Here is a 57,263-nt window from a genome sequence, read left to right as displayed (position 1 = left end):
ATCGAAGACCATGCCCTCTCACGCGGAGTCAAATTTTACCTCCCCGTCGATTGTGTGGTGGCCGCCAGCCGGGACGTAGGCGCGGAAACAAAGATTGTTCCCGTCCAAGAGATTCCCAAAGGGTGGTATGCGTTGGATATTGGCCCAGCCTCGGTCAAGCTATTCAATGAAGCGGTCCAAAACGCCAAAACCATCCTGTGGAACGGGCCGATGGGCGTGTTTGAAATCGACGCCTATGCCAGAGGCACCTTTGCCATGGCCCATGCGATCGCCGACGCTTATGCCCTCACGATCGTCGGTGGCGGCGAGACCGCGCTGGCTGTTCATCGGGCCGGCGTATCCGAAAGCATGTCGTTCATTTCGACCGGGGGTGGTGCCGCGCTGGAACTACTCGAAGGGAAAACACTTCCTGGCCTCGCAGCGCTGCCGGACCGATCAAATTGATCCATACCTCCTCATTGAACCCAACATCACGAGGATAAGTTTGCGCAGAGTTCTCATCGTCGGTAATTGGAAAATGAACAAGACCGCGTCCGAAGCGGCCACGTTCGTCCGTGCCCTGAGTGAACGCCTTCATGGTCTCTCCTCACCCATTGAGCTTGTCGTGGCTCCTCCATTCACCGCCCTGCAAACGGTCCGCACGGCACTTGAGTCGTCCTTTCCTCTACAGCTTGGAGCGCAAGATATGTTTTGGGAGGATCAGGGTGCCTACACGGGAGAGATTTCGGCCCCAATGCTTGTGGACCTTGGCTGTCGCTATGTCATTCTTGGTCACTCAGAACGGCGAACCCTCTTCGGCGAACAAAGCCACAGCCTCCAGAAGAAGATCCGAGCCGCGCTCAAGCACGGCCTCCGCCCGATCCTCTGCGTCGGCGAATCGCTCACGCAGCGTGAAAATGGAATGACTGACGACGTACTCACCCAACAGTTGAATGAAAGTCTGTCCGGCTTCACCGCCGACGCCTTGAGTGGAATAACCGTCGCCTATGAACCCATCTGGGCGATCGGGACCGGGAAGTCCGCAACGGCTGAGCAAGCCGTAGCCGCCCACAAAACGATTCGGCGAGTCCTGGCTACCACAATTTCTCCCGCGAATGCTGACTCAACTCGGATTCTCTATGGCGGGAGCGTCACACCTCAGAACATTGAATCCCTTCTCGCTTCCAACCAGGTGGACGGCGCACTGATCGGAGGTGCTTGTCTCCAGGTCGAGTCCTTTGCTACAATCGCCCGCGTTGCATCAACCGCTCGCTCAATCGGAGTCTAAGATTTCATGCTCTACACCGCAATCGTCGTCATTCATGTCTTCGTCTGTTTTCTGATGATCGGAGCGATTCTTCTCCAATCCGGGAAAGGAGCGGAGATCGGCGCCGCTTTTGGCGGATCGAGTCAAACGGTGTTCGGCAGCCGTGGCCCTGCCAACTTCTTGAGCAAGCTGACGGTGGTCGTGGCGGCGATATTCATGGTCACCTCGTTCAGCCTAGCGATCTTGGCGAAGCAACAAAACTTCTCCTCCACCGTCATCGATATGGAGCCAAAGAACGAATCAAAGAGCGAATCTGTACCTCCAGCAGCTGACCCTGCTGCCAAGCCATCAGAGGAGGTACACCCTGCTGTAGGAGAGACTTCCGAGGAGAGTCACTAAATCAGGGTAGGCCAAACTCTTGACGGTTCGTGAGCCAAGCAAACCAACCACCCACCCACCTTCGAACCCATGCGTTCGGGTGCCGCTAGAATGTGTCTGAGAGCGTGTCAGACTCGAGTCAGCCAAGACTCGTGCGCAGCATCTTCTCCACGCACGATTGAAAAGAAGGCATCTTGAAGAGTTCGTGTAATCGGCCCTGGAGTGCCGTTTCCGATTCGGCGACGATCGATCTCTCTGACCGGCGTCAGCTCCGCGGCCGTTCCGGTCACGAAAACCTCATCTGCAATGTACAGCTCGTCACGCGTGAATCGTTCTTCGACGACAGTAATGTTTCGCTCTCGCGCCAGTTGCATGACGGAGTCTCTGGTAATTCCCTCAAGCACCGAAGTCAATGGTGTGGTTTTAAGGATACCCCGACGAATCATAAACACGTTTTCGCCCGTTCCCTCGGCGACATATCCCTCCGGATCGAGAAGAATAGCTTCGTCATATCCATCGGCCTTCGCCTGTTGCTTCGCCATAATGGAGTTCACATAGTATCCGGATATTTTCCCTCTGGTCATGGACACATTCACATGATGTCGCGTGAATGAGGAGATACAGGCGCGCATCCCATTCGCCAACGCCTCGTCTCCCAGGTACGCCCCCCATTTCCACGCTGCGATGGCCACCCGAATGGGATTGTCTCCCGGATGCACCCCCATCGTTCCATACCCAATGTAGACCAGTGGACGAATATAACAGGCATCGAGACGATTGATGCGAACCGTTTCTAGAATAGCATCGGTGATCTGTTTTTGGTCATAGGGCATGCCCATCATGCCGATGTGCGCGGAGTTGAACAGTCGATCGACGTGCTCCTGAAGTCGAAAGATGGCGGATCCTGATTTTCCTTTGTAACACCGGAGACCCTCAAACGCTGCCAGGCCATAGTGGAGCGAATGCGTGAGAATATGGACATTTGCCTCGCCCCACGCCACAAATTTTCCGTCCATCCAAATTTTTTCGACCGGCTCCAGCATTGAGAGCAATCTCCGCGGTTAAGGAAACCTGTTGTCAGGCCGTGTGCCGAGTGAAATATAGCGTGAGGCTACTTGAGGGTCAAGCAAAGGGACCGGCACTGGAACTAAGAAGACGCACAATACGCGCGCAAGCGAGCACTGAGAAACGTTCCGATTCGATCTTCACCATCCGGACTCATCGTCACGACTTTGGCACCAAACAGCAGCCCGCGCACCCAGCGAACGGTTACCCGCTGGATTTCCACCGGCTCATCCTTATCTAGGAGCGTAATTCGAACCGCCAATTCCATACCTGGTACGACCTGGTGGTCGCCCAACACCCGGAACCCGTTCCGGCAAAGATTGATCACCATTCCCTTTCCAAGAAAATCGTCACCCAAGTAATATAGGGCACAACGAACGGGAATCCGGTGGTAGGTACGAATCACAAACTTATTGGCGTGCGGCATTGTTCTGCGTGCGCTCCCAGTCCAAAAGAGGACCGTCTGCTGTTCACTCCCCTACCTCGATGGAGCAGACCATACGCGTTGACGCAGGCTCCAGCCTAGCCCTCCAAGAGAGGGGGCCTGCTCGCATCTGGGATCTCAGACACCCCTGCTTCCGCTTGACAGTCTCAGTCACCACATGTTAAATGAAGCGTTCTTTAATTTCGGAGAAGAGACATGTACGCAATTATTGAAACGGGCGGTAAGCAATATCGAGTTGAAGCAGGAGCGACGATTCAGGTTGCGAGCCTACCCGGAGATGTCGGATCCCAAATCGAGCTGAACCAAGTCCGTCTCGTGCATGGTGAGGGCGGGCTCCTGGTTGGACAACCACTTATCAGTGGCGCGACGGTAACGGCCCAAATTGTGCGTCACGGACGAACTCGTTCAATTACTGTGTTCAAGAAGAAACGCCGCAAGAATTACCGCCGTACCCGCGGACACCGGCAAGGTTTCACGAAGCTGCTTATTACCAATATTGCGTCAGCGTAACGGACTCAAGAGGACTTACCATGGCAACAAACAAGGGTGGCGGATCATCGCGTAACGGTCGTGACAGCAATCCACAGTATCTAGGCGTGAAAGCCTACGGTGGTCAGACGGTCACGGCTGGTAGTATCATTGTCCGTCAGCGCGGCACTAAATTCTTTCCTGGATTCAATGTGGACCTCGGAAGGGATCATACGCTATTTGCAAAAATGAGCGGCGTGGTCAAGTTCGAAGGTGGGCGAGGCAAACGGAAAGTCAGCGTGTATCCCAGCCCAGCCAAGTCCTGATTCTCCTCCCCTATCTCCTCTGCGCCGACCTGAGACAGGAGGAATTCTCACCGCCTGTTCGGTTCAGATTCGGGTATACATTCTCATCCTCATCACTGAGCCATTCGCAATATGATGTCACCATATGTTTGTTGATGAAGCTCATATCACGGTCCGAGCCGGACGAGGAGGCAACGGCATCTGCAGTTTCCGGAGAGAGATGTTTGTGCCTCGCGGGGGCCCGGACGGCGGGGATGGTGGCCATGGTGGCGATATCCTCCTGACCGCGTCTCATCGACTCACGACACTACTCGACCTCCGCTACCAAAACCACTACGAGGCCCAGGACGGGCGAGCCGGAGGGGGCTCCAATTGTACAGGCCGTTCCGGAGAGGACCTGACCATTCTCGTTCCCGTCGGCACTATCGTATATGATGACGAGACCAGAGAGGTGCTCGCTGATTTTATCGGAGATGGTCAAACGGCTGTCATCGCGAAAGGAGGCCGAGGAGGAAAAGGAAACAGCAATTTTGCCACCTCGGTTAATCGAGTACCCACGAAGTGTACTCCCGGAACCCCAGGCGAAGAACGTGCCTTACGGCTCGAACTCAAATTGCTTGCGGACGTCGGACTTGTCGGATTTCCGAACGCCGGCAAGTCAACACTCATTGCTGCGATTTCCGCTGCACGTCCGAAGATTGCCGAGTATCCCTTCACCACCCTGATTCCCAATCTAGGCGTTGTTCGCTGGGGATCCCACCGAAGCTTTGTCGTGGCCGATATCCCAGGCTTGATCGAAGGAGCCCACGAAGGGAAGGGCCTCGGTGTTCAGTTCCTGCGCCACATTCAACGCACCGCGTTTTTACTGCACTTGATCGATGTGTCGGAGTGGGCGACGGAGGATCCTATTACCGGTTTTGAGACGCTGCAACGTGAACTGGGAGCCTACGACTCAACGCTTCCCCATCGCCCATTCGCCGTCGTGGCAACCAAGATCGACGTGATCGGTGCCGGTGAACGGTTGGCCGAGCTGCAGACCTATTGCCGAGGAAAAAGCTATCCATGCCTGGCCATCTCGGCTGCCACGAACGAAGGCCTAAGCGATCTGATCACCTATGTCGGAAAGCAAGTCGATCTGTTGCGAAAGGCGCCATGCGAGACGAGCTCTTAGTCGAGGCCAAACGGATCGTCATCAAAATCGGCAGTAGCTTGCTTGCATCACGTGCAGAGGGACTCCGGCCTGAACAGATTGAGCGATTAGCGGATGAGATCGCGACGCTCCGCACGCAGGGACGGGAGATCCTCATCGTCTCATCCGGCGCCATTGTGTCCGGTATCCATAAATTACGCCTGAAAGACTATCCCAAGAACCTTCCGGTCAAGCAGGCAGCCGCCGCCGTCGGACAAAGTCGACTGATATGGGCCTATGAAAAGGCCTTCGAGCGTCTCGCGATTCAAGTGGCACAAATTCTGCTGACGCACCACGACCTCGCTGATCGCCGTCGCTTTCTCAATGCTCGCCATACTTTATCGGCACTGATCGGGTTCGGCATCATCCCGATCATCAACGAAAACGACACGGTTGCCGTGGACGAAATTCGGGTCGGTGATAACGACAGCCTCGCCAGCGAGGTGGCTCACCTATCCGATGCAGATTTGCTGGTGATTCTTTCGGATGTCGATGGATTATACACGGAAGACCCTCGCAAGAATCCCGCTGCCGAGTTGATTCCACTCGTTCCTGACATTACTCCCGACATTGAACAATTGGCGGGAGTTTCCAGCACCTTTGAAGGCACTGGGGGGATGGCCACGAAGCTGCGGGCGGCGAAGAAAGTCGCAGAGTATGGAATTTCCACGTTGATTATCAACGGCGAACGGGCCGGACTCCTGCCCGCGGTCTTAGCTGGACAATCAGGAGGAAGCCTCTTTCTCGCCAAAGAACGCCGCTTGAACAGCCGCAAGCATTGGATCGCCTTCACGCTGCGCGCTCGCGGCCAACTACATCTCGATCAGGGAGCGGTAGCGGCCCTGAGCGCGCGTGGTAAGAGTCTCCTCGCATCAGGCATCCTTCAGGTGACCGGCGTATTTGAAGCCGGCGATCCAGTCAGTTGCCTCACGCCGGACGGGAAGGAATTCGCCAAAGGCCTGGTCAACTTTTCTTCCGACTTCGTGCACCAAATGAAGGGTCTCAAGACCACAGTGATTCAATCGCAGTTTGGTCCTCAGGAGTATGAGGAAGTCATCCATCGAGACAATCTCGTCATTCTGTAGTGTCTTGGGCGGCGAGTTCTGAGTTATGATTCATCTGACAGCCCAATACACCACAACCGTCGAACAGGCCACCCGCCCGAAACGCCTCGGCTTATTCGGCGGGAGTTTTAACCCCATCCACAACGGCCATCTGGCCATTGCACGTGACGTGTGTGCACGCATGAACCTTGCGAGCATCCTCTTTATCCCGACCGGCGATCCGCCTCACAAGCACAACCGTTCCCTGGCTCCCGCCTTAGTGCGGCTTGAAATGGTCCGTCTTGCGATTGCCGACACCTCGGAGTTCGACGTGTCGGCAATCGAAATCGATCGCACAGGCAAATCGTATTCCATCGACACCATCCGCGAAATACGAGGGCAATACGGTCAATCTTGGGAGATCTTTTTTATCATTGGCCTTGATGCATTCCTGGATTTCCCGACATGGAGAAATCCTGATGCAATCTTGAAAATCTGCCATGTCGTGGTGGTACCTCGTCCAGGACAGGCGTTCAGAGCCCTTGCCAAGCTGTCAGTATGCCCAAACCTCGATCCAGAATCTCTTGCCCAGCTTGATACCGGGGCCATTGAAAAACTCGAAATCGCCGTCCCTGCCGCGCTAGGCATCACCTGCTTGTCCATTTCACCCTGCCCGATCTCGGCATCAGAAATCAGACAGAGAGTTCGTAACGGACTCCCCCTGGCAAATATGTTGCCGCTCTCGGTAGAATCTTATATACTTCAGCATAGCCTTTATCAGGAGGACAGCTATCGTACGCACATCTAAGGCCACCGCCCTCGCCGCAGCCAGGGCGATGCTCGATAAAAAGGCCTTGGATGTACAAGTCCTCCACGTTGCCCCGCTTACGTCGATCGCTGATTACTTGGTTATTGGGTCGGCAGAATCCGACAGACAGACCCGCGCCGTTGCCGACTCCATTGTCGACGAACTCTCTCGTGTAGGTCAACGACCACTGAGCGTCGAAGGAACCTCCTCCGGCCAATGGGTCCTGATCGACTTTGGCGATGTCGTTGCCCACGTCATGAGACAAGATTCTCGTGCGCACTATGCGCTTGAGCGTCTGTGGAGCGACGCGCAACGAGTTCCTGTTCCTGACGAATCGTCGGCCGTCATCACCCCACCCAAACGACGCCTCGTCCGGAAAGCGAACCCGCAAAAGACGGTGTAGGCTATGTTCAAACTCCTGATCAGCATTTTCCTCATCAGCGCGGGGCTGTTCATCTACAGTTACTTCCGTGAACTCAACCCAGGGTTTGTCGTCATTCATACAAGCCCAGGCACCGAGTTTGAACTGAGCCCGGTGACCCTTATGCTGATTTCCATGGCATTCGGAGCCGTCCTCGCCACCTTCGCCGTCGGCCTCCAACAGACCGCGCACCTCATCCTGAACTGGCGGAGCAGCCGTCTGGTTCGTCGAAAAGAGAAGGTCGACTCGCTGCATCGAGACGGAACTCATGCGTTCATGTCGAAGCGGACCTCGGAGGCGATCACCTTATTTGAAAAGGCGCTCGCCATCGATCCGAATCGCGTCGATTCACTCCTCTGGTTGGGAAACGTCTATCGCTCCGAGCACAATTTCCCCGAGGCTGTTCGACTCCATCAACACGCACACCGGGTAGAAGATCGAAACATCGAGGTCTTACTGGAACTTGCCAAGGATTTGGAAGAAGCCAAACGATACGAAGAAGCCCTCCAGACGCTTCAGAAGATTCTCAAGATCGAGCCGGATAACTTGACGGCATTGATCCGTAGACGCGATCTCAATATCAGGATGGAGCGCTGGGGCGAGGCGCTTGAGATTCAGCATCGCTTGGTCAAAGCCAATCTTCCCGCCACCGACAAGCAGCCGGAAGCGGCGCGGTTGGTTGGATGCATGTATGAAGTGGGACGGCAACTACTCGAACGTGGACACCCCGATAAAGCTCGTCGGTACTTCAGAGGCGCCATCAAAAAGGACCGTAGTTTTCTTCCTGCCTACATCGGGTTGGGTGAAATTCTGCTCCATGAAGGGAAAACCAAAGACGCCGTCGAAATCTTGAAAAAAGTCTACTCCCGAACGCGAAGTGTCATCATTCTGCACCGACTGGAAGAGCTGTTTTTGGATCAAGGCGAACCGAGCGAAATCATCCGCGTCTATCAGGACGCCTTGCAACAGAGTCCACAGGATCCCGTCCTGCAATTCTATCTCGGCAAGCTCTATTACCGCCTGGAAATGGTGGATGAAGCCTTCGACCTGCTTTCGACGATTGAGGGCCCGCAAGATCACCTGTTGGATTACCACAAGATCATGGCCAACCTCTATTTGCGCAAGCAACATTTCGAAGACGCCATTGTGGCCTTGAAAAAGGCGCTGAGTTTCAAAAAACGGGTCGTGGTTCCCTATATCTGCACCCAATGTCAACAGGAAGCCGTCGAATGGACGGGCCGATGCCGCCGTTGCGCCAAGTGGAATACACTCACCGCCCTCCCCTGGCTTGAGGCGACCCGGGTCGAAGCACCTCCGGAAGGCGAACCCTCGTCCGTTCCATCCGTCCCCTATGGGGGCATTGCTTCTCCGTTTGAAACCGTGTAGGTTTTCGGCCAATATCCGCTGACGAGTGGACTTAGCGAGTGTGTGGGCATCCCCTCTCGATTCAATGGATCAGAACACCAGCGGATCATCTGGAACATCGCAACTATTTTCGAGGACTTCATGAGCCACATGCCGTTAGCAGACAAAGCGCTGAACGACGAACCTCTTACCAGGGCAGAATGCCGATCTGTCTTGGAGACACCGAATGATGATCTCCTCGCGTTGTTACACGCAGCCTTTCAAGTCCGATCCAAATACTTCGGTCGTACGGTCCGTCTGCAGATGCTCCAAAACGCAAAAAGCGGGGCCTGCCAAGAAGACTGCCACTACTGTTCGCAGTCGTCGATTTCAACGGCACCGATCGAACGATACAACCTCCTCCCACAGAAGCAGATGATCGAGGGCGCCCGGCAAGCTGCTGCCTCCAAAGCTCAGCGCTATTGCATCGTCATCAGCGGGCGCAGCCCCTTGGATCGGGAAATCGATGAAATCGCTGGTGCTGTACGATCCATCAAACAGGACGTGCCGATTCAAATCTGCTGTTCCCTCGGCCTGATGAGCGAATCCCAAGCCAAGCGGCTCAAAGCCGCCGGTGTCGACCGTGTGAATCACAATTTGAACACCAGCGAAGCCTTTCATGCCTCTATCTGCACGACCCATACGTTTCAAGACCGGCTGGCGACAATCAAGAACGCGCGTGCGGCAGGGCTAGAAATTTGCTCCGGGGGCATCGTTGGCATGGGTGAGTCAGACGAAGACCTGATCGAGCTGGCCACGGCCTTGCAAGACATCAAACCGGACTCCATCCCCTTGAACATGCTCACCCCAGTCTCCGGCACCCCATTGGGACAGGCCGACAACCTCACGCCTCAGCGCTGTCTCAAAGTGCTCTGCCTCTTCCGATTCCTTCATCCTCGGACAGAAATTCGAATTGCGGGTGGCCGAGAGCATAATCTGCGCAGCCTCCAGCCCCTGGCGCTGTATCCGGCAGACTCCGTCTTCGTGAATGGCTACCTGACGACCCCAGGCGCACCGGCCCCCGAAGTCTGGGGCATGATCGAGGACCTCGGCTTTACCATCGAAGTGGATTATCAGCAGCCTGTCGCTGGCTGATTGTGAAAGTGGGCGACCGACCAGCTCGACACCCTCGTTGCATCATATTGCCGGGCCCAACGGCTCGGGGAAGACTACGTTCGCGAAAGAATTCCTACTTCGCGAGGAGGGCGTCATCCATTTCGTAAATGCCGACCTCATTGCCAGTGGGCTTTCGCCTCTCCGGCCAGAACTGGCCGCGCGGCAAGCCGGTCGTCTTGTCCTCCAGGAACTCACTCGTTTGGCCGGCGCGCGGAAGAGTTTTGCATTTGAAAGCACATTGAGCGGAAAAACCTACCTTCATCTGTTGCAGAGCTGGAAGGCAACAGGGTATACGATCAGAATTGTTTTTCTTTCACTGTCATCATCCAAACTTGCGCTACAACGCGTCGCTACCAGGGTTGAGCAAGGTGGACATAATGTCCCACGTAGCGATGTGATACGACGTTTCCATCGAAGCTGGAGGAATTTTTGTACGCTCTATCGACCACTGGCAGATACCTGGTCGGTCTACGAGAATTCTGGCGACGCTCCTCGCCTACTTGAGGAAGGCCCATGAGGAAAGCACCACGCAAAAAATGGACGAAAGCCTTTTCGGAAGCTGTCGGCCGCGCACTTCGCCGAGCGGCGAAAGCGGCTCGGAAAACCGCCAAGATGTATGGGACGCCGATCTACGTGTGGGAAAACGGCAAGGTGGTGGCAAAGAAACCCTAAGCCTTCCAACTACACTCATCAGGTGTTGATCGCCTTGCCCGAGAACCTACAAGTCAATATGCATGCCAGACTTGCTCTTGACACAAATTACCGTAAACGACCGACCAGTTCGACGCCCTTGTTTGATTGTTACTGCTGGAGAGGTTAAAGAACAGCACTCCTATCTTGCACGGCTCCCCAAGAAGGTGACGACGTGGCCTCGTAAGGCAGCCACGAAGCGTCGAAAGTTGAGGTCTTCAGCCGGCTGTGTGATTTTTGTCTTCGGTGAGTTCGTGGCCATCATGAAACAGGCTGAGGTGTAGAGCCGCTCCAGCACCAAGCGGCGACAAAGTAACTCGTAGCGCTTGCTGTAGGAGACTCCCTTGTATTGTCGGAGGGCTGTTGTATTCTTGGAATGTGCTTCTCCACGGAATTCAGGGTCTACCTGGAAGTATGGTTCCTTGTTGGCAACAGAAATTTTGACATTGTCACGATCTTCAAAGAGGAACAGATAGCCGAGGAATGGAGGAGGCGCTTGACCAAAGCGGCCTTCCCGGAAAGCTGTCCAAATATCTTTGGCACTGCCTACTGCTCCTTCCGAACGATTGTTCACATTGTTGCCGATCGATTTACCGGCTTGAGACTTAAACTCCATCGCCAAGACCAATGCACCGTTGGAGACGACGATGAGATCCCACTTTTTTGTGGCCCTGAAATACCCTGGTAGCTCAAGCGCGGTCCTTGTGCGGATATCGACCTTTTCCAATCCGGCTTCGCATAAGATGTCAGAAACCAAGACCTCCAGGGCACCCATCTGAGTGCCTCCTGTGACCTCACCTCTGGTTCCGGCATCAATTTTGCCTGACTTAACCTGCTTCTCTTTATTTTTCCTGCGGGCATCCCAGTAGCTCTGGACGGCGGCTTGCAATCTCTTGTCAATGTTCAAGCGCGGCCTCCAACGTACGAGCATTAATTCCATAAAGATCCAATGCTGCTTGGCTTGCACGAGCCCTATCACGAAGGCGGAAGGCGTCTCTCAATTCATGTGACTGTAGTTTGGACAGGGACCTTGGCGCAGGGACTCGAATGCGGCGTAGGTATTGCGCTTGGAAGCGTAAGTAGCCCCCTCGCATGCGGACTCCATAGGATTCGACAAAAAACTGTCCCACCTTCGATAGCAGGATGCCACCAAGTATTTCCAGGTCCCATTCATCCGACTGAATGAAATACAGATTGTGGTGAGGATATGTTTCACCCCGATCTAAGACCGGCTCGAGGATGTTCTTAATATCTGGAATATACAGTTTATGTGTATAGATAAGCGTGTGGTTGACGCGGTCAATCGTTTTGTACCAGTTGTCAACACTTCTCTCCGCCGTGTGACGTCTCTTCAGGGCGACCGCATGCTGCTCGTAATAGGCTTGCAACTTCGGATACGCCCTCAGATTGACCAGCCCATCTTCATTCCATGGATTTACCAGATAGTGCCCGGACGATATCACTGTTCCGCCCGTCAGGTCCTTTGCTAGCGCAAGTTTTAAGAGGCGGGACGGCTCCACCAGCTCTGCATCTGTCGTAATGTAAACACGATCGTTTCCAGTGGCCACGCCGATTCCCACTTTGGCATTCATTTCGAGAAGAGGAAACTGATCTTCCAGTCGTCGGAGGAGTGCCAGCTGTTCTGGCGAATGGCAGGGCCAGGGGTCTGATCCTTTGAACCATGCGTCTACGACGGCTCGATGGATGCCGTGGGGAGGATGGCTTGACTGGTTGTCTGGAGCGTTGTGGCCAATCGTCCTGGCTGAACGTGTTCGGCATCCTGATCGGCACTTGCCACAATAGTTGACCGTTGTGTTGTGTATCGGATCACCGTGATTGCAGGATAGGCATCTACGTCATCATCGAACGCATTGGCATGGTGCATGCTCAGGAGTATTTCAACGCTGTACGCCGAACTTATAAGTTGGCGTAGTTCGGCTCCATATTGGTTACGCATCCATCGATCAGCGCAGATAAAGGCGCATACCCCGCCCGTTTTCAATTCCCGAAGTGCGGCTTCAAAGAATGCCACATAAAGGTCTGCTCGCCCGCGCATCGTGGGATACGCACTTCGGTAGACGGAGGCGGTCTCTTCTGGAATATCCTCAAGACGTACGTACGGAGGATTGCCAATAATGAAATCGGCTTGTCTCGTCTCGACATCCAAAAGGTAATCCCCGTTTACTACCCACGCGTCGGCCAGTCTCTTCGCCAGGGGGCTCTTCGCCCCATGATCCTTGAGGAGTTCTTGGATGACAGCACGCGCACGAGCCGCACTCTTCTCATCCAGCTCATATGCGAGTAGGGAGTTTTGGCACTCCGATAACGATCGACCGAGTTTCTGACACGATTTCACTAGGCGCTCAATCATGGGACCAAGAAACGCGCCATCTCCAGCCGCTGGTTCGATTGCCAGGCTGTCCACCAGATTCTTATCCTGGGTGTAGCCGCTCAAATCGAGTAGTAGTTCAACAACCCATCGTTTTGTGTACACGACGCCTTTCGGCTCAATTGCTGTAATTGGAAGTGGGCGTCGTAGGGGCGCAATCAGTGGAAGCTGTATACCTTGTGTTGAAATTGATGGATTGAACTGGTTATCTGCCACGAGGCCCTCAAGCTTTTTTGCCAAAAACTAGTGGAACAGCCGAATGATAGTAACGTGTCCGTGGGCCCCCTTCAAGATTCAATCGTCAGCATAAGAGCAGGGACAAAAAGCGGGGATATTATACACTTGGCCTCCAACCCGCAGAGTGGGACGATCCCCCCCAACGGATTGACCTTCGTTGACAGGGTTCCCCCGGCGGCAGCCTATTCTTCTTTCTCGTTTCTTCGATAGCACCATACTCACTGTTTCGAAGATCGCCCACAGGACTACCCTGCAACATGAGGATATGGGACTACGATGAGCAAGACATGCTTCATAAGGCCTACTAATGAGCAAATTAGTCTTTGTCGTGGAAGAGGCACGTGAGGGTGAATTTGTCGCAGGTACTACAGATACTCCTCGTTGAGCCCATCACCAGAAGGAATCCTGATCAGGAATTCAGTTGCTGCATCCGTTTGATCGAGCCTTAGAGCACATAGCCTTGGGCCGCCATCCCGGTTACGAGCAACCCCAATGCGGTTTGGAGCCAATGTGAGGTGGGGTGATCCAGTCCGTACATGCCGATGACGCCCCCCCAGGGATATTCTTGTACCCTCTTCGGTAGTCAACAGCAATGTACTTGACTCCTTAAGAACGTGATCGGGTAGTAGGCCGCTCGTTATCCAGCAGGACTGGATAACCTGATGGCACAGGGCTACGATGTGCACGATCATACCTTGTGAGGGGTAGTGATGAATGAACTGATCTTCGTTGTCGAAGAAGCCCCCGAGGGCGGCTTTATTGCGCACGCACCCGGTCAATCAATCTTTACTGAATCCGATACCCTCGCTGAGCTACCCGAAAAGGTCAGAGACGCAGTCCGCTGTCACTTTGAGGAAAGGATGAGCCCAAAGGTTATTCGCCTTCACCATGTCCGCGAAGAAGTCATCGCGGTATGAGGCTTCCCCGCGATCTGTCGGGAAACGACCTCGCCCAAGCACTTCGCCAACTCAGGTATTCCATCACTCGCCAGACCGGTAGCCATCTCCGCCTCACCACGGAACAATCCCACAACATTCACCGCTCCGTATCGGGACGCTTTCGGCGATTCTTGTTGATGTGGCAACTCATTTTGAAATCAGTCACGATCAGCTCCTTACTCAGCTCTTTAGGTCAGGGAAGTAGCAGGGCGATGACTACCCACGTGATTGCACAGATCCAAGGGGCTTCTCCCAAGGTCTGGCTGAACGAGTCATCAGGGTCGGTGCGGTTCAACGATCCGAAACCTGACTTCGTCCACATATGAATAGGCGGAGGTTTGTTCCCCAGCGAAGAGGCCACAACGGTAATACCCTGGTGTCCAACCGGATTTTTGAGAGGTGAGGAGAAAATAGCCTGAGCGATCACTCAAAGTGGTCATGACTCGATCTTGAACGGTTGTCTGTGGGTCTTCGGTCATCTCGCGCGTTTCCGGCGAACAGCGCGCGGCGAGCGGAACAGCCTCGAATGAATCAGACACAAGTCTGAACACCAGATAGATTTCTGATTGCGTGATCGGAAACGTATCTCCCGGATTCACCGGCATGAACTCGTGAGCCCCGGTGGGAAAGTCATCACGCACCACTTTGCCTGCTGGAATTACATAGCGAAACCAGCTAAAGTCTGCATCGCGACCAGCGATCGCAACTCCGGTCTCCAGTGCCCCCTGCGGCTTCATCTTTTCGAGCACCTTCGCATAGAAGGCCTCTTCCGACACAGGGGAACCACGCGCTTTCAATTCCTTCTCTCTTTTCGCCTCTTCTTCTTTCAGTTTCACCAGTTCAGGAACATGAGGCGTTACCTTGTCGAGCCACCGGGCAATTTTGTCCTTTGCCAACACACGGGTCCCCGCCGGAAACGCAATTCCCCTGTTGGCTTCTTCAAATTCGACGGCCGCGTCATACAAAATCTGAAAATGCATGAAGGCTTCTTCCCACCGCTCCAGCTCGACATAGCACTGCCCCATCCGATAGAGCGTATCTGCGTAGTCGTCCTCTTTCGGATTGAGATTCGACATGTTCCCAAATACATCGACCGCCTCTTCACACCGATCCAATTGCATCAAGGTCAGTCCCAACTGATAGGTCGCAACAGGATCACTGGGATTGAGATCCAACAACTTGCGGTATACCGGTTCGACTTGGTTGTAGCGCCCGGCCTCGAACAACTTCCACGCATCAGACCGAAGCGAGGCCCATTCCTTCAGCTGATCTGCCGTGGCATCAGGCGTGAGCACCCGTTTGAAGCGTCTCCCCCGGTCCATCGATTCATAGAGTTGGGCGAGTTGGTTCTTGGCTGGAAGTTCTAGCGGGGAACCCGGTGTCACATGCTGTAATACATACTGTAAATCCGCATCCGCGCCGACATAATCCAATACGTCAAACCTGGCGCGAGCGAGGGCCAACCGCCACCCCAACAAATCCGGCATCAGTTCAACGGCCCGCTTGTAGGATTCCAGTGATTCCTCCAATCGATCCATCTTCCGCAGTTCAAGTGCCAATCGCCAGTGGATGAGTGGATTCGTGGCCTCAATTCGTGCGATGCGTTGCAACTCAGCAATGGCTTCCTGCATTCTCCCCCAACGTACCAGCAGGCCCCACTTCGCCCAGTGGACATCGACCGCCATGGGTTCGGCCGCAAGAGCCCGATCATAGGCCTGAACCGCCTCGTTGGGGTCTCGAACCGTGGACAGAATATCTCCGCGCAATTTGTGCAACGCAGATGCATCGGGATAATCCTGAATACCTTGCTCGAGCAGCTCGAGCCCAGCGGTCACTGCCCCATTATCCCAGGCAACCCTGACCTCTTCAGTAAGGCGTTCCACCGATAGCTCGGGCCTTTCTTCGGCCTCGACACCGATGGTCAAAGCCACCATGAGCAATGCGAGGGATACCACTACAACGCCGTGACGGGATCGCGGTTGACCGACAGAGTCTTGCCTTTCAAATGATGCCATCATGTGTCACTTTTGATTCAAGGTTCCAGATCTCACTATACCAAGAACCGGGGCAACGTATCAGGCCGAGCGTCAGCGATATCGCTAGGGACGAAGCGTCTTTGTGGTTTCATGTCCCCCCTTGACCACCCATCGGAATCTGCTACCTTGACATCACACGATTCCTCGAACGAGCATGCCGGCAAAGGTGAAACATGATTCTTGTCACCGGTGGTGCTGGATATATCGGTTCCCATACCTGCGTCGAGTTACTCCAGGCGGGATACGACATTACCGTGTTCGACAATTTCTGCAACAGCCATCCAGAGTCGCTTGAGCGAGTGCAACGGATCACCGGAAAGCAACTCCGTTTGATCCAAGGCGACATCCGTGACCAGGCCACGCTGGTGACGGCGCTACGAGAAAGCCGCGCACAGGCAGTCATCCATTTTGCCGGACTCAAGGCAGTTGGTGAATCGGTTCAGCAGCCGCTGTCCTACTACGACAACAATGTGGTCGGCTCGTTACGGTTGTTAGAGGCTATGGACATCTGCGGAATCAAGACACTGGTCTTCAGCTCCTCCGCGACGGTATATGGCAATCCTCAACGGCTACCGCTAACGGAAGATCATCCATTGTCGGCTACCAATCCCTACGGGCAAACCAAGCTCACAGTGGAGCACATACTGCGTGATCTGCAGGGCAGCGACGCCGCATGGCACATTGGGATTCTCCGCTATTTCAATCCGGTCGGTGCACACAAAAGCGGGCTGATCGGCGAAGATCCTCAGGGCACACCGAACAACTTGATGCCCTTCGTCGCGCAGGTGGCGGTTGGCCTTCGTCCGCATCTGAACATTTTCGGCGATGATTACCCCACCTCCGACGGGACCGGGGTGCGCGATTACATTCACGTCATGGACTTGGCCATCGGACACCTCAAGGCATTGGAAGCGCTCGGACAATGGACATACCCAGGGGAATGCCTGACCGTCAATCTGGGGACCGGGACCGGCTACAGCGTGCTAGAAATTGTGCAGGCCTTCGAGCAGAGCAGCGGCAAGAAAGTGGTGTACAAGGTTGCGCCTCGCAGACCCGGCGATATTGCAACCTGCTACGCCGATCCCGGCAAAGCCACTACCCTACTCGGATGGCGGGCTGAGCGTACTCTCGCCGACATGTGCGCCGACGCCTGGCGTTGGCAAAGCCTCAATCCGCAAGGGTACAAGCCTCATCATTCATAGAGCCACGTTGTACTGTCCATCGTGCCGTGCGCTACTCCCGTGATACACTACCTCCCTGGATGTTCGACGTCATTCTCTATCAACCGGAGATTCCTCCCAACACCGGCAATATCATCCGTCTCTGCGCCAACACCGGCGTGAGGCTACACCTCGTCAAGCCGTTAGGATTCTCGCTGGATGACAAACAACTGCTGCGCGCGGGGCTGGACTACCACGAGTTTGCCACGCTTGCCGTCTACGAGAATTGGACTGAGTGTGCGAACCACCTCAAGGCTCACCGCCTTTTCGCCGTCTCGACTCGCAACACGCAGCGCTATGATCACGTCGCCTATATGGAAGGTGACGCGTTTCTATTCGGTCCTGAAACACGTGGCCTCCCGGCCGCACTGCTTGAATCGTTTTCGGTGGAACGGCGCATCCGTGTGCCGATGGTCCCTGAGAGCCGAAGCCTCAACCTTTCAAATGCCGTTGCGGTGGTCGTATACGAGGCGTGGCGGCAAGTTGGATTTAAGAACGGACTCTAACGACTGTTCATCATGCGACAGGCTTCTTGATGGCATCGGCATTTTCCCACGCGTTCGTGGCCCTGGCATTGGGAAAGGCCTCCCTCCATCCGATCATGACCTGGCAGGTCTTGTGTCTTGGCATGGCCTGCTCGATTGTCCCGGATCTCGACGTCATTGGCTTGTCCTTTGGTATTCGTTACGGCGATCTCTGGGGTCACCGCGGCATGACCCATTCACTTTTCTTCGCCGGCCTCCTGAGTGCCGTGCTTGTAATGCTGTGGCACCGGCAACACTCGACTTCGGCGAAGGCCAGACTCTTTGTCTATTTCTTCCTCTGCACCGCTTCCCATGGCGTGCTGGACGCGATGACCGACGGAGGCTTAGGCGTGGCATTTTTCTCACCGTTCGATACCACCAGATATTTCTTTGCCGTTCGGCCGGTGGCCGTGTCTCCGATCGGACTCGGTGCGTTTTTCACCTCCGATGCGTTCCGGGTGCTTGCCAGTGAGATCATATGGATCTGGCTCCCAACCAGTGGAGCATGGGTTCTAATCCACTCGCTGCAGCGTATTCGGTCACAGTCACCAATCGAACCTCGCTCTTAACGCCGCCTCCCTCCTCTATACAGCTATACCGCAATACCAGGCTCTGGACTTGACGTCACACTAGAGCGTGTCAGGCCTGAACAATACTCAAACCTACGCCACAATCCTGATTCCAGCATGTCCGTAATACTTGACATATGTCCTATATTATTGCTACTAGGATTCATGAAGTCTTCGGCACAAGCTGATAGGCCTACTACTCAGGTTTTGAATCGCCTCAAGGCCGTGCGTACAGAACGAGCCCTTTCTCAGGGGGAACTCGCCAATCGAGCAGGCATCACCCGACAGGCTGTCTCGTCCATCGAATCCAATCTCTACTTACCGGCGACCACCGTTGCCCTTCAGTTGGCCTCTGTCTTGGCTTGTCGCGTGGAGGATCTGTTCAGCCTTACCCCCGCAGAAGAATTCATGGAAGGCACGTTCATCGCCCATCTCCCTCCTTATGGAACGGTACACCCCCGTTCAGCCCGCGTGAAAGTCTCAACCGTCGGGACACACACCTTTGTGCGGCCCCTGAGCGAACTGGGCGACCAACTCTCCTTCGCAGTTCAGGCCGACGGGTTCTTGACTGAACCAGACGACACCTTGTCTGGTACCACTGTCCGTGTGACGCTTTCCCGTGACCGTGAGGCGATCCGTCAGGAAATTTCCGTGGCTGGGTGCGATCCAGCCATTTTTCTGCTTGGTGAACACCTGCGACGACAGAAGGAACAGACCTCTGTGGTGGGTTGGACCATGGGAAGCATGGCTGCGCTCCGAGCCTTGCAGCGTGGTGAAGTACACGTGGCCGGCATGCATCTGTTCGATCAGGGGAGCGGGGAATCCAACATGCCGTTCCTGAGGCGAACCTTGAAGGGCTCCGGTCATGAAGTGGTGACCTTCGCAAGCTGGGAAGAAGGACTCCTCGTTCGTCCTGGCAATCCGTTATCGATTCGCACCGCCGCCGATCTGGCTCAACCCGCCGTGAGACTGGTCAATCGTGAAGAGGGGTCTGGAGCGCGTCTTCTCTTGGATCAACGACTCCGAACTTCCGGTATCAGACCCAAGCAGATCCGGGGGTACGACCTCCGTGCCTCGACACATTTCGAAGTCGCGAGGACGATTGTAACGGGCCAGGCGGACGTTGGAATCGGAATCCGGTCTGCGGCGCAACTCTTCGCCCTCGACTTCATTCCATTGCAAACGGCCCGGTACGATCTGGTCGTCCCCAAAACCTATCTGAAGTCCCACCCCACCCTGACACACCTGTTTGAAACGCTTGTCAGCCGTCGGTTTCGAAGCGAGGTCGACGCATTAGGCGGGTACGACACCAGCGAAACCGGAAAGGTCCATCCGCTCCACGCAGATTGAAATGGGATATTCAAGAGTCATGTTGCCATGTCATGAACCAAACCGAAGCAAAGAAAACATGTGGAGTCATTGCTGCCGCTATCAGTCTGATTGTGGTCGGCCTCCTCGGCGGCGTGGCTCTGGCCGAGGACCCATCTCAATGGCCCCCGGGACCTATGACCAGACTGACTTCCTACCCGCTCGAGCTGGCCTCCGGCATCACGCAGCAGGCGGATGCTCAGACAGGGAGGAACTGGATTGAACCGGCTGATGCCGTGCTCATCCAACAGCGTGAGCTTGCCTGGAGCAGATACCTGCGAAGCGCCGCGCATCTACCAGACTGGCTCGACCTCGGTCTCGAACATCGGACTCGGTTCGAATCCTATGATCACCCGTGGCGAGCGAGTCAGCAGAATGGAAACGGAAGCCCGGATACGCAGGTGGCGCTTCGCTCACGAGTTCGCTTTGGATTGGGAGGGAACGGTCCCGTACGGTTCCTCTTTGAGGGCCAAGACTCACGAGCCTATTGGGACGGAGCTCCCGGTGATTTTCGGGATACCACGACAATCAACGAGTTCGACATCCTACAGCTTCTTGGATCGTTGACGATGAACGACGTCTTGGGAACAGGGTTACGTACCGATGTTCATGTCGGGCGTATGACGCTGGACTTCGGCCGACGCCGGTTGATCGCACGCAACGATTTTCGGAACACCACCAACGCATTTGATGGGGTCCATTGGCAGATCAATCAAGGCCGGATCTGGCGCTTCAGAGCGTTCATCGTGGAACCGGTCATCCGAGACGATGTCCGGCTTGATGAACAGAACAGCCAATCGCTCTTTTGGGGAACCTCTGTGGAAAGCCGCCATCTCCCATGGTTTCAAGTGGACGCCTACTATCTCGGTTTGAACGATAGGCGGGTAACCCATGTGGAAAACCATCGTACGTATTCTACGTTTGGAGGTCGCCTGTACAAAGATCCGAAACCGGGAGAGCCAGATTACGACGTGGAGAGTGCCTGGCAGATCGGAACACGGGGGCTGACTCATCACGTTGCTCATTTTCAACATGTCGATCTTGGATATACCTTCACCCTCCCTTGGACACCGAGACTGGTCTTTCACTTTGACTACGTGAGCGGAGATCACAAGCCGGACGACAGCCAGGATCAAGGATTCGATACGTTGTTCGGCGCCCGACGGTTTGAATACGGGCCGACCGGGATCTTCCTTCCATTTTTTAGGACTAACCTCATTTCGCCTGGTTGGCGACTCATCGTGAACCCAACACGAAACTGGACACTGCAAGTGAAACATCGTGTCTGGCACCTCGCCCAGAACAAGGATGTCTTCGGAAGTTCCGGATTGCGGGATAGCACAGGAACATCAGGTGGTTCTCTCGGACATGATGTGGAGCTTCGTGCCCAGCATGCCGTCACCGCCAACCTGGACTTCGATGTCGGGTATGTGCACTGGTTCAAAGGCTCGCATTTCGACAGCCCCGCGATTCTGGCTCAATTACCGTCCAGCGGAAATAAGGATAGCGATTACGTCTATGTCCAAATGCGCATCCGAATCTAGGAGTTTGTCATGAAACGGCTCGTGCTCTTCTTCTGTCTCGCCGTGACGCTGAACCTGAACATGGCACGTGCCGAAGAGATCACGATTGCCGCCGCATCTGATTTACACTTCGCGTTCAATGAGCTGATTCCAGAATTCGAGCAGGCCACCGCTACACAGGTGAAACTCTCCCTGGGATCATCTGGAAACTTTTTTGCGCAGATTCAACACGGCGCCCCGTTCGACCTCTATTTTTCCGCCGATATCAGCTACCCGCGAACATTGGAAGCAGCCGGCCTCACCGTTCCAGGCTCGCTCTCTCGCTATGCCGTCGGACGAATCGTACTGTGGTCCAGCCATGACTCCCCGCTCAACGTAACGGAAGGGCTCAAGACGCTTCGCCATCCCTCCGTCAGGACAATCGCCATCGCAAACCCTAAACATGCGCCATACGGTCGCGCGGCAGTCGCCGCGATGAAATATTTCAACACCTACGACGAAGCCAAAAACCGGTTGGTCCTGGGAGAAAATGTCTCTCAGGCCGCGCAGTTCGTCGAATCCGGTGCCGCTGATCTCGGCATCATCGCGCTCTCGTTAGCACGTGCGCCTGCCCTCAAGGACAAAGGGACGTATTGGGAGATCCCCGCTGAAGCCCATCCGCCGCTCGAACAAGGAGCCGTGATCCTCAGGTCATCGCCCCATCAAGAACATGCGAAGCGGTTCCTCGCATTCATGCAGAGTCCGCAAGGGCAAGCCATTATGACGCGGTATGGGTTTGTTGTTCCGGAGTCTCGATGAATTGGACGGCCATTTGGGTGACCTGTAAGCTGGCAAGCCTGACATCGATCGCCTTACTGCTCATTGGCCTGCCCATTGCCTATTGGCTGGCTTATTCGAAGTGGCGTTGGAAGTTTGTGGTCGAATCGATCGTGGCCTTGCCGCTCGTACTGCCGCCCACGGTCTTGGGGTTCTATCTCTTGGTTGCGATCGGACCGCAGAGTCCGATCGGACAACTCTATACCAACCTCACCGGCTCTACATTGCCGTTCAGTTTTCAAGGACTGCTCATAGCCTCCATTCTTTATAGCCTGCCCTTTGCAGTTCAACCCTTTGCGACGGCCTTCGAACAGGTCGATCAGAAACTCATCGAGGCCTCCTGGACGCTGGGATTGTCCAAGCTACACACCTTCTTCAAACTCATCCTCCCGCTCTCGACAGCCGGACTCATTACCGGCGTCGTGCTGAGCTTCGCACATACTCTCGGAGAGTTCGGTGTCGTCTTGATGGTGGGAGGCAACATCGAAGGCGTCACCCGAACCGTGTCGATCGAGATCTACGATAACGTGCAGGCGCTCGACTATGCCGGTGCCGCGACAACCTCCGCATTCCTCCTCGTCGTGTCCTACGCCGTGCTCTTATTGGTCTATGCCGTCAATCGGCGGGTCTGGTCGGTATGGCCGCAGAAATAACCTTACAGTTCAAGAAAACTTTTCTCGGTCGAGCCTCCATGACGGCTCACTTCAGATGTCCGCTCGACCCGCCTTCCGTCACGATTCTGTTCGGTCCATCCGGCTCTGGGAAATCGACCATCCTCCGTTGTTTGGCTGGTCTTGAGCAACCCGAAGAAGGAACCATGTCCTTCGGCGACGAGAGGTGGTTCGATGCCAGCGCTCACCTGACGGTCCCACCACAAGCTCGCCGGCTCGGCTATATGGCACAGGACTATGCCCTGTTTCCACACCACAGCGTAGAAGGGAACATCGCCTATGGCCTGACCGGCTTGTCGTCGCAGGAGAAGAAACTTCGGGTAGACGAAGTCTTGCGTCTGTTGCACATTGAATCCATAGCCCAACAGAAACCCACCCAGCTCTCGGGCGGACAACAGCAGCGGGTCGCCCTGGCCCGTGCGATCGCTAGACGACCTCGCCTGTTGCTGCTCGACGAACCATTGTCGGCACTCGATGCGCCGACGAGGGCTCAGCTGTGCAAAGACTTGCGTCGGCTCCTCACACAGTTGGCCATCCCCTCAATCGTGGTGACGCATGACTGGACCGAAGCGCTTACCCTGGGTGATCAGATGGCGGTGATCGTCGACGGACGTCTCGTGCAGACCGGCACACCGCAAGATGTCTTTAGTCGGCCCACCAATGCCGACGTCGCACGAGTCGTCGGGATCGAAACCGTGGTGACAGGGACCATCACAGAGATGCACAACGAACTGGCGACGGTGCAAGTCGGTATCGTGGCGTTAACCGCGATCGCGTCACCAAGTCTCGAGTCCGACGTGTTCGTCTGTCTACGAGCCGAAGACGTCACACTCGAACTGGGCGGTGCTGCGGAAACAAGTGCCAGAAATCATCTGAAGGGGACCGTACAAACCATCACATCACGAGGCGCCCTCGTCCACGTGACGCTCGACTGCGGATTTCCTCTCACCGCGCTTATTACACAGTCGGCGTTACGAGACATGAACCTGGTCGCCGGCAGCGATGTACGGGCTGCCTTCAAAGCCGGTGCTGTGCACCTCATTCCACGGACCTAACTCCATTCCCCATCCCTGCACTGGCTTGATGACGAGTGTGCTCTCCCCAGTTTCTGGGGATAAGACTGTGCACAATCACTCATCCCGCGCCGCAATCAGTGACGCACGGTGAATCGAGAGCTTGTTGCCTAGTTTGTAGTCATTGCGTCTGATCGAACGTCCGCCGCTATATCTTGCGTCCCATATATTCATCAATGTTTCCGATATGTTGAACTGTTTCAACGAAGAGCCATATCGGTTCTCACAACCATATTGACCGATCACCTTATCTGTGTTACCAATGGATACATTATGAAACCACAAGACCTCAAACGCTCTCGAGAAGCATTAGGCCTCACCCAGCAGCAGCTCGCCGAAGCCTTGCACACCACCCGAGTATCCGTGGCGCGTTACGAAACCGGCATGCGGAAGATTCCCGGCGTCGTATCGGTTGTGCTCGATCAATTACGACAACAATCGATGATTCCTATGGCTGGTCTCGTGGCAGCCGGCTTCCCCATCGACCCGGTGCCGCAATCCGAACTTGTGGATGTCCCGCCGAGTATGTTGCGTGGGGGAGACACCTTTGCCCTCACGGTCAAGGGAGAATCCATGAAAGACGAAGGAATCTTGCCAGGCGATCTCGTGGTGGTGCGCAAACAGGAGACGGCCAAGAACGGGCAGACCGTCGTCGCGTTAGTCAATCGTGAAGCTACGATTAAGCGATATTTTAAGAAGGGGACGCATATCGAACTGCAGCCTGCCAACGAGGCGATGCAGCCGATTATCGTCCACCCGTCGGACGAGTTTCATATCGAGGGACTCGTCATTGGCGTCATTCGACATTGCGCTGTCTAAGCTCTCGAAAGGAGGAAGACATGACCGCACCTGAACAACCGGTCGTCACGAACGAGCGACTGATGGATTTGGAAAGAACCGTGGCATCGCTGGACAACCGCCTGCGGACGATTCAGTGGGGACTACACCGAACTCATGGCGAGTCATTGAGAACGCGTTTGTGGAGCTTCATGCGACCCAATCCAAACACCGCATTTATGTCAGCCGTCTGCAATCAACGGGTACGCTCCAATACCAAGCGAGTGACTCATGAGAGTTCAAGAACATAAGCCATGCTCGGTCACCACCGGCCCCTGTTCCGATTGTGGAATAGTCGTCGAACAGCGGATGGAATCAATCGATGGATTGACCCATTCCACAGTCCATCTCTGTCCCGCCTGTTGGCAGGCCTCTCGGCAGCGGCAAGTCTTCGCCGGAGGATGTTGTGGGTAGCTGGACTATGGTGAGCTGAGAAGCGGGAACGACGACGGACTGGAGCGCCGACTAGCCAGTGACTAGACGCCGCGGGGGGGGGGGGGGGGGGCCGGGGGGGGGGGGCCCCGGGGCCGCGGGGGGGGGCGGGCGCGGGGCGGGGGGGGCGGCAGGCCCCGTTGCGCGCCCCGGCCGCCGCCCCACTTCGCCCCCCCCCCCCCCCCCCCCCCCCCATCCTCGTGCGCGATGAAGGCACCCCAGTGCCACTCAGCAGGCAGACCGAGGCCCCCAGAACCGGGGCGACGCATCGTGGAGTCGGACTCACCCGCGCGGGCCCGGGGGGGGGGGGTCTCCTCCGGCGGGCCCCCCCCCCCCCCTTTCCCCGGGCCCCGGCCCGGGGGGGGGGCGGGGGGCGGGGGTTTGCCGGCGGCGGCTTGGACGGGGTCCGGCGGCGCGCGACGGCGCCCGCCCGCCCCGGCCCCCAAAGCGCCCGCCCCGCCCGCTGGCCGACCGCGGAGCCCAACGGCGGGCGCGCGCGGGCCCACCCCCCCGGCCCCCCCGGGAAAAAAACCCGGGAAAACCCCACCAAAGCCCCCCCCCCCCCCCCCCCCCCCCCCCCCCCCCCCCCCCCCCCGAAACACGGAACCCCCCCCCCCGCCGCCCCCCCCCCACGGGGCGCCCCCCCCCACCCCCCCAGACCCCAAGGGAAAAAAAAGGGGAAGGGGGCCCTTCTTGAAGGGCCCCCCACACCCCCCCCACCCCCCCCCGAGCCCCCCCCCGGGGACCCTTGCCCCCCGGACCCCGGTTCTGTAGAACTGTAACCCATTGAAATTTGGCCTTGCCCCCGTAGCTCAGTTGGATAGAGCAGCGGTTTCCTAAGCCGTTCAGACATTTCCCCACAAGTCTTGGTCATATCAGCGAAAGATCGCTCTAGTAAAGACGTTTTACTGCTTTACTGCTTCAGTTTGGCTCAGGCCAATTGAGGGGAATTGAGGCCAATTATGCTCTCACGAGAACACGCCGGGAACACGTAGGGTTAGTACTTATAAACGCCACACTCCTTTCTGTCCTACCCTCAGTTCTCGCACCCGCCGTCAACCAATAGGTCCGTCTGTTCACATACAAGTAGTTCAGTCAAGTGAGTGGTCTACCTGAATCAATCTTATCTTGCGCCGCATCGAGCGCGGCAGCTTCCGCTTACTCATGCGTGGAAAAACCACCACTATCGTTTCCCTTGACGCTCTGCGACCGTGTTGGTTCAATCCCAAGGATCTTGTAGTCACACTTCCATGAGCCATCATGTTGCTGAACAGATCTCAATTGAATGGATCGTCCGTTATCTGCTTGGGTGATTCATGCCACTCCAAACTGCAGAATGTTGCCGTCAGTGGGTAAATAAAGCGAAGCTCCGTCCTCTTTCGAAGGCGGAGCTTCTTGAACAACACAATATTTATATTTTGTATAGATAACTCGGCGGGCCATCCATTCAAAATATTTCCACTGCGCTGTTCTGTTGATTATCTTATCCAGGGCTTCGATTAGCGGGTACTGGTATGAGCCCTAAAGCTGAAGTTTCATTGCATTCAGCCACATTGCCGCCGCGACGGAGGCGTTTAGCCATGAAGCAGACACGGCCAAAGACGAAGAACGATACATATATCAGAGTTTAAGAAGGTACCGGACGTAATTTATGTGTACTTCGTAGATTGGCCACTGAGCGAGCACTCGCTCTTCCCCATGCACCTTGGAATCAGTGGTGTACAAAGGCCGACGGATCGACACAACGGTAATCGATCATGTGCATAACAATTGGAACCTTAAACACAGCATATGGCCCACATCGGAAAGAACCGGTGAGCCACGCGTTATCGAGTCCCTCGGTATCTCCGCGCCGGCTGAACTCGACGCCTGTGCGAAGGCACTCCAGAGCGTGTATCAAATGATTATCGAAAAAGAAATATAATGCTAATCCAAATCCTCCTCACAACGAGAATAATGCCCGCGGTCCTGTGTGGGCCTGAAATCTCATTCTCCCATGCAGCCGGACCGGTCGCCATTTGAACCGAAGCGCCAACGAGAGGGCGCTATCCCCTATCGTCGCCAACCCGTAAAGAGTTTCAGGATCCCGCAATAGTAGGCTTGTGAGACCGCTACCCAGCCCCTACACTACGACTCACAAGACTCCTTCACGACCTGAACACAGGGCTTGCAATGAGGCAGTTCGCCCTCCGCCACCATTACCGTTTTCCACTGTTTGGCCCGCTGATGTACGAACATGCCAACCGAGAGGGTTACGGGACCGTGACCGATGTCTCCTCGATTGGATGGCGGGTCTCTGGATCATTACCGTTGGAGCCGGGGGATGTGTGTTCGTTGAAAGTCCGCCTCTCGCCAATGCTCTGGGTCTCTGTCGCCGCTGGGAAAGTCCGATGGGTCCAGGGGGAAGAAGCCGGGATAGAAACCTTGGTGATGAACGAGGAGTCCGAAGCACGGTTAAACGCCTACATCTTCGAGCGGATCAAAACGTTATGAGTGGCAGCCCCCGGCAATCCCCTGTCCTATAGGGATTGTTTACTGTTCTCCACCCTCCTACAATACGCCCTGTATTGCCCCCCCACAGGGTACCCCTATGGCGTTTGACCAACGTCATCACGACCGCGTTCCGATCACCACCCCAGTCAGCTATGAAGTCTTGAATCGTGCAGGCGTTCGCCAAGGCTATGGCACCGTGACCAATCTGTCAGTTCGAGGATGGAAGATTAACGGTAATGTTCCACTCCAAGCAGGCGAAGTCTGTTCAATGGAGGTCAGACTCCCGCCAAAGGAATGGGTCTCGATCTTAGTTGGGGTGGTACGATGGAGCCGAGGGGAGGAAGCCGGAATAGAAACACTGGTGATCAATGATGAGGCTGCGAAGCCATTGCACGAGTACATCCAAGCGCGGGTGAAAGCGTTATGAGTGACAGACCCGACAGACCTAAGCGGCAAGCGATGTCCCTGGAAGAAGCCACCATTTCTAATATGTGGGAGATTGCGGCGCTCGTCGAGGTGCTGGAACGGAAAGGGCTGTGCACGAAGCAGGATCTGCATGACATCATCGCTGAGCTACGCAAGCAGGCCCCCCGAGCGAAGATCCCTGAAACGGTATTCCCGTCCCCATACCTCATGACTCAGACAGAAGAAAAAGTCATAGACGACATATTAGCCGTGTTGAACCAGCACGGGATGGACAGTAAGCAGTCTCTCGACTTACTCGAACAGATCGGGCGGATTATTGAGATGGGGGCACGGATGACCCGGGGGACAACACACTAGGCTCATTGAAGGGAGGGAGGGCAAACCTTCATGACACAATTTGGTGGGCCAAAATTTGTGAAGGAGCGGGAAAAGCAGAAAGTACTCCAGCGCCAAGTCCTGAACCATCTCAAGCGGAATGGCCCCAAAAGCTACGACAACCTGTATATCACCTTTGACCTAGATCGAAAGGCAAACATCGGACCTGCGTTGCAAGAGTTAAAAGAGTTACACCATATTGATATATCCAAAGATCGAACGGTCAGAATTACGGAAGCTGGCTTGCAGGCCATCGACTCCAGTGGGCCGAGTAAACTCATACCGCTGACGGAAACCAAAGGGGGGCAGCATGAAGTTCAAGGAGCAGACCGTTAGAACCTGGGCCGTGACTATAAGTCTGAGCGCATTGCTCTTGGGGGCAGCGCCCCTGTTTACCTTTCCAGTCCCTAGCCCCTCGGTTTATGCAGCCGATCTCCTTGACCTGAATACGGCCAACGCGGATCAACTGAAAAGCCTCCCGTGCATTGGCGAGGCCTATGCCGACAAGATCATCAAAGCCCGCCCCTACACCCGCAAAGATGAGCTCGTTCAGAAGAACGTGATCCCGCAGGCAACCTACGACAAAATTAAAGACCAAGTTATAGCAAAGCAGAAGTAGCCCTTTGGCGATCACCAGAAAAAAGCGTAGGTTGAGTACGTCAATTAGACCGAGTACGCTGTGCCACGTTGATATGACACCTTTTTGGTTCTTTTCAATACTGGTCCTCGTCCTCATTCCCTCTGTCGGCGGGGCTACAAGTTTTTCTGGAGAGGTGGTCAGCGTGGTCGATGGAGACACCTTCGACGTTGAACACGAGCAGGTGATTGAGCGCATTCGCTTACATGGGATCGATGCCCCAGAGAAGGGACAGGAGTTCAGCCGACGGTCCAGGCAGTTTCTCGAAACGCTAACGATGAAACAACGAGTCACTGTCGAAGCCAAAGGCCACGATAAGTATGCACGCACCATCGGCGATGTGTTTTTACCTGATGGCCGAAACATCAGCAATGAACTTGTGACGGCGGGACTGGCTTGGTGGTATTGTCGGTACTCCTCAGATGCAACACTTCAACAGGTGCAAGAGGACGCACGAGCAGCAAAACTCGGCATCTGGAGCGATCCGGCTCCGATACCACCGTGGGTCTATCGAAAGTTTCAACGATTCCAAGTTCCCGACTTGTCGGATCTTGCCTGTCCTCGTCCCACCTCCCATTCCCATGGTGCTCGGTGATCGTACGGCTGGTGTCGTCCTATCTCGCATGAATGTGTTGTGGTCGCTGATCCTGCTCCTCCTCGTCTTGCCATCGATTGGTGAGGCGTCAGACTTCTCAGGCCGAGTCGTCGCCGTCTTGGATGGCGATACCATTGAAGTCCTCCACGCACGAAAGACCGAGCGTGTCCGCCTCGCTGGCATTGACTGCCCAGAGAAGAAGCAGGCGTTCGGCCAACGAGCCAAACAAGCCACCTCAGCCTTAAGCTTTGGGCAACAGGTCACCATCCTCAGTGCGGGCAAGGATCGTTATGGACGCACCATTGGAACGGTGGAGCTCATGGATGGAACGAACCTCAACTATGAGTTAGTTCGTCAGGGCTGGTGCTGGTGGTATTGGAAGTATGCCCCGAATGAAATTCTGCTCGCGGCGTTGAGATCCAAGCTAGAGAGGCCAAGAAAGGCTTATGGGTCGATCCATCGCCTGTGCCGCCGTGGGAGTATCGCAAGCGGGGCAAGGCTATACACTAGCAGCTAAACTTCGGGCGCTGTTCACCCGAGCCGAGCTTACCGACTGGCGCGGCCCAGCATTCCGTACAGGAGTCCGAATATTGAGGCCAAGATTACTAGTTCGATCAGGATAGGCATGATGGCGTCCTTTCTTTGCTTGTCTAACTTTATCCCTTCAAGATGAAGCCGCAATGATCAGATCGTGAAGAGTTCTTCATTAATCGGGTAATCGACCGTATCAAGGGATTCTCTGTTGGCCATGGCGTTCTTGGAGAGCCGGGGGACAGTTCTGAGAATCGCTTACTCACTCGTATGAAACAGGCTGGAAGGTGCGTGCTTCTCTGCCGGTCCTACAAACACTTATTCGAACCGAACGACATATTTCATAATGCTTGAATACCACCCCATCTCTGGCATACTTAAACAGTAATACGCAGTCCAACCACGGGGGACTCACTATTATGGCAAAAACAACTCATCGCGCTCGACCACGTAAACCGTTGATCGATCTTGAACCACCTCCGCGCGAGAAGAAGCTTGGGTCACTGACCTCGCGCGAACAGGACGTTGTGGAATTGATTTGGGCCGGATTCAAGAGTAAAGAAATTGGGCAGCGGCTAAAGATTAGCGCGAAAACCGTCGAAGCCCATCGTGCTAATATGATGAAGAAAATGCGGGTGGCCAATATGGCTGAACTGCTGAGAACTGCTATCCAGGGCGGGATACTCCGAATCCAATAGGAATGCCCCCTATACTTTGAGCATTGCATAGAACCACCGCATGAGCCTACCCCGTCGCAAGACCACTTCTTAAATGCTTGATATCCGTTATCAGAGATAAGCCTCGTCATCACCAAGAAGATCTTCCCTAGGGCGGTAGAGCTGCTCGCACGGAAGTGATCTGCAGCTTGTTTTCCATATGGCTTATTCTGCTTAGTACTCCTTATCATTCTATTTCTTTTATGCTATCTTCTTCCCAGAACTGTACGACCATCTTTTAACCGGGAGGTGGATCTATGGCTCTGGAACGGAATCGGTATGAGTGGCACCTTACGCCAAGGGGGTGGCAACCTGGTGACCCGCCGAATGACCGGATTGAAAGCTGGATGGGTACCCAGTTTTCACCTGACCGGGAGCTTCTGCCAACTTTGGTATGGTCAGTGCTGTGGGAATCTCCACAGCATAGTCAGAGAGAACGCGATGGATTGAGAATGAAGCTCCGTAGACCGGTGCCCGAATTCGATAATCCAAGACAAACAGTCTGGAATTTTCCATATTTCCTTACCAGAAGCACGACTGCTCGAAGATAGTTGCGTTACTCAAACGTGCTTCGCGTATCTAACCAGTGGGTGGCAACCAACCACTAAATCATAACTGCTCCATTGCTTCCTACTCATGCTGGCGAGTATCATCCCCTCCCAACCACGGAAGGGAGGGCACCGATGCAACTCTCTCGTGAGGTTAAGTACTTCTCCGCAGCCTGCAAGAGTATACTCGCCGCAATATCCACGAACCGGCGGCTGACTCATGACGAGGCCACCATAATTGAATATTCCTGCAAACGAGTCCTTGCACAGGTTGCCTCAGTATTGAAACGTGAATGATTTCGATCCGGCTCTGCTTAATTCTCTCCGTATCTCAGACAAAGGAGGGTTTTCGATGCAGCTGGCTGTCCTACTTACTCAGTGACAATAGTCTCCATTCTGCAATTCCTTTATTAGGAAGAGTGGTATGCGAGTTGCTTGGCGAGTCGTGACGAAGCGCACTTGCGCGTCTCAAATGCCCAGATATAATTTCCTGATGCACCATTCAAAATATAATATCTGGCAAGACGAGAACGGGTGGCATGGATCTCTCGAAGGCTACCCTCAACATGAAGCCCACGGAGAATCTTTCCAGGATCTCCAGGTTGCGCTCTGGCGATTACATCAACACCTGACTGGCCGGGAATGTCAACCTACGCGACTTTCTGAAGACACCTCGTCAAGCATAGACGTGCTCCTGGTGCATAGCGAAGACACCCCTCCACCTGCCGCTGTGTTCCGTTCTAAGGGGCGCGTTCAGATTCATAGGAGGGCGCGGGTGGAGATGCTCATGTTAGTGATGATCAATTCGTTGAGTCCGACCTAATGCTCAATGGAGATACCAATGACTACTCGTACTGGTTCCGATCTCTCTGAAGAAGTCTATCGGTACCTCAACGGTTGCGAGCTTCTCTTGACTGCCGCGAGCAAGCCTCGGCCATTTACAGAAGAGGAGTTGTCGATCATCAAGTATTACCAGGCTCAGGTTGGAAAGATTCTTTCTGTGTCGGATGCCAGCAGAAACTGATGCGGGGTACCCTGTGAAGTCTCAAAGAGGCAATGCCTACAGGGATCTCACAGGGTGTTCTCATAGCTGGCTTTGAGTTGTTTTTTTATTTAACAACATGCATTAATTAGCCATATCACCTTACTAACGTTAGCAAGAGCACTCTGTGTTTGGCTGACACTCAGCTTACTGACGTCTGTGAGATTTCTGGCCTATAGCCCTTTAAAATGCAGCGACTTTGCTCGCATGACAATCCTAAGAAGATGATCCCATTTGCTCCCCCGCCGAGTGACTGGGGATATCTTCCGTTCGATCCTAACACATAATATTTATAGTCCCTCCCATCAGGGCTAATTCGTAAGACTCCCGATATTGATGAAGCGAAGGCGTCTTTGATATGCCTTAGACGGATCTCTATATCTATGTCGGGTTTAGCAATCTCAATATGACAACAGTTCGTGAAGTCCGCTTTCATTTACAAAGTAGTTCAAATGGTCCACTTCGGGGTCGCTCATGCAGATCTCCCGTATCGTCTGAAGAGCATACTTCTACAGAACTCTGAATATACGAGGAGTGAGGCGGTCGGAACAGTGATAGTCGAATGATTGAACATGTGACCGAGCCGCTCTCACTGGGTAATAGAAAAAGCCCCGTCAATATGATGCCCCTACTGCTTTGAAGGCTTGTTAGATCCAGAAAGCACAAGGCGCCTTAGACGGCTAATCGGCATAGATGTGTTGTGTCGAGGTGCTGATATTATGGCGATAATATCGTAGTCTCACGATGGATGAACAAGGGCACCAGCATTTATATTTATTTCGTACACGCCTCGTCCTCCTATTACGAAGACACGGTCACGGCGCGACGGCGAAATTTCAAAACCACCGGCCAACCGTGAAAATGCAGGCAGCAGTCCTTGGTTAGGAGAAATAAAGAACGCGGGCAATCGCATGCGCTCAGGGCCCATGATCAACGACATCACGGGATGCACATGTCCCGACCAATAAAATGTGCTGCCGGATCGCGGCTTATTTGGCGGCTGATGCTGGAAAAAAAATTTACCGATGCGAACATGTCTGCGCAGTTTTACGACGCTCCAATCAGCGGGCCACCGCTTGGACAAGCCTTTATCATGATTGCCGAGAATTACATCGACATGACCTGAGTATTCGGTCAGCCAAGCCGCAAACTCTTCAACAATCTTGTTGGTCACTCCTGCCGACGCATGCACAAGATCGCCTAAAAACAATATTCGTTCTACCGACAATCTCTTTATGAGAGTGGACAATACGGCCAGATCTTGTCGAAGGGGAGCAGCGGGAAGCCACAGGCCGTGCTGTTGAAATGTTTCAGCTTTGCCGAAATGGCAATCGGCCACCACGAGCATACGCTGCGAGGGCCAAAACAAACAGCGTTCTGGTAATAGCTCAAATGGTTCATCCCGGACGGCAATCTGCATCTAGCCGAATACCTCACGCTGAAGCCGCGCGATCCGCTTCTCGAACTTTTCTGTGGATAGCCGCGAGCGAATCCGTTCAGCGTACAAAGAAAATGCGAATGGCGTCAGGCGAGTGATGGGCACGTAGAGCAATTCTTGGTTGGCGATTGCCTGCATCACGGAACACAGTCGGTGAAGCTCGAGCTGTTGCTCCCGAACCTCGTCATAGGCTTGCATGAGCAAGGGATGCTGCGGTTCGTACTGCGTGAACACATCGAACAATAGCGAGGAGCTCATGTGCAAATGGCGAGCAGATTTTCTGACAGATGGCGTCCCCTGCTGAATCAAACCGGCGACCCGCGCGATGTCACGGAAGGCCCGCTTTGCAAGCTCGGGATAATTGAGGGAACCCTGAATATCTGCGTCCAAGCTGCGAAGATCCGTCAATGCGTCTCGAATCTCCTCACGACTGCCCAGCGGCTCCGTTGACAACAGCTCGAACCCATGATTTGTGGCTGACACGGCGATCGTGTTGGGTCGCAGCCGCGCCAGCCGATACGCTACTAGATGCCCCAAGCCTTCGTTGACCGACCAACCATCCCATGTGTATACAAACAGATGATGTCCCTCGGCCGTTCGGCACGTTTCGGCAAGCGTCTGCCGCGCGGTGGGAATGCGTGAGCGCGCTGATTGTATCTGGGCAATCGGCAGCCAAGCGGCGATTTCCGGTGAACGAGGCGCCGCTCCTTGAAACGCATAAAGAAGATGCTCCACGTTTTGTCTGAGATAGCGCGAAAGCGGCAAGCTGAGTGGGAAAATCGTTCCCGTCCATACTGTCGCTAGAGCATGGCGATGTGTGGCCGCTTTGACGTAGGCCACCATGTCCCGCATCTGTAGGAACCTCAGGGTGCGGCCGGCGAATTGGATGACCTCGCCTGGGTTCAGTTTCGTGATAAATGCCTCATCAATAGTGCCCAGCCTTTTTCCTCCTCGCAATTGGACAATGACTCCACCGTCAGAAGCAATCGTGCCGATGTTCATCTTGTGCTGACGCGCGAGAATCGGCGACGCAAAATGGTAGCGTCCGCTCTCCACCTCGATTTTGTGGAAATGCGGATACGCAGCAAGTGACCCGCCGGACTGGACAAACTGCAATGCCCAGGAGAATTCGTCGTCTGTGACGGCGCGAAACGAATAAGTCGAACGGACTTGCATCAGCAACTCGGACGCAGTGAATCCTTCGTGAAACGCCGAGTTCAGCAGAAATTGCACTAGCACATCGAGTGGTTTGTGTTTCGGAACCCGCTCTTCCAGCACGCTGTCTTGAATGGCTTCACGTACGGCCGAGGCTTCGAGGATTTCCATCACATTGGTCGGACAAAGCCGCACACGGGTGTCCTCGCCGGGACGATGAAAGGCCCGGCCTGCGCGTTGAATCGCCCTGGCCACCGACTTGGCCGACCCGATTTGGATGACATCTTCAACGGGTGGAAAATCCACGCCGAGATCGAGCGACGAGGTTGACACGACCAGCCGAAGGTTACCGTTCTTGACGTTACCTTCTACGCGTTGTCGTTCCTCTTGATCCAATGAACCATGGTGCAATGCCGTGGTTTGCTTCCACTCTGGCCTCGCCTCTACGATTGCTTGGTACCAGCGCTCCGCGTGTGAGCGTGTATTCGTGAACAATAGTGTGCTTGTGTTCGGATCGATACTTTGAAGCACGTCGGGCAGCAGTCGAAGGCCGGAATAACCGAACCAAGGACAGGCGGTGAGCGACTCCGGAAGAATTGACTGGACCAGGACGCGTCTGGTGACATCGGCGCGGATGACTGCCGCTTCGCCTGACCCCACAGCTACTTGAGCTGCCTCATCGAGATTGGCGATGGTTGCAGACAATGCCCAGGTGCGAGCCCTGGTAGCCACGGACCGAAGCCGAGCCAACGTCAACTCAAGCAGACTGCCGCGTTTTGAGCCTAGCAGCTCATGCCATTCATCCACCACCACGGCGCGCAGGTCTTTCATGCGATCTTGCCATCCCTGATCGGTCAGGAGGATCGCCAGGGATTCCGGTGTAGTCACTAAAATATGCGGCAGCATGACCTTGAGTCGACGACGAGATGACTGCGCGGTATCGCCTGTTCGCTCGGCGATATCGATCGGCCATTGAAGATCAGCCAGCGGCTGTTGAACCGCCCTGACGACATCACGCACGAGTGCCTTCAATGGGCTAATGTACAGAATCCACAATTGGTTGTGGTTGGACGAAGGATGGGCGATCAGGTCGATGAGCGGAGCGCCGAGGGCCGCATAGGTTTTTCCACTGCCGGTTGCAACGGCGATGACTCCAGATCGGCCGGCGAAGTACGCATTCCAAGCTTCGCGTTGGAACGAAAACGGAACCCACCCCTTTTTTTCAAACCAGGCGAGCCATTGCGCCATCGCCTGATCGCTTGAGAGGACAGGCCACACGGCCCGCCGGTGGGCGATGAGCCTCCGTCTGGGGTTCGCTCTTAGCCGATTAAGTCGCCGAATGCCGGCCAACACTTTCGGGGAAGACTTCATGCGGAGTCCGTCTCATCGCCGAGGTGCAATCTCATCTGTTCTCCCTGCAACGAGCGGTTATCAGAGCGGGGCGCTTTGATTGAAGCGTCACTGAGCGCGGACTGCATGCCTACGGACTTGGACAATTGTTCTAAATCCTCGACAGCATTTGCGTCTTGGGCCTGTTTATCTGTGCGCTCCCTCAAGATGCGAGGAAATCGGACGGCGTAACCGGACTTGTGACGCTCGCTGCGGCTGATGCCTTCGAATCCGATCTCGAACACACGCACTGCTTCCACCTTACGAACTGGCCCGAATCGCTCGATGGTGTGCTTCCTGATCCAGCGATCGAGCTCCCGCACTTCCATGTCGGTGAGGCCTGAATACGCCTTTGCGACAGGGACGAGTTCGTCTATGCTCCAGAGTGAGAACGTGTAGTCGGTATAGAGCGACGCTCTTCGTCCCGTTCCGGGCTGCGCCGAAGTCAGTACCGCATCAATGCTCAAGGGATCAATCTTCCATTTAAACCAGACGCCACGCCTACGGCCGGTCTCATACACTGACCGTTTACTTTTGAGGATTAACCCTTCGGCTCCACTGTTTCTCGACTGCTCTCGCAAGCGCGCCGCTTCGTCCCACGATGCAATGGAGAGCAATGGAGAAATACCCAAGTGCGAACCGACGGCGGACCCGAGCAGATTTTCCAAGGCCGTTCTCCGTTCCGCTAGAAGACTTTCCCGCCAGGATTTCCCGTTCCATTGCAACAGGTCATATGCGAGGAAAGCGACAGGGGTAGCCTTTATCGACGCTTCTGTCGGCTTCTTGCGATTGATGCGCCGTTGCAACATATGAAACGACTGTGGACTGCGCCATTCGCCAGCGACAATTTCACCGTCCAAGATCCAATCACCCGGAACCTTGGAAAACTTCTCGACAAGGTCCGGAAACGAACTAGTGATCCGCTCCTCTCCACGTGACCAAATCTCGAGTTGCGTGGCTCGTTTGACCGCCTGACAACGGATACCATCCCATTTCCACTCACATTGCCACTCGTCGACTGATCCTAGTTCCGCCGGATCTCTCTCTAACGGCGCGGCCAAACAAAACGGCACGGGTAACAAGGCGTTGTCAGCGTGGGCGGCTGACTGGTCTTCGTGGAAGGGCTGACCCAGCCGTAGGAAAAACTCGGCGCTGGGATGCCAGTCAGACATCAATCGGGAAGCGACCACCGAGGGTGACAGGGACAGGACCGAAGCCAAGGCTCGATATACCAGTGTCTCCGAAACTCCGACGCGAAGCGAACCAGTCAATAACTTATTGAGGATGAAGATTTCTTTCGGAGAAAGCTCTAGCCACCAATCGACGATGCGACGATGGCGCGAAGTATCGTCCATCGCGGCCAACGGTAAGAGCCGGGTACTCATCCACTCGCCGAGCGACAATGCGCTGAGGGCCTCGGATGATTGTCGCGCGTGTCCGGTTGCGGCGATCATCAGCGCGACCATTTCCGCCGTGTCTCCAACCGCGCCGTAACACTCGGTAACTAACCAATCGGGTAAGCCCAGGAGTTCTTGTGCCCATCGCCTCAACTTTGCTGAACCGACCAGTTGTTTTGGCTTGCGGCCAGAGAGAAAAAAGACTGTCCATGCGCTGGTTTCGGCATCCTGACGAAGAAAAAAATCCGCCATGCTTTCGACCTTCTCATTGGTCGACGTTGTCTGATCGATGCGTTCGAACAGGGCGGCAAAGGCCTGCATCTACTCTTCCCTCTCACCGAATTCCGTCGCCAGTGGCTCCGCGTGAAGCCCTTTCGTCTCCCGCAGGAAGCGGGCGAGAGATTCGCTGCTACCGTGGGTGACCAGTACGCGTGACGCACGAGATTCCTCAACCGTCTTGATCAGCCCCGCCCAATCGGCGTGATCCGACAGCACGAATCCGCGCTGATACCCTCGTTGTCGTCTGGCCCCTCTCACCGCCATCCATCCGGACGCAAAGGCGGTTGAAACGGCCGAAAAACGCTTCATCCATGGGCTGCGATGAGCCGACGGCGGAGCCAAGATCAAGCGTCCAGCAGTGCCTCCTGTGACCTCACCGACCAAACGTGTGGGGATCATCGACACTCCCTGTTCCCGGTATATGTTCGTGAGGGATGCGACCGCACCGTGGAGGAGTACTTCTTCATCCGTCCAACGGCACAGTTCGGCCAAGATTCGCTGTGCCTTGCCGAGCGCGTAACAAAACAAGAGGGCCGTCACCTGCTGCTGTTTGCACCACTGCCACCAATCCACGATCGCCTTTACCGTGACGGAGGAAGAAGTCCAATGATAAATCGGCAATCCGAATGTAGCTTCGGTGATGAGGGTTTGGCATGGAATCGGTTCGAAGGGTCGACACGTAGGATCGGGGTCCCGTTTGTAGTCTCCCGTGACGACCCATACGGTTGAATATTGCTCGATACGAATTTGCGCCGATCCGCGAATGTGGCCGGCAGGATGAAACGAAATCCAGCAATCACCCAATCGCGATTTTTCTTCATAACGCATTGGCTTCACTCGAATATCCGCCCCTAAACGATGCCGTAGGATCGGCACGCAGTCTTCCGCACACCAATATTCGGCACTTCCCAGCCGTGCATGATCTCCGTGGGCATGCGTGATAAGATTCACCGCCGCCTTTCCCCACGCGTCGATATGAAAGCGCTGATTGGGTCCCACTAAACCGCCGGCTTGTAGACGGATAAGATCTGGCAAAGTCTTCCTCTTTGGACATCTATTATTCTAACAGTCGAACGCGTGGAACTAGGCGATGAATTGCCAGCAGGAGGCGGACAGCAGAAATCAACGAAGAGGTGGGATGATCTACTTCAGCAGCTTCACCTTCTGTATCCGGATAACAATTTCATCTTGTGCGAAAGAAGTTTCCAGCTGCTTTTTATATTTCCGCCACCACGACTTATCAAACTTCGCGTCTAGGACCTCGAAAATTACTATCCTATCCTGTTGTGCATCGTCCTGTTTGTCCTTCCATAAACCTTCGGCGGGTGCGTGGGTATATGCCCTGAGACCTCCAAACTCCTTGGTGAGCGTCGTGCGAACGCGAGTGTAATGATCTTTCGGGAACGGTTTATTCATGTTATCCCGAATCGGTAGAAAGACTTGTAGGAGGTGCATGAGGGTTCCTTTCGCGAATGCTATTTTTTTATGCGACCATCTACAGCATAAATCTGAAAGGGAATAACCATTCCTAGGGAGATCCCGTGTTCCGATCATCGGATGACGTAAGTATGAATGGACATCATGAAACACGATACCGGCGGCACCGAATCTGTCTGGACCACATTTATCCCCCAACTTCCCTCACAACTATTGACTCAATCATTGCAAACGGATGTCTGCGTTGTTGGGGCCGGAATGGCTGGCCTCTCCACGGCCTACTCGTTGGCGTGTGCGGGGCAATCGGTGGTGGTCCTTGCTGATGGTCCAATCGGTGGAGGGATGACGGAGCGGACGACGGCCCATCTGTCAAACGTCATTGACAATGGCTATGTCGAAATCGAACGCCTGCATGGCGAGGCGGGCGCTCGTTTGGCCGCCGAGAGCCATACTGCGGCGATCAGTCGCATTGAAACTATTGTGACAACTGAACGGATTGCCTGCGATTTTGAGCGACTTGACGGCTACCTCTTTCAAGCGCCTGATCAATCAGAAGAACAACTGGAACAAGAACAGCTGGCGGCACTTCGTGCAGGTCTTGAAGTCATACGGATTGAGAATAATCCGATGGTCCCCGTTCTGGAACCGGGACCGTGCCTCCGATTTCCACGTCAAGCTCAATTCCACCCCTTGAAATACATGAACGGTTTAGCAGAGGCCATTATTCGACGTGGGGGACAGATCTTTACAGGCTGCCATGTCGAGACCGTCTCAGGCGGGGCACCAGCGCATATTCAAACCCGTTCAGGGCGTGTCATCACGGCGCAATCGGTCGTCGTCGCCACGAACACCCCCATCAACGACATGGTCGTGGTGCATACCAAACAAGCCCCCTATACCTCTTATGTCATCGGAGCGCGGGTGCCAAAGGAAGCCGTTCCTGCTGCGCTATACTGGGATCGGGAAGATCCTTACCACTACGTCAGAATCCAGAAGGAGACGAATGCTAAGAGTCACGATATCCTGATCGTCGGGGGCGAAGATCACAAAACCGGTCAAGCGGACGATGGGGAAGACCGCCACCAGCGATTGGAGCAGTGGGCTCGGAGACGGTTTCCCATGATCACGCAGATTGACTATCGCTGGTCGGGGCAAGTCATGGAGGCGATCGATGGGCTGGGCTTAATCGGGCGAAATCCCAGTGATGAATCCAATGTCTATATCGCCACTGGCGATTCCGGTATGGGTATGACGCATGGCACAATTGCCGCCATGCTCATTACGGATCTCATTCTGGGTCGTGCAAATGCATGGACGACTTTATACGATCCCGCTCGAAAGCCAGTGAAAGCCGCAGGAACCTTTATTCAGGAAAACCTGAATGTGGCCGCGCAATATACCGACTGGGTGTCGCCAGGCGATGTCGATTCTGAAGAGAACATTCCCAAAGGCGCCGGGGCAGTGCTGCGAGAGGGTCTTCAAAAGATTGCGGTCTATCGGGATGAAAGGGGAGGCCTACATCGCTGTTCAGCCGTGTGTCCGCACCTCCAATGCATTGTCGCGTGGGATTCTGTCGAGCATACCTGGAACTGTCCCTGCCATGGATCACGGTTCGATGCGTATGGCAAGGTACTGAATGGGCCGGCAATATCCGATCTTCCTCCTATTGAAACCGAACAACCGGATGAATCCTCCAAGAGTGGTGCGCAGCCACCGTTTCGCTTGCTCTCAGCGAACGATCTCGAGAATTAAAACTTCCACTCTTCATGCATGAGGCGCAATGACGCTTCGAGGGTTTCCAGCATTGATGCCCGCGGCCCGTCTCAGCGAACTTGTCTCCCATGGTGAGTGCTATTCTTTATGAAAGACATCAATTACGGCTAACAGGGGCTTTATCGATTTTCTTATCGCGGCATCTTCTTCATCCGTCAACTCACCCAGCTCGAGAACTTTTCTGCTGAAAACGACAAACTCACGCATGCTCTCGCTGTACTCAGGCATAGCAAACCATGGTTCTGGCATATTTGAATGGCATATTCGCTAAATTAACGGGTGGAGTGACAGCCTGAATGATGGCAAGCGCAATCACTGCCCTTCGTATGGGCTTTGCGACATTCGTCAGAACAGAATTCTTTCTCCGCAGACACTGAACACTTGCACTGGGGGTGAGCACATTTCTTTTCATCCATGATTGCCTCCTATGCTCGTATTACTTTGGCGAGGGACGCTTAAATAGAGAACTGGGTAAATACCTTGAACGGCACTACGAGCGAGGACAACAACGTTTATCTGATATGGAACTCTACATTAGTTTCCATTTTGTGAAGGACTGTGTCACAAATTAAAGGATGTATCTCGAGTTTACCGTTGCCCTCCAGAGCGTAAAAACACTCCTGGACATTATCAAGGCTTCTCAGGATCTGCCCAATCACAATGAAGTTTTGGCAGCAGTTAGCGACGTCGAAATGAAGATAATGTGTGCCAATTCGGCTGCAATAGCGAGCCATGACACACTGGCTCAACAAGTGCGGGAACTTGAAACGCAACTGGGTAATGTTGAGGACTGGAAGACTCAAATGCAAAGCTATGAGCTTGTTGAATTTCCGACTAAAGCTCTCGCGTTCAAATTAAAGGCCGTCACGACGGATGGCGTGCCTATTCACTATCTATGCACCGCCTGCGCGGATAGAAAAAAGATGACGACCTTGCAGCCCCGGAAACGGTTTCTTCATTGTCCTGAGTGCAAATCCTTGATAGCCGTGCAAGACCCGCCTCCCCGTAAGAGTAATCCACGAGCATGGAAGGTGCACTGATCTCTCTCTAGCTCAATGATCCATCTCGCTCGCGCCTTTCTGTCAGCTTCAGGGCCTTTCCGAATACCGGCCCAGGTGAATATTCCATAACGTAAGAGTCCAAATATTTTGAACAGGTGGCGGTAACACTATCAATGACAAAATAGAGAAATTGCGCTGTTCAATTAATCTCTGCCTTTGAAAAATGACGGGGCTTCGGCGAAGTTCTAAATGTTGTAGGGATTTCCTGTCACAGCACCGAAATACGTTCGCGTCCCCCGTTCGGGATGGACGAACGAAGAGTAACAAATATTCCAAATCATCTGATCTATCCAGTTTTCAGTTGGTTACGCCATTTTGATAAGTTCTCGCTATTGTGCCTTGGGTAACATCTCTTCTTCCTCGATGTGATGTTTCACCAGCTCCCCCAGGACATTAAACTTCGCTTGAAACGCCTCATCTGTCGGTATTCGCATTGAACTAGGGTTTAACCGATCATGATTCATCCCAGTATCAGACTGTGATGGAAGTGGTTAGGGTGAGAGAAAGAAGCTGAAACGGTGTATGCAATTATCATCAAATAATGTTTTCAATGGAGGATCTATGAAACTCTTTATCGCATCCACTCTCCTTATTGCAGGATTCGGTCTTGCCGGAAGTATTTGCCTGTCTACCGCAGCGGCAGCGGGTGACGATACAGTATCAACGGAACAGTTGACCCCGAAATTCCCGAAGTCTGATAAATGTTCGACATCGTCGCCCTGTCGTGACGTTGTGGGAGAGATTGTGAAAATTGAAGAAAACTACTGGATTAAAATGCCTAACGGCAATGAAGCGCACATGCGCGTAACTCCAGAAACCAAATTGGAATCCCGTGTCAAAGTGGGCGATGCGATCGCGGCACAGCTGACATCTCGCGGCGACGCGGATGCCATTAAAAAATTGCAGGAAATGCCAAAGGCAGATGAATTGAGTATTCCGAAAAAGACAAAGGAAGTAGAAGCGCCGACTACGTTAAAAGATTTACGCTAACGAGGAAGAGCAAAGTAACACATTGATCATCATGTTGTCCGGGGAAGGCACTTACTTCAATTCGATTATGTTGACGAGTGTCTGTCCCCGGCTCTTCCTTCCCGCTCATCACACTCTTAAGCAGAGCTATTGATGAGGAATCGAGAGCCACTAGGCACACTAATGAATAAGCGAACCAGTGTTGGTGAACTACGGTCAGCTGCCTTCAATCAGAGCAGATCGCAGGCAAGACGAAGGAGTTGTCGCGCATGCTTCCATGCTGAAGTCATCCTAACACCTACCGTCTAGCGAATGATTACGCTCACTTACCAGGATTATTAGACTCGCTTACACCCTTTTGTTTCATGGCTGTACTGAGGTCTCATAGAAACGTTCCTGTGCATGTCTAAACACTGGCTTTTACTAGCAGGGCTAGTGAGATAATCCTCTATGATAGATTGAGTATCGAATATGGAGGAAGCCATGGCGAAAGGATCTGGATTGCGGAAGCGGAATTCTCTAATTCTTTTTCTGCTGGTTTTAGTGACTATGATGACAGCCTCAGTCGAAGCACGCGACAAAACAGCAGTTCTTAAAGCTAGCGAAATAGTTGGAATGAAAGTTGAGGGCATAGATGCCAAGAACTTAGGCACTATTAAGGATCTGGTCCTTGACCCTGTTGGAGGATATATTCAGTATGCTGTACTGGATTTTGGAGGAGTTGTTGGCATCAAGGATAAGTATTTCATCGTTCCTTGGGAAGCGATTACCTTCACTCCCAGTGGCAAAGGGATTGTGCTAGATGTCAGTAAACGAGATCTCAAGAATGCGCCTGGCTTCGACAAAAATCATTGGCCGGATTTTAGCGACCAACGACAACAAATGCTGATTTACGAGTTTTACGAAATTCCAGTTACTCCGCGGGAGAAACTTGAGGGGAAGGAATAGCAGAACTCAAGGTTGGTCTGTCAAGCGACCTCATTCACATTGATCCTTTCGGCGGGGCAGGCGTTAGTCGCATTGTTCATTTCGAAGATCAGTGGACATTAGCCACGATGTTTTGGTAGAGCTTAGCGAGCTCTTTCCCCTGCTTCACCGCCTTCGCCATGGTATCAGCTTCCACTCTGACGACCTCGGCGCAAATAAGTCCGTTTATAATCTGGCATACTGCATGAGGCATTTTTTTGAAACTTCAGCCTTCCTCGACATCCAAGGAGGGATCGTTTGCACGCCGTTCAACAACCCGATGGTTATCGCTGAACGTTGACTGTGTCCAGATAGATTTTCATGATCATCCCTAATCCTTTGCCTCGGGCTAGGCCAGAGTGGGTTTAGAAAAAGAAGCGAATCGACATGGGCGAAGTGTAGAGCCATAGGATCAAGCACTGCGATTATGGCTATAAGTGTCTTTCAATCCTTTGGAAGGCACTTGAATGGGCGCACCAGAAAAAAACTTCAGACGGCGAAGCGCCTTTCTGTAAACCCTTCTGTATATAACCCATCCGCGACCGTTCGGCGCCATATCGCGACACTGTTAGGGCGTCATCACAATCTTTATGCACCCATCTTCTTTGCGATTGAAGATGTCGAAGCCTTGAGGGGCATCGGCGAGCTTCATCCGGTGCGTCACCACAAAGCTGGGGTCGATCTCACCCTTTCCAATCCGTTCGAGCAGCGGTTTGAAATAATGCTGCGCATGGGTCTGGCCCGTCTTAATGGTCAGGGCCTTATTCATGACGGCTCCCATCGGCATCTTGTCGATCATCCCCCCATAGACGCCGGGGACGGACACCGTGCCGCCGTTCCGGCAGGCCATGATGGCTTGGCGCAAGGCGATCGGCCGATCGGATTCGGACATCATGGCTTGTTTGAGGCGATCGTAGTAATACAACGGACCCGGCATGTGTGCCTCTAAACCCACCGCATCGATACAAGAGTCCGGTCCTCGTCCACCGGTCACCTGCATCAGCAGGTCATAGCCGTCGGCCTCTTCATAATTGATGGTATCGGCGCCGCCGTCGCGAGCCATGTGCAGGCGCTCCGGAAAACGATCGATCGCGATAACCCGCTCGGCACCCAATAGGAAGGCGCTGCGAATTGCGAATTGCCCGACAGGACCGCATCCCCAAATGGCGACCGTGTCGCCTTCCTGAATATTGCACTGCTCCGCCGCCATATAGCCGGTCGGAAAGATGTCGGAAAGAAAAAGGACCTGTTCGTCCGTGAATCCAGTCTCGATCTTGACGGTTCCCACATCCACAAACGGGACGCGTACATATTCAGCTTGGCCACCCGCAAAACCGCCCGTGAGATGGGAATATCCATAGATGCCGGCTGGAGAATGGCCGAACAGTTTTTCAGCCATCCATGCGTTAGGATTGGAATTCTCACATAATGAATAGAGCTCTTTTTTACAAAAGAAACAGTGCCCGCACGAAATCGGAAAGGCCACGACGACACGATCTCCGACTCGGCGGTCTTTCACGGCGGGGCCCACTTCTATGATCTCGCCCATGAACTCGTGTCCCATGATATCGCCCTGTTCCATGGTGGGGACGAAATCGTTGTATAAATGCAGCTCCGAACCGCAGATGGCGGTAGACGTGACCTTTACGATGGCATCGTGCCTGTTCAGAATGGTGGGATCAGGGACGTCGACGACCCTCATGTCCCGCTTGCCATACCAACAATTGGCTTTCATGGTTCCTCCAACATGCGGCACCTAGACGCACATGAGCCCTCCGCACCAGCCGGTCATCGCACGGCGCGATCATATTTCCACGACGTACTTTCCTCTCTGCCCGCCGGTTGCCCTTTCGTCGTGATCACATCCCCCGTTTCCATTATCTGTTTGAACCGCCGGAGATCCATCTTGACCGTTTGACTTGGATCTTTGCCGAACCATGCCGCCACAGCCGCCCCCACCGTTCCAAGCGGGAGGCGATACTCCATATCGACTGTCACGACGGTCCCTCGATTGCCTATCGCCGGCTCAAAACGGACCGTCCCGGCCTGATCAATAACGGCGCCGTCGATCGATCGCCACGCGATGATCTCATCGGGAAGATCTTCGATTATCTGTGCATCCCATTCGATCCTTGCCTCAGCAGGTCCTATGGCGACCCAATGGGAGCGTTGCTCGTCATGGATGTCCACCTGCCGGACATGCTTCATAAAACGGGGCAGGTTGGAAAACTCTCTCCAGAAACGATACAGCTCTTCGCGACTGCGATCGATGACGGTGCTTGCTGTCACACGGACAGCACCGTTCCGAGTTTTGACGCCGCGGCTCAGCTGTTGCGCCGTCACGACGTCGAGCACAGTCGCTCCTACGACTGCAGCGAGCGTAGTGGTTAACCGGCTCCGATCGGCACGGCGAGACAGGAAGGCGGCGCTGAGACAGGCCAGGTCAACCATATCGCCAACCACCCGCGACCAGACGGCTGCGGCCGATGTCGATTGAGTGACAATGCCGAATCCGCTGGCCATCTCGCGCAGGCCCATAACTCGAATGAGTGGGCGATGTCCGGAAGGCAGGCCAGCCATCCGCGCACATTGATGCGGAGCCACCAATTCCATGAGGCCCAGTCCGATGCCGAACCATCCCAATCCCTTCGCCAAACGCTCTTCCTGCGTCTGCGTCACAGTGCCCGGTTCGCCATTCCGTGCGGCATGCGTGTGCAGCTGCCGAAGAGTCGACCGACTCGTCGTCAAATCCATGATCCTCTTGCCGCGGGAGGCTTGACGGATTCCTTCAGCAGGCTCCGATTTCGATTGGACTGACGAGCGCATGTTCATTGCATTGACCCCCATATTTCTGTCGCCGACCGAGACCTGGTCAAAGACAGAAACGAAATAGTTTATCTCTAGAAATTTATCCGTGATAGGAATAATGCTTAAAGTGGACTTAAAAACGGTTCTAATGCTTCTTTTGTCTTATCCCAAATTGAACCTAAATCCACTGATTGGGCCATGATTCCCGGCCCAGTTAATACGCTATTTGACTCCCCCATCCCGTATCTTAGTCCCATGGAGGTTCTTGATATTGGCAAACGATTCGAAAATCATTCTCGTTCGGATAGCTTTCTGCCATTTCAAATCCCACTCGATCCCGTTCCGGCTTACACTCCTCATACGTCACAAAGGTGTCTAGAACCGTAGCGCGGTCGAAATCAAGAGGTGCCATTAGCATAACAATTAAGAGGTACCACATAGCCCAGATCCCTAGAAATAAGCCAGGTTTCGATAATCATTTCTATAATATGGTTTTCCTGTAATTCACACTGGGAAATCGCATAGGTAGCTGACGCCTGACGGATGAGCAACTCCCATCGACCGTATGGGTATGAAAGCGGCCAGCAGTAGCAGTGGGCTTCCTGGCCGCCTGGGGGACGCATCCTGCTCGACTGAATCAGCTTGCTCGTCGAACCTCCGCACTATACTGCTCGGCCAGCATTTCTCCTGTGGGCGATTCCGATGTGCCCGTGATGCCACCGGCAATCGAAAGCCCCAGTGTGATAAGCGCCAATACAGCGAGCCACATCGCCATGGTCCCAAGACGTTCGAGTGCGCGATTGCTAGCTTCGAGCGATTGTTCCTTAACCTGCTGCACCTTATCTTTCAGTGGCTCAATAAAGCCGATCGTCGATTGAACCACCTGCCTGGCCTGCGGTTCAGTCATGCCCATCTTGTTTGTCATGACATTGACCGCCGCATCACGGTCTAACGCCATCAGTTTTTGTTGCAATTCTTGAAGCGCTGAATCACCCGTCTGTTGCGGAGGTTGCCCACTCCGCGATGCGTTGGCTACGCGCTCGGCATCCTTTCGCATCTCTCCCGGCTGAAGTTCCTTCTTTCCCGTGGCAGCCAGCGTTGATTCCACCTGGCGACGCAGCTGGTCCATAGATAGAGGCATCGTGCCGTCGCTCAATTTCGAAGCAGCCGCCGAGACGGCTGTCGTCGCACCTTGACCCAGACTCTGGAGTGTGGTGCCGAAGGCGGAGAAGACGCCGCCCAAGAGGGTGGCCATGGCTGTCGTAGTCAGCCAGGCGAAGACGAGCCAGTTGACGCCCCATACAATCACACCATGGTAAATGCCATCGCTTCGCAAGGGACTGCCTGACATGCGCGCGGTGATATACCCGCCAATGAATGCAGAGGTGAGGATGGAAAGCCCGGTCCAAATTCCCGTTCCCACCGGCATGCCTGCCTCCGGATCCGCCTCTTTGAGATCTATCGACCAGGCTCCAAGGGCCAGCCCGAGGAGTGTCAATACCAACTGCACGGCCAACCCGACGGCCCATCCAGCGAAGATCGCACTCCACCGCACCCGCACCCGTCCAATCGACCATTGCTCAACAGTTCGTTCCATTCGCATGAATTCCTCCGTACAACGAGGTGAGACTCTCAGCAAGATGCAAAGGTCTTCTGAGACCCTCTGCAAACGGAGGACCGTTCAAGGTCTCGCTGCAAGCTGCCGGAATATAAATAGCGCACTCATTGAGGGGTGATGCGCGTGTCGAAAGCGATCGGCCATTCTGTCTGGTGTCAGACAAGGTGTCTTCACTGAAGATCACAAGACAAGATAAAACCCTAGGATTTCATACTTTCTCTCTTCCACACGCGATTAGGGACTTTCCCAGCTCGTGTATATGGAGAAGGAGAGCCATGATACTGTATGGGACAAGTAGTACTCATTGCGGAAACTGATGCCCATACGCGTGATCGGCTTCCTCGCATTTTGTCCTCGCATTTCCCTAATGTAACCCTCGACCGGTGTGCGTCGGTGGATGAACTGACTTCGAAATTACGGCAGTGGTCGTACCATAGCGTCGCAATCAGTCCACCACTTATTCCCACCTATCGTCTATTCAAACAGAAGCAGCAGCAACAATTGCTGGTGCCGCTTCTGGTCACCGCCGGTCAGGACGATCACCAGGAAGCCTACAGGGCACTGGTGGACGACGCCTTCGATCTGATAGTCAAACCCCTTGTCCCGCACGAAGCTGTCCGCAGTGTCCGGCTTGCCTTATGGCAAAACAAACTACTCCGTTTGCTGGCCTCGAAAGAGCGTGCGTCGGAACGGTTCCGGCAACACATGGCGGCATTTCCTCACGCGGTAAAAGCCGAGGAAGAGTACCGCACTAAACTGGACGCCTATGATCGAACGTTGAACGCTCTCCAGGCGAGCCTGCGTCTACTCCTAAATGAAGAGGATGAGCAATCGCTCTTCGATACGGCTGCGTCGGTCGAATTCTTCACGAGGCAACGGGCCTTAGCCCGGCTCGTCAACATGAACCTTGGAGGAACAACCTCCTAGGCTGGCAGCCCGAAGAGGTACATGGGCACCGACCTCTTGCTGCAGAATAATAAAAAGAGAAGCTCCGGCCTCTTGCGAGGGCGGAGCCTCTCGAACAGTGCAATTTTATATTTTGATTGGATTGCGCGTTCCATCCAAAATATTTCCACTGGCTGTTCTGTCTGTAGCCTATCGAACTCTTCGATTGGGGGGTTATGGGATGAGCCCTATAACAGAGCTCATAAAAGCAGAGGGATCAAACAGGGTTCTGCCGCTGCCTCGCAGGAGTACCTCGCTTTCCTCATTTGCTCACCCACTAAGAGCCCTTACGTATCTTGATCTGTCTTCTAGACGGACACTACATTGATGGATCACATGTGAGAGAGTTGCCGATGCTTGCTGAGAGCGACGAACAGGTATGGATTGAAGCCAAACTGAGCACCATTCGAACCTATCTTTCAAACAAGTTCCCCGGTTACACCCTCACTGAACGTGTGCACCCCAATCTCTACCATACGTTCACGGTGACAAACATCGCGCTGCACAAGAGCTACGGTCTCAAGCTGGACTGCGCACGACTATCAGACCCAAGAAATACTCCTGAACGCATTTGGTTATCACTAACTGGAGGCTTTGTCGCGAGTTCGATGGTGAGTGCAGGAAACCCGTACTATTCCTGGTGAAGAGGCAGTCCTCGAAACGCATGGGACCGACCAGAATTCATAAACTACCTACATCGCTAGCTGTGTTCGTAATGAGTATGGGACTTCTTTCAATGATGAGCTGTGCATCAGTGCCTCCAATAGACAAAAAATACTTCACCTCGCGGCTCTATGAACTCCCCTATGAGCGCGTGTTTAATGCCGTGCATTTTCGTGTGTCCGAATATCCAATGGGCGTAGGGGAAGCCGATCAAACGAAGGGACTTGTCCGGAGCCGCATTGGCGCTCCTACGCCAAGCCTCGATGCGACCGTTGGTTACCAGATTACCGTGGATGTATCGGAAGCTGGGAAACGAATACGCGTGACTCCGGAATGGCACATGAACATCTCATCCGAATCATCAAAGACTCAGCTGATTCCAATCGGGATTGATGAACGCCCGCAGCTCTACATTGAATTCTTTGAGGAACTCGACAAGTACTTCAAAAAATAGGACACGCTCAGAGACTTGAATAGCTTTAGTTTGGTCCCTCTCAGCTTCTTCTGTTGAGATGCTGCCATACCTGTTGCGAGGATCACCCACACATAGGCTTCAGAGGTTTTTCCCCCTGCGCTGGTTGCCGGTAGGTGGTGAAAGCTCGCGTAGAGTTCATCGCGGGCACAATTCCTGGCGCAGCAAAACCGATGGTAGCGCAAAAGGGATCGATGACTGTCAACAGCCTCACCGACCCCCTTCACTACCCGTTGTAAGACGCTTTATTTTGAGTTCGAACCAGAAGGAAACGTTTGGTCCCCAATGGTCACCTTCGGTGTTTCGTTTGCTGACCCTTTAATTTCACTTCCCCCCGTTTTGATATTGGGCATGTCTGCCGGTCCACCAAGAATTATCAGACCATTGACTCGACCCTCCACACCCGCTTTTTGGACATGTGGTTTAAGTGAGCCGTTAGGCTGAACGTCTTCATACACGCCTGCAAGACTTTTTGATTGGCCCTCCACGTCATTGCTAGTGAATTGCGCTGTACCCTTTATTGAAGGTCCCCAGGCAGAACAACCAGGGAACGAGATCATGCAATTGGCTATCACCATATATGTGCTGATGTCACGGGTGTTCATATTTTACTCATTCCTTATGCGGCTCGGCGAGCGTTGCGAGAAGATTTCATCATGCGTTCTTTGATCTTCATGGCTTCCTGTCCGAGTTTGTCCCAGTCGACATCGGTTTGCTCCGCCTGTGGGAACATCTCCCCTTCCTCTTCATCAACATGATGCTTCACCAGCTCGCTCAGCACCGTGAATTTCGCCTTATATTCCTCCGCCGATGGCTTCATTTTGCGAAGTTCCTTCATTAAGAACTTGACGACGTGGTGCTCCTCATTGGCCTCAGCGACCATATCTTTAGCATCTGTAGCCCTACGAATGGCCGGATACACCAGTTTTTCTTCAATCGTGCTGTGAATTTCCAGCGCGTTTAGCGCTTCGTCCACAATTCCCTTACATGAACGCCCATCCGCTTCTTCGAATGAGGTGAACAGTTGTTTTACCTTTCGATGATCTTCCTTCAGAAGCTCTAACACGTTCACTGATTCCTGTTCGGTCCTCTCATTGGTATTCATTGCGGATTTTTTTCGTGTGGCCATGTCGTATTTCCTTTTTGGTTGGTAAGGTTTGTTCGGTACCTGAGATTCTAAAGGACCCTTTGAGAGTTCCGCACTAGGACAAGGCAAAGACAGAACTTGACGTTGTTGTATCAAGATGGATGTTCATGATTGTCCTAACCCTTTGTCTGGCGATCTGCATCTTCTTGGGCATGCCTGGCAAATTCTTGAGCCGAACGGCCAGCATTTTTCACAGCCTCCTGCCCTTGTTGTGCAAATTCACTCGCCGACCGCCCCGCATCCTGGACGACCTCTTCGCCCTTGTTGTAATAATCTCTCCCCCGTTCCACGGCGGCATCCCAGGTTTCCTCAGCCTTATCCATCAAGTCGTCCGACGCACGAGAGGCATAGTCGCTCAGCATGCCGCGCAGCTCCGCACCCCGCTGTGGTGCTAATAACAGAGCGACCCCGCCTCCGATCAATGCGCCCGCTAGAAACCCAGACCACCCTGTTTCACTCGACGATTCACGATGTGTTCGGTTTGGCATGTTACTCCTCCTTCATTTTCCAATAGAAAGTAAGTGTAGAGAATTCGGCATCTGATTAGGGGACTCTTGTCCCTGATCGCTACAGTTTGTAGAGACGACATTTTTACTTGCCTCCACCTCCTGAACCACCCGATGAACCCGTCCCACCTGCTCCCATACCCCCAGAGGACCCCATGCTGCCCGATCCTGATCCCTTGCCTCCTGATGATCCCATCCCACTCGATGAACCGGAACCGCCGGGCGACCCCATACTTCCAGATCCAGTGCCTGCACCGCTTCCGCCCGATGAGCCCATTCCTCCAGAACCGGTTCCGCCAGGGCTGGTGCCACCCAAATTACCAGGCACAGACCCCATGCCTGGTCGACTTCCGTCTCCTGGACGACTGCCATCCCCTGGGATAATCGGATTGCCTCCGCTCGAATCCGCTGAGCGGCCCCCTTGAGTTGCATTTCCACCAGGCGCCGGTATGGTCGTACCTGGGCCTCCTTGCCCCATAGCTCCGCCACCCGGACTTCCCGACGAGCTGCCTCCACTCAGCTGGGCATGGACACCCACATCGCTTACCGACAGAATTCCTCCTACCATCGCTATACAGATGCCAAGATAGTTGATCCTCATGTGCTAGGCTCCTCTTGTTGGAATGTAATTACCTGTGTTTCTTGTATCAACAGATCGTAGCGAAGCTGGACGGCTTTCTATACTGGGAAAAGACATAGAATGAGGTCGCGAGATCTCAGGATGTAGTCTTTGATGGGTCTTCCGATCTAAACGGGCATTCCAAGGTGTCTTCCCAGGTCCACATCGGATCGTTCTCTGAGATGTTAAAAGAATATAGGTATACGAGCTAGCAGCAGATCCGAAGCCTCGATGAACGAACATCCCTCCGAATTGTCATCGGCCCATCACTATAAGGAACGTAAAATTGTGTTGACCCCGATTCAGCAAGTTGATGGAACCTGGGTCTGTCACTACGTCATTATTGAAACTGGACCAGATGCCGAGAGTATTCAACAAAACTATGTGTCCCGAGAGGCCGCCGCATCGGCCGCTCTTCAACTAGCAAAAAGTCTCATCGATTCCCGTTGACTGTTGATCGAACGAGACTGATATGCACGGTAAAACAGTCGCATCCTTGGAGGAAGGGTCATGATGCAGAAGAAATGTGCCCATCCGCAATGCACGTGTGTCGCTATAAACGGAACGACATTCTGTTCTGACGAATGTCGTACCGCCGACAAAGCGGCTCCTGTTTGCCGCTGCAAACATCAGGGCTGTGGAATTAGTTAGGTCAGCGAACGCTTCCTTCTTGAGCTCTATCAAAACGTCGTGCGCAGGCTCCGACGTATACGTGCACGGCTAGGGATGGATTCAGGAACGATGTTTTTGGATACCCGTCAGGATGACGCAGAACTACCTTGCAGTTCGAACCATCATCCAGAACAAACAGGGGCGCATGACGACCATTCTCTTGATTATCCTCATATTCATCCTAATTGGAGCACTGCCGAGCTGGTCCTATAGTGCAAATTGGAGCTATTACCCGAGCGCAGGACTGGGCCTTCTCGCATTTATTTTGGTGATAGTACTTCTGATGGGGCCTCAGTGATGGAACTGAAACCCCGTTCTGTTTCCATCGGCCAGCATGTCCGCTAGATCGAATGCCCTAGCTCAGATCTATGAGCATCCCTAGTTCAATGCACCTTCGCAATGTCATAGCTTAAGAAAGCAAGCCAAGAAAACGCTCTCCTTCATCAACGATGGAGAACCGACCTCGGGCCTTCTTCCTAACGTGGTAGACACTATGCTTGGGCTTGGTGCTTTTGGACTCATGCTGGTGGGAGGATAATCAAATGATTCAGCTTATGCTTCACGCCATTGTTTTCGTTTGTAGCGTTTTCTGGTGTTCGTCAGTATTAGCCGGAGACATCATCCTTCCGCAGGGGAATCGGAGCCTGCACGGGGCTGATGCAGCGGATCATGAACGACGGGAGGAGATTCGGAAGAATCGCCTAAAACAGCAAGGGCAAGCTGAAAATTATCGAGTCGAAGGAGAGATGCAAGGCGGAACCAAAGGACCTAAAACCGATCCTGCGGTAGGACATAACCGTCAGGACACCGGCATCGAAGATCCGAGTGTGAATCCTGGTCAGAGCGCGGGACTGAAAACCATCCGTGGCCGTATTGCCAAGTCCGAGGCGAATACCCTTCATATCGAACAAGAAAATGGAACGGAGATTGTACTGACAATTGACCCGCAGACAAGAGTGAATACGGAACTACATCCTGGCGACCGTATTACCGCGACGGTGACGAGCCAGGGACGAGCTGCAGTGGTGCAAAAGGAAGGTAAACCGAAACCCTAAATTCAATAATTACGTAAATCGATGCCACTTTATAGAATTCCTCTGCGGAAAGGGTTACGGGCAGGCTGTAATATAGTGGCCTGATTTTTCCTCATTCCCCCCCATAATTCATTCCTACCGCTCCATTCGATTTTCTTAATACCGCATCTTCTCATTCGTTAGCTGAGCCAACACCCTGTTATTCGATTAAAAGGTTACGCCGCCTTATTGCCCGATCCGGGCTCCGCCATCCGCCGATGGAGTTCCGCCAGCATATCTGAGGGAATTACGGCCGCCATCGCCGATTGCAATTTATTCTTCCAGCCCGTGACAATATCTCCATCGCCCCGCATCATCGCATCGTACCCCTGTTTCGCCACGTCAGCGGGATCGTCCTTCCCTTGTTGTCCATACTTCGTGTCCTGCATATCGGCTCTTTCGAAGAAGTCGGTCTCCGTCGCACCTGGCATCAGGCACGTAACAGTTACACCCGTATCCTTGAGCTCATGCCGCAATGCGAACGAAAACGAATCCAGAAAAGCCTTTGTCCCATTGTAAACAGCTTGAAAAGTTCCGGGCATAAATCCGGCGATAGAGCCGACGATCAAGATGCGGCCTTCCCGCCTGGCGCGCATCTCGCGTCCGATCTTCTGGAGCAGGTATATGGTTCCAGTGATGTTGGTATCGACGACGTGTCTCGCCTCTGTAAAATTCTGATCGAGAAATCCTTTGCCGAGTCCATGCCCTGCATTGGCCATCAAAACGTCGATGGGGCGGCCTTGGGCCGCCTGATAAAGCCGGTCCACGCCTTCGATTGTAGCCAAATCGACCTGAATGGCATTTACAAATACATCAAACTGCCTGAGCCGGTCGGCTGCATCATGGATGGCTGCCTCGTCCGCGGCAATCAGTAAATCGAAGCCAGCTTCCGCACAGCGCTTGGCCAGTTCATACCCAATACCGCTAGATGCCCCGGTCACGATCGCTAATGATCGCTGCTCTGTCGCTTTCTTCATACGTTCTCCTTTTCTAGAATGCTCCTGATGTTTCATCACTTCCTAAGCTTTCGCGCTAAGCAATTGCCCATTACAAATCTCGTGTAAAGATGAATACCCCAAAGGCTGCGTGAGGCATGATCTTCATCCCAACCTCATGACAGATTAGATTAGCGCGAAGGGTATGGCGTCTGATTTCCTTGATGGCCCATCTCGACCGATGAACATGCCGGTGATTTTGTCGGTTTTTATTCATGCAACATCCCCGGCCTTTGTATTCGTCATATCGTACCCTGAAGAACTCACTTCAAAAATGGATGGCCAGGCCTCCTACAAAATGACTTGCCTTATAATTTCCTTGAATTCCGGCGGTCGTGCCTTGAAGCTGAGTGAAATCGAACCCAGCATAGTTGAACTTATATTCGCCGAACACGGCGACATTCCGATGCACGAAATATTTCATGCCAGCCAGCGCATTGACCCCTACTTCTCCATTGTCGCCACTGCGCCCAAACTGATTGGAGGTTTCGGCGAAGAAGATCGCGGGTCCCGCACCCGCATAGACTTGTAAGGGACATCTCGCATTTTCCTCGGTGGCGGTTCTCTCTGCCTCATAATAGCGACGGTCATCTTTATCGTAACGTGTGGTACGACGGGTGCCATCGTATGCATCAGGATCATCTGCTCTACAGGCTAACCTTTTGCGTGCAATGACATTGAAGGCGAGAGTGGACACACGCAGGTACGTACCCGGCACACTATTTTGCTGTTGCAAGTGAGGGGTCGTATTGAACCCTTCTACTTCAAGGCCCAACCAATTCAATCGGCCTGGATGGAAGTACCCGATTTTCATTCCATAGATCACCGAGTTGGCGAGATCGAAACTGTCGAAGGTTTGGCCCGCGAGGCTTCCTCTTCCTTCCGGGTGTGAGAAACTGTGTCCTAGCGTGAAACCACCAAAGCCAGCCACGTAGAGCTCTCCTTCGTGTTTTCGTTCCACAAGACGTTCTTGCACTAGCACTCGCTCGGGTGGCACGCGGTCGTCGGCGATGGAACGTTGACGTGGGACAGAGGGGCCCAATTCCGGAGACCCCAGTTCTGCGTCAGTCGTGGTTTGCGCATATGACCCGGTGACACTCACCAAAACGCTGAGTGTGCCGCTGAGGATTAAACGCTTTATAGATTTCATACAACCCATCCTATGGTGAAAGATTTACTGACAGTGAATCGGACAATAGCAACACCTCGGATGCCTCACCACTGGGAAGAGCGATAGGAAGAAGACGCACATATCTTCATCGAGAGCGGCTTGGAATGTTCAGCTTTAGACTACTGCGCGGGGACCA

Annotated in this window: 61 protein-coding genes and 1 pseudogene (1 of these 62 cut by a window edge); 43 read left to right on the top strand and 19 right to left on the bottom strand. The window is 53.9% G+C overall.

The genetic code is table 11. The annotated features are described in order from the left end of the window. The 3 genes in view from IPM58_13140 to secG are tightly spaced (at most 40 nt apart) and all read left to right on the top strand, a layout consistent with a single transcriptional unit that may run on beyond the window. Window positions 1–444: the 3' portion of a phosphoglycerate kinase gene (locus tag IPM58_13140; protein ID MBK9307997.1), read on the top strand. It extends 750 nt beyond the left edge of the window; the window shows 444 of its 1,194 coding nt (coding positions 751–1,194); its start codon lies off the left edge, out of view; it ends in the stop codon at window positions 442–444. Between the two features lie 40 nt (window positions 445–484). Continuing rightward, complete coding sequence (locus IPM58_13135; GenBank protein ID MBK9307996.1) at window positions 485–1,267, top strand: triose-phosphate isomerase; 783 nt, start codon at window positions 485–487, stop codon at window positions 1,265–1,267. 6 nt (window positions 1,268–1,273) lie between these two features. Continuing rightward, a complete protein-coding gene (gene secG, locus IPM58_13130; protein MBK9307995.1) occupies window positions 1,274–1,645 on the top strand; it encodes a preprotein translocase subunit SecG in 372 nt (123 codons plus the stop codon). Window positions 1,646–1,752: 107 nt separating this feature from the next. Here the strand turns inward: secG and IPM58_13125 are convergent, their stop codons facing one another. Both IPM58_13125 and IPM58_13120 read right to left on the bottom strand, forming a co-directional pair. After that, complete coding sequence (locus tag IPM58_13125; GenBank protein ID MBK9307994.1) at window positions 1,753–2,667, bottom strand: branched-chain amino acid transaminase; 915 nt, start codon at window positions 2,665–2,667, stop codon at window positions 1,753–1,755. A 104-nt stretch (window positions 2,668–2,771) separates the two neighbouring features. After that, window positions 2,772–3,116 carry a PilZ domain-containing protein gene (locus IPM58_13120; GenBank protein MBK9307993.1) on the bottom strand — a complete coding sequence of 115 codons (345 nt, stop codon included), beginning with the start codon at window positions 3,114–3,116 and terminating at the stop codon, window positions 2,772–2,774. A 213-nt stretch (window positions 3,117–3,329) separates the two neighbouring features. Between IPM58_13120 and rplU the strand changes: the two genes are divergently transcribed. The 10 genes from rplU to IPM58_13070 all read left to right on the top strand — a co-directional run bounded on the left by rplU (window position 3,330) and on the right by IPM58_13070 (window position 10,560). Beyond that, complete coding sequence (gene rplU / locus IPM58_13115; protein MBK9307992.1) at window positions 3,330–3,644, top strand: 50S ribosomal protein L21; 315 nt, start codon at window positions 3,330–3,332, stop codon at window positions 3,642–3,644. Between the two features lie 20 nt (window positions 3,645–3,664). After that, window positions 3,665–3,928 (top strand): 50S ribosomal protein L27, encoded by a 264-nt coding sequence (gene rpmA, locus IPM58_13110; protein ID MBK9307991.1) that lies wholly within the window; start codon window positions 3,665–3,667, stop codon window positions 3,926–3,928. Window positions 3,929–4,052: 124 nt separating this feature from the next. Continuing rightward, the gene (gene obgE, locus IPM58_13105) at window positions 4,053–5,078 is read left to right on the top strand and encodes a GTPase ObgE (GenBank protein MBK9307990.1); all 1,026 of its coding nucleotides are present in this window, start codon (window positions 4,053–4,055) and stop codon (window positions 5,076–5,078) included. Further along, complete coding sequence (gene proB, locus IPM58_13100; protein ID MBK9307989.1) at window positions 5,060–6,181, top strand: glutamate 5-kinase; 1,122 nt, start codon at window positions 5,060–5,062, stop codon at window positions 6,179–6,181. The genes obgE and proB overlap by 19 nt, the downstream gene beginning before the upstream one ends. 25 nt (window positions 6,182–6,206) lie before the next feature. Continuing rightward, the gene (locus IPM58_13095) at window positions 6,207–6,947 is read left to right on the top strand and encodes a nicotinate-nucleotide adenylyltransferase (GenBank protein MBK9307988.1); all 741 of its coding nucleotides are present in this window, start codon (window positions 6,207–6,209) and stop codon (window positions 6,945–6,947) included. A 28-nt stretch (window positions 6,948–6,975) separates the two neighbouring features. After that, entirely contained in the window at window positions 6,976–7,350 is a 375-nt protein-coding gene (rsfS, locus tag IPM58_13090) for a ribosome silencing factor (protein MBK9307987.1), read from the top strand. Window positions 7,351–7,353: 3 nt separating this feature from the next. Next, window positions 7,354–8,754, top strand: a complete 1,401-nt coding sequence (locus IPM58_13085) for a tetratricopeptide repeat protein (GenBank protein MBK9307986.1) — start codon at window positions 7,354–7,356, stop codon at window positions 8,752–8,754. Window positions 8,755–8,874: 120 nt separating this feature from the next. Continuing rightward, entirely contained in the window at window positions 8,875–9,867 is a 993-nt protein-coding gene (gene bioB, locus IPM58_13080) for a biotin synthase BioB (GenBank protein MBK9307985.1), read from the top strand. Continuing rightward, window positions 9,860–10,405 carry a zeta toxin family protein gene (locus tag IPM58_13075; GenBank protein ID MBK9307984.1) on the top strand — a complete coding sequence of 182 codons (546 nt, stop codon included), beginning with the start codon at window positions 9,860–9,862 and terminating at the stop codon, window positions 10,403–10,405. The genes bioB and IPM58_13075 overlap by 8 nt, the downstream gene beginning before the upstream one ends. Beyond that, window positions 10,402–10,560 carry a hypothetical protein gene (locus tag IPM58_13070; GenBank protein MBK9307983.1) on the top strand — a complete coding sequence of 53 codons (159 nt, stop codon included), beginning with the start codon at window positions 10,402–10,404 and terminating at the stop codon, window positions 10,558–10,560. Before IPM58_13075 ends, IPM58_13070 begins: the two co-directional genes overlap by 4 nt. Window positions 10,561–10,720: 160 nt before the next feature. Here IPM58_13070 and IPM58_13065 read toward each other — a convergent pair whose 3' ends face one another. From IPM58_13065 to IPM58_13055, 3 genes are all read right to left on the bottom strand, one after another. Beyond that, window positions 10,721–11,485 carry a restriction endonuclease gene (locus tag IPM58_13065; GenBank protein ID MBK9307982.1) on the bottom strand — a complete coding sequence of 255 codons (765 nt, stop codon included), beginning with the start codon at window positions 11,483–11,485 and terminating at the stop codon, window positions 10,721–10,723. After that, a complete protein-coding gene (locus tag IPM58_13060; protein ID MBK9307981.1) occupies window positions 11,475–12,170 on the bottom strand; it encodes a hypothetical protein in 696 nt (231 codons plus the stop codon). The genes IPM58_13065 and IPM58_13060 overlap by 11 nt, the downstream gene beginning before the upstream one ends. 95 nt (window positions 12,171–12,265) lie before the next feature. Then, the gene (locus IPM58_13055; GenBank protein MBK9307980.1) at window positions 12,266–13,183 is read right to left on the bottom strand and encodes an Eco57I restriction-modification methylase domain-containing protein; all 918 of its coding nucleotides are present in this window, start codon (window positions 13,181–13,183) and stop codon (window positions 12,266–12,268) included. Window positions 13,184–13,914: 731 nt separating this feature from the next. Here IPM58_13055 and IPM58_13050 point away from each other — a divergent pair. Beyond that, the gene (locus IPM58_13050) at window positions 13,915–14,121 is read left to right on the top strand and encodes a 2-oxoisovalerate dehydrogenase (protein ID MBK9307979.1); all 207 of its coding nucleotides are present in this window, start codon (window positions 13,915–13,917) and stop codon (window positions 14,119–14,121) included. 296 nt (window positions 14,122–14,417) lie between these two features. Here the strand turns inward: IPM58_13050 and IPM58_13045 are convergent, their stop codons facing one another. Continuing rightward, on the bottom strand, window positions 14,418–16,160 hold the full coding sequence (locus IPM58_13045) for a tetratricopeptide repeat protein (GenBank protein ID MBK9307978.1): 1,743 nt from the start codon (window positions 16,158–16,160) through the stop codon (window positions 14,418–14,420). 191 nt (window positions 16,161–16,351) lie between these two features. Between IPM58_13045 and galE the strand changes: the two genes are divergently transcribed. The 19 genes and pseudogenes from galE (at window position 16,352) to IPM58_12950 (ending at window position 32,556) form a co-directional block, all read left to right on the top strand. Then, complete coding sequence (gene galE, locus IPM58_13040) at window positions 16,352–17,380, top strand: UDP-glucose 4-epimerase GalE (GenBank protein MBK9307977.1); 1,029 nt, start codon at window positions 16,352–16,354, stop codon at window positions 17,378–17,380. A 59-nt stretch (window positions 17,381–17,439) separates the two neighbouring features. Further along, on the top strand, window positions 17,440–17,904 hold the full coding sequence (gene trmL / locus IPM58_13035; GenBank protein ID MBK9307976.1) for a tRNA (uridine(34)/cytosine(34)/5-carboxymethylaminomethyluridine(34)-2'-O)-methyltransferase TrmL: 465 nt from the start codon (window positions 17,440–17,442) through the stop codon (window positions 17,902–17,904). Between the two features lie 29 nt (window positions 17,905–17,933). After that, window positions 17,934–18,491 carry a metal-dependent hydrolase gene (locus IPM58_13030; GenBank protein ID MBK9307975.1) on the top strand — a complete coding sequence of 186 codons (558 nt, stop codon included), beginning with the start codon at window positions 17,934–17,936 and terminating at the stop codon, window positions 18,489–18,491. Between the two features lie 165 nt (window positions 18,492–18,656). Next, on the top strand, window positions 18,657–19,841 hold the full coding sequence (locus IPM58_13025; GenBank protein MBK9307974.1) for a helix-turn-helix domain-containing protein: 1,185 nt from the start codon (window positions 18,657–18,659) through the stop codon (window positions 19,839–19,841). A gap of 32 nt (window positions 19,842–19,873) precedes the next feature. Next, window positions 19,874–21,403, top strand: a complete 1,530-nt coding sequence (locus IPM58_13020) for an alginate export family protein (GenBank protein ID MBK9307973.1) — start codon at window positions 19,874–19,876, stop codon at window positions 21,401–21,403. A gap of 9 nt (window positions 21,404–21,412) precedes the next feature. Further along, the gene (gene modA / locus IPM58_13015; protein MBK9307972.1) at window positions 21,413–22,180 is read left to right on the top strand and encodes a molybdate ABC transporter substrate-binding protein; all 768 of its coding nucleotides are present in this window, start codon (window positions 21,413–21,415) and stop codon (window positions 22,178–22,180) included. Continuing rightward, complete coding sequence (gene modB, locus IPM58_13010; GenBank protein MBK9307971.1) at window positions 22,177–22,851, top strand: molybdate ABC transporter permease subunit; 675 nt, start codon at window positions 22,177–22,179, stop codon at window positions 22,849–22,851. The genes modA and modB overlap by 4 nt, the downstream gene beginning before the upstream one ends. Continuing rightward, the gene (locus IPM58_13005; protein MBK9307970.1) at window positions 22,836–23,924 is read left to right on the top strand and encodes an ABC transporter ATP-binding protein; all 1,089 of its coding nucleotides are present in this window, start codon (window positions 22,836–22,838) and stop codon (window positions 23,922–23,924) included. Before modB ends, IPM58_13005 begins: the two co-directional genes overlap by 16 nt. 291 nt (window positions 23,925–24,215) lie before the next feature. Beyond that, window positions 24,216–24,761 (top strand): repressor LexA, encoded by a 546-nt coding sequence (gene lexA / locus IPM58_13000; protein ID MBK9307969.1) that lies wholly within the window; start codon window positions 24,216–24,218, stop codon window positions 24,759–24,761. Window positions 24,762–24,781: 20 nt separating this feature from the next. Further along, on the top strand, window positions 24,782–25,030 hold the full coding sequence (locus IPM58_12995) for a hypothetical protein (protein ID MBK9307968.1): 249 nt from the start codon (window positions 24,782–24,784) through the stop codon (window positions 25,028–25,030). Between the two features lie 2,353 nt (window positions 25,031–27,383). After that, window positions 27,384–27,704, top strand: a complete 321-nt coding sequence (locus tag IPM58_12990; GenBank protein MBK9307967.1) for a PilZ domain-containing protein — start codon at window positions 27,384–27,386, stop codon at window positions 27,702–27,704. Window positions 27,705–27,801: 97 nt separating this feature from the next. Then, entirely contained in the window at window positions 27,802–28,131 is a 330-nt protein-coding gene (locus tag IPM58_12985) for a PilZ domain-containing protein (GenBank protein MBK9307966.1), read from the top strand. After that, the gene (locus IPM58_12980; protein ID MBK9307965.1) at window positions 28,128–28,487 is read left to right on the top strand and encodes a hypothetical protein; all 360 of its coding nucleotides are present in this window, start codon (window positions 28,128–28,130) and stop codon (window positions 28,485–28,487) included. The genes IPM58_12985 and IPM58_12980 overlap by 4 nt, the downstream gene beginning before the upstream one ends. A 30-nt stretch (window positions 28,488–28,517) precedes the next feature. Further along, entirely contained in the window at window positions 28,518–28,841 is a 324-nt protein-coding gene (locus tag IPM58_12975; GenBank protein ID MBK9307964.1) for a hypothetical protein, read from the top strand. Then, the gene (locus IPM58_12970) at window positions 28,816–29,124 is read left to right on the top strand and encodes a helix-hairpin-helix domain-containing protein (GenBank protein ID MBK9307963.1); all 309 of its coding nucleotides are present in this window, start codon (window positions 28,816–28,818) and stop codon (window positions 29,122–29,124) included. The genes IPM58_12975 and IPM58_12970 overlap by 26 nt, the downstream gene beginning before the upstream one ends. A gap of 73 nt (window positions 29,125–29,197) precedes the next feature. Continuing rightward, a complete protein-coding gene (locus IPM58_12965) occupies window positions 29,198–29,737 on the top strand; it encodes a thermonuclease family protein (protein ID MBK9307962.1) in 540 nt (179 codons plus the stop codon). Between the two features lie 28 nt (window positions 29,738–29,765). Beyond that, window positions 29,766–30,247: pseudogene (locus tag IPM58_12960) on the top strand (thermonuclease family protein). A 440-nt stretch (window positions 30,248–30,687) separates the two neighbouring features. Further along, the gene (locus IPM58_12955; GenBank protein MBK9307961.1) at window positions 30,688–30,966 is read left to right on the top strand and encodes a hypothetical protein; all 279 of its coding nucleotides are present in this window, start codon (window positions 30,688–30,690) and stop codon (window positions 30,964–30,966) included. Window positions 30,967–32,373: 1,407 nt separating this feature from the next. Continuing rightward, window positions 32,374–32,556, top strand: a complete 183-nt coding sequence (locus tag IPM58_12950; GenBank protein ID MBK9307960.1) for a hypothetical protein — start codon at window positions 32,374–32,376, stop codon at window positions 32,554–32,556. A gap of 757 nt (window positions 32,557–33,313) precedes the next feature. Here IPM58_12950 and pdeM read toward each other — a convergent pair. The 5 genes from pdeM to IPM58_12925 form a co-directional block, all read right to left on the bottom strand. Then, window positions 33,314–33,994 (bottom strand): ligase-associated DNA damage response endonuclease PdeM, encoded by a 681-nt coding sequence (pdeM, locus tag IPM58_12945; GenBank protein MBK9307959.1) that lies wholly within the window; start codon window positions 33,992–33,994, stop codon window positions 33,314–33,316. Next, entirely contained in the window at window positions 33,995–36,538 is a 2,544-nt protein-coding gene (locus IPM58_12940; protein ID MBK9307958.1) for a ligase-associated DNA damage response DEXH box helicase, read from the bottom strand. It abuts the gene before it with no gap. Continuing rightward, complete coding sequence (locus IPM58_12935) at window positions 36,535–38,274, bottom strand: ATP-dependent DNA ligase (protein MBK9307957.1); 1,740 nt, start codon at window positions 38,272–38,274, stop codon at window positions 36,535–36,537. Before IPM58_12935 ends, IPM58_12940 begins: the two co-directional genes overlap by 4 nt. Next, a complete protein-coding gene (locus IPM58_12930) occupies window positions 38,275–39,267 on the bottom strand; it encodes a ligase-associated DNA damage response exonuclease (protein MBK9307956.1) in 993 nt (330 codons plus the stop codon). 108 nt (window positions 39,268–39,375) lie between these two features. Next, the gene (locus IPM58_12925; GenBank protein MBK9307955.1) at window positions 39,376–39,648 is read right to left on the bottom strand and encodes a hypothetical protein; all 273 of its coding nucleotides are present in this window, start codon (window positions 39,646–39,648) and stop codon (window positions 39,376–39,378) included. Window positions 39,649–39,813: 165 nt separating this feature from the next. Between IPM58_12925 and IPM58_12920 the strand changes: the two genes are divergently transcribed. The 4 genes from IPM58_12920 to IPM58_12905 all read left to right on the top strand — a co-directional run bounded on the left by IPM58_12920 (window position 39,814) and on the right by IPM58_12905 (window position 44,420). Then, a complete protein-coding gene (locus IPM58_12920) occupies window positions 39,814–41,421 on the top strand; it encodes an FAD-dependent oxidoreductase (protein MBK9307954.1) in 1,608 nt (535 codons plus the stop codon). Window positions 41,422–42,017: 596 nt separating this feature from the next. Then, on the top strand, window positions 42,018–42,482 hold the full coding sequence (locus IPM58_12915) for a hypothetical protein (protein ID MBK9307953.1): 465 nt from the start codon (window positions 42,018–42,020) through the stop codon (window positions 42,480–42,482). 582 nt (window positions 42,483–43,064) lie between these two features. Continuing rightward, window positions 43,065–43,493, top strand: a complete 429-nt coding sequence (locus IPM58_12910) for a hypothetical protein (protein ID MBK9307952.1) — start codon at window positions 43,065–43,067, stop codon at window positions 43,491–43,493. Between the two features lie 462 nt (window positions 43,494–43,955). Next, window positions 43,956–44,420, top strand: a complete 465-nt coding sequence (locus IPM58_12905) for a PRC-barrel domain-containing protein (GenBank protein MBK9307951.1) — start codon at window positions 43,956–43,958, stop codon at window positions 44,418–44,420. Between the two features lie 586 nt (window positions 44,421–45,006). Here IPM58_12905 and IPM58_12900 read toward each other — a convergent pair. The 3 genes from IPM58_12900 to IPM58_12890 all read right to left on the bottom strand — a co-directional run bounded on the left by IPM58_12900 (window position 45,007) and on the right by IPM58_12890 (window position 48,849). Then, window positions 45,007–46,173, bottom strand: coding sequence for a glutathione-dependent formaldehyde dehydrogenase (locus IPM58_12900; protein MBK9307950.1), 1,167 nt, complete (start codon window positions 46,171–46,173; stop codon window positions 45,007–45,009). Window positions 46,174–46,226: 53 nt separating this feature from the next. After that, window positions 46,227–47,192, bottom strand: a complete 966-nt coding sequence (locus IPM58_12895; protein ID MBK9307949.1) for an SRPBCC family protein — start codon at window positions 47,190–47,192, stop codon at window positions 46,227–46,229. 691 nt (window positions 47,193–47,883) lie between these two features. Next, on the bottom strand, window positions 47,884–48,849 hold the full coding sequence (locus IPM58_12890; protein MBK9307948.1) for a hypothetical protein: 966 nt from the start codon (window positions 48,847–48,849) through the stop codon (window positions 47,884–47,886). Between the two features lie 300 nt (window positions 48,850–49,149). Here IPM58_12890 and IPM58_12885 point away from each other — a divergent pair, with 300 nt between their 5' ends. The 3 genes from IPM58_12885 (at window position 49,150) to IPM58_12875 (ending at window position 50,926) form a co-directional block, all read left to right on the top strand. Continuing rightward, a complete protein-coding gene (locus tag IPM58_12885; protein MBK9307947.1) occupies window positions 49,150–49,791 on the top strand; it encodes a hypothetical protein in 642 nt (213 codons plus the stop codon). Window positions 49,792–50,162: 371 nt separating this feature from the next. Then, complete coding sequence (locus IPM58_12880; GenBank protein ID MBK9307946.1) at window positions 50,163–50,453, top strand: hypothetical protein; 291 nt, start codon at window positions 50,163–50,165, stop codon at window positions 50,451–50,453. 110 nt (window positions 50,454–50,563) lie between these two features. Further along, on the top strand, window positions 50,564–50,926 hold the full coding sequence (locus tag IPM58_12875; GenBank protein MBK9307945.1) for a hypothetical protein: 363 nt from the start codon (window positions 50,564–50,566) through the stop codon (window positions 50,924–50,926). Between the two features lie 637 nt (window positions 50,927–51,563). Here IPM58_12875 and IPM58_12870 read toward each other — a convergent pair. From IPM58_12870 to IPM58_12860, 3 genes are read right to left on the bottom strand one after another with little or no spacing between them, the layout of a single operon-like run. Then, window positions 51,564–52,187, bottom strand: coding sequence for a hemerythrin domain-containing protein (locus IPM58_12870; protein ID MBK9307944.1), 624 nt, complete (start codon window positions 52,185–52,187; stop codon window positions 51,564–51,566). Window positions 52,188–52,207: 20 nt separating this feature from the next. Continuing rightward, window positions 52,208–52,579, bottom strand: coding sequence for a YtxH domain-containing protein (locus IPM58_12865; GenBank protein ID MBK9307943.1), 372 nt, complete (start codon window positions 52,577–52,579; stop codon window positions 52,208–52,210). 12 nt (window positions 52,580–52,591) lie between these two features. Next, window positions 52,592–53,086 (bottom strand): hypothetical protein, encoded by a 495-nt coding sequence (locus tag IPM58_12860; GenBank protein ID MBK9307942.1) that lies wholly within the window; start codon window positions 53,084–53,086, stop codon window positions 52,592–52,594. 361 nt (window positions 53,087–53,447) lie between these two features. On the opposite strand from IPM58_12860, the gene IPM58_12855 reads away from it, so the two are divergent. The 3 genes from IPM58_12855 to IPM58_12845 all read left to right on the top strand — a co-directional run bounded on the left by IPM58_12855 (window position 53,448) and on the right by IPM58_12845 (window position 54,943). Continuing rightward, complete coding sequence (locus tag IPM58_12855) at window positions 53,448–53,666, top strand: hypothetical protein (GenBank protein MBK9307941.1); 219 nt, start codon at window positions 53,448–53,450, stop codon at window positions 53,664–53,666. A 367-nt stretch (window positions 53,667–54,033) separates the two neighbouring features. Then, window positions 54,034–54,186, top strand: coding sequence for a DUF3309 domain-containing protein (locus IPM58_12850; GenBank protein MBK9307940.1), 153 nt, complete (start codon window positions 54,034–54,036; stop codon window positions 54,184–54,186). Window positions 54,187–54,430: 244 nt separating this feature from the next. Continuing rightward, window positions 54,431–54,943 (top strand): hypothetical protein, encoded by a 513-nt coding sequence (locus IPM58_12845; protein ID MBK9307939.1) that lies wholly within the window; start codon window positions 54,431–54,433, stop codon window positions 54,941–54,943. 194 nt (window positions 54,944–55,137) lie between these two features. Here the strand turns inward: IPM58_12845 and IPM58_12840 are convergent, their stop codons facing one another. After that, on the bottom strand, window positions 55,138–55,938 hold the full coding sequence (locus IPM58_12840; GenBank protein MBK9307938.1) for an SDR family NAD(P)-dependent oxidoreductase: 801 nt from the start codon (window positions 55,936–55,938) through the stop codon (window positions 55,138–55,140). Between the two features lie 286 nt (window positions 55,939–56,224). Further along, window positions 56,225–57,106: a hypothetical protein gene (locus IPM58_12835; protein MBK9307937.1), complete on the bottom strand. Its 882-nt coding sequence runs from the start codon at window positions 57,104–57,106 to the stop codon at window positions 56,225–56,227. Between the last annotated feature and the right edge of the window lie 157 nt (window positions 57,107–57,263).

This window comes from Nitrospira sp. (genome assembly GCA_016715825.1).
Classification (GTDB): domain Bacteria; phylum Nitrospirota; class Nitrospiria; order Nitrospirales; family Nitrospiraceae; genus Nitrospira_D.
The sequence above is the reverse complement of the archived record's forward strand: the minus strand, read 5'-3'. Positions and strand labels throughout refer to the sequence as shown.

Coding starts and splice junctions, on each gene's coding strand:
- IPM58_12955 (MBK9307961.1), top strand. CDS start 30,688: ATGGCAAAAACAACTCATCGCGCTCGACCACGTAAACCGTTGATCGAT.
- modA (MBK9307972.1), top strand. CDS start 21,413: ATGAAACGGCTCGTGCTCTTCTTCTGTCTCGCCGTGACGCTGAACCTG.
- IPM58_12890 (MBK9307948.1), bottom strand. CDS start 48,849: ATGCGAATGGAACGAACTGTTGAGCAATGGTCGATTGGACGGGTGCGG.
- IPM58_12850 (MBK9307940.1), top strand. CDS start 54,034: ATGACGACCATTCTCTTGATTATCCTCATATTCATCCTAATTGGAGCA.
- IPM58_12910 (MBK9307952.1), top strand. CDS start 43,065: ATGAAACTCTTTATCGCATCCACTCTCCTTATTGCAGGATTCGGTCTT.
- proB (MBK9307989.1), top strand. CDS start 5,060: ATGCGAGACGAGCTCTTAGTCGAGGCCAAACGGATCGTCATCAAAATC.
- IPM58_13120 (MBK9307993.1), bottom strand. CDS start 3,116: ATGCCGCACGCCAATAAGTTTGTGATTCGTACCTACCACCGGATTCCC.
- IPM58_12940 (MBK9307958.1), bottom strand. CDS start 36,538: ATGAAGTCTTCCCCGAAAGTGTTGGCCGGCATTCGGCGACTTAATCGG.
- IPM58_12975 (MBK9307964.1), top strand. CDS start 28,518: ATGACACAATTTGGTGGGCCAAAATTTGTGAAGGAGCGGGAAAAGCAG.
- pdeM (MBK9307959.1), bottom strand. CDS start 33,994: ATGCAGATTGCCGTCCGGGATGAACCATTTGAGCTATTACCAGAACGC.
- IPM58_12925 (MBK9307955.1), bottom strand. CDS start 39,648: ATGAATAAACCGTTCCCGAAAGATCATTACACTCGCGTTCGCACGACG.
- IPM58_12950 (MBK9307960.1), top strand. CDS start 32,374: ATGACTACTCGTACTGGTTCCGATCTCTCTGAAGAAGTCTATCGGTAC.
- galE (MBK9307977.1), top strand. CDS start 16,352: ATGATTCTTGTCACCGGTGGTGCTGGATATATCGGTTCCCATACCTGC.
- IPM58_12900 (MBK9307950.1), bottom strand. CDS start 46,173: ATGAAAGCCAATTGTTGGTATGGCAAGCGGGACATGAGGGTCGTCGAC.
- rplU (MBK9307992.1), top strand. CDS start 3,330: ATGTACGCAATTATTGAAACGGGCGGTAAGCAATATCGAGTTGAAGCA.
- IPM58_12865 (MBK9307943.1), bottom strand. CDS start 52,579: ATGCCAAACCGAACACATCGTGAATCGTCGAGTGAAACAGGGTGGTCT.
- obgE (MBK9307990.1), top strand. CDS start 4,053: ATGTTTGTTGATGAAGCTCATATCACGGTCCGAGCCGGACGAGGAGGC.
- IPM58_12880 (MBK9307946.1), top strand. CDS start 50,163: ATGCTTGCTGAGAGCGACGAACAGGTATGGATTGAAGCCAAACTGAGC.
- IPM58_12980 (MBK9307965.1), top strand. CDS start 28,128: ATGAGTGACAGACCCGACAGACCTAAGCGGCAAGCGATGTCCCTGGAA.
- IPM58_12935 (MBK9307957.1), bottom strand. CDS start 38,274: ATGCAGGCCTTTGCCGCCCTGTTCGAACGCATCGATCAGACAACGTCG.
- IPM58_13060 (MBK9307981.1), bottom strand. CDS start 12,170: ATGAATGCCAAAGTGGGAATCGGCGTGGCCACTGGAAACGATCGTGTT.
- IPM58_13050 (MBK9307979.1), top strand. CDS start 13,915: ATGAATGAACTGATCTTCGTTGTCGAAGAAGCCCCCGAGGGCGGCTTT.
- IPM58_12835 (MBK9307937.1), bottom strand. CDS start 57,106: ATGAAATCTATAAAGCGTTTAATCCTCAGCGGCACACTCAGCGTTTTG.
- IPM58_13025 (MBK9307974.1), top strand. CDS start 18,657: ATGAAGTCTTCGGCACAAGCTGATAGGCCTACTACTCAGGTTTTGAAT.
- IPM58_12995 (MBK9307968.1), top strand. CDS start 24,782: ATGACCGCACCTGAACAACCGGTCGTCACGAACGAGCGACTGATGGAT.
- IPM58_13030 (MBK9307975.1), top strand. CDS start 17,934: ATGGCATCGGCATTTTCCCACGCGTTCGTGGCCCTGGCATTGGGAAAG.
- IPM58_12990 (MBK9307967.1), top strand. CDS start 27,384: ATGAGGCAGTTCGCCCTCCGCCACCATTACCGTTTTCCACTGTTTGGC.
- rsfS (MBK9307987.1), top strand. CDS start 6,976: ATGCTCGATAAAAAGGCCTTGGATGTACAAGTCCTCCACGTTGCCCCG.
- IPM58_13045 (MBK9307978.1), bottom strand. CDS start 16,160: ATGATGGCATCATTTGAAAGGCAAGACTCTGTCGGTCAACCGCGATCC.
- IPM58_13085 (MBK9307986.1), top strand. CDS start 7,354: ATGTTCAAACTCCTGATCAGCATTTTCCTCATCAGCGCGGGGCTGTTC.
- trmL (MBK9307976.1), top strand. CDS start 17,440: ATGTTCGACGTCATTCTCTATCAACCGGAGATTCCTCCCAACACCGGC.
- bioB (MBK9307985.1), top strand. CDS start 8,875: ATGAGCCACATGCCGTTAGCAGACAAAGCGCTGAACGACGAACCTCTT.
- IPM58_12885 (MBK9307947.1), top strand. CDS start 49,150: ATGGGACAAGTAGTACTCATTGCGGAAACTGATGCCCATACGCGTGAT.
- IPM58_13070 (MBK9307983.1), top strand. CDS start 10,402: ATGAGGAAAGCACCACGCAAAAAATGGACGAAAGCCTTTTCGGAAGCT.
- IPM58_12965 (MBK9307962.1), top strand. CDS start 29,198: ATGACACCTTTTTGGTTCTTTTCAATACTGGTCCTCGTCCTCATTCCC.
- IPM58_13020 (MBK9307973.1), top strand. CDS start 19,874: ATGAACCAAACCGAAGCAAAGAAAACATGTGGAGTCATTGCTGCCGCT.
- lexA (MBK9307969.1), top strand. CDS start 24,216: ATGAAACCACAAGACCTCAAACGCTCTCGAGAAGCATTAGGCCTCACC.
- secG (MBK9307995.1), top strand. CDS start 1,274: ATGCTCTACACCGCAATCGTCGTCATTCATGTCTTCGTCTGTTTTCTG.
- IPM58_13125 (MBK9307994.1), bottom strand. CDS start 2,667: ATGCTGGAGCCGGTCGAAAAAATTTGGATGGACGGAAAATTTGTGGCG.
- IPM58_12920 (MBK9307954.1), top strand. CDS start 39,814: ATGAAACACGATACCGGCGGCACCGAATCTGTCTGGACCACATTTATC.
- IPM58_12905 (MBK9307951.1), top strand. CDS start 43,956: ATGGCGAAAGGATCTGGATTGCGGAAGCGGAATTCTCTAATTCTTTTT.
- IPM58_12855 (MBK9307941.1), top strand. CDS start 53,448: ATGAACGAACATCCCTCCGAATTGTCATCGGCCCATCACTATAAGGAA.
- rpmA (MBK9307991.1), top strand. CDS start 3,665: ATGGCAACAAACAAGGGTGGCGGATCATCGCGTAACGGTCGTGACAGC.
- IPM58_12970 (MBK9307963.1), top strand. CDS start 28,816: ATGAAGTTCAAGGAGCAGACCGTTAGAACCTGGGCCGTGACTATAAGT.
- IPM58_12845 (MBK9307939.1), top strand. CDS start 54,431: ATGATTCAGCTTATGCTTCACGCCATTGTTTTCGTTTGTAGCGTTTTC.
- IPM58_13095 (MBK9307988.1), top strand. CDS start 6,207: ATGATTCATCTGACAGCCCAATACACCACAACCGTCGAACAGGCCACC.
- IPM58_12985 (MBK9307966.1), top strand. CDS start 27,802: ATGGCGTTTGACCAACGTCATCACGACCGCGTTCCGATCACCACCCCA.
- IPM58_12840 (MBK9307938.1), bottom strand. CDS start 55,938: ATGAAGAAAGCGACAGAGCAGCGATCATTAGCGATCGTGACCGGGGCA.
- IPM58_13005 (MBK9307970.1), top strand. CDS start 22,836: ATGGCCGCAGAAATAACCTTACAGTTCAAGAAAACTTTTCTCGGTCGA.
- IPM58_12915 (MBK9307953.1), top strand. CDS start 42,018: ATGTATCTCGAGTTTACCGTTGCCCTCCAGAGCGTAAAAACACTCCTG.
- IPM58_12895 (MBK9307949.1), bottom strand. CDS start 47,192: ATGGATTTGACGACGAGTCGGTCGACTCTTCGGCAGCTGCACACGCAT.
- modB (MBK9307971.1), top strand. CDS start 22,177: ATGAATTGGACGGCCATTTGGGTGACCTGTAAGCTGGCAAGCCTGACA.